The organism is Salinigranum sp., from assembly GCF_041641895.1.
Classification (GTDB): Archaea; Halobacteriota; Halobacteria; order Halobacteriales; family Haloferacaceae; genus Salinigranum.
Genome location: NZ_JBEPXO010000019.1, coordinates 1 through 45,013 on the forward strand (window position 1 = coordinate 1; position 45,013 = coordinate 45,013).

Sequence of the window (45,013 nt, forward strand, 5' to 3'; positions counted from 1 at the left end):
GCGAACGCGACGCCGACAGCGACCCCCTCGGGGAACGAGTGGACGGTGAGGATGCCGAGGATGAGCAGCAGTTTCTTGAAGTCCGCCTCCTCGTACCGCTTCGGCGACACCTCGTAGTCGTCGATGACGCGGTGGGCGACGACGACGAGGACGATACCCGTCGACAGGCCTACCGCGAGGAGGCCGACGAGACGAGGCGGAATCCGGCCGACCGAGAGGCCGTCGAGCGAGAGCGTCACGGCCGGCCCGAACGCCTCGAGGACGAGGCCGAACACCGACGCAGAGAGCATGATGCCCGAGGCGATGCCCCACAGCGCCACGTTCCAGCGGTCGCCGACGTCCTCGACGAAGAAGAACGGGAGTGCGCCGAGCCCCGTCGCGAGCGCCGTGACGAGGCCGGCGAGGAAGACGAACGTGAGGTTCGCGAGTTCGACCATCGGGCGGGGCTACCACCAGGAGGTCGATAAATATTGTCATTTTGCCGATAGGTTTTGGGCGGCCTAAACCGTGGCCGGTAGCCTCGGCGCACGAAACGGGTCGGGACAGCGTCAGAACAGCGCGTCGAGTTCCTCGTCGGTGTCGAGCAGGGAGGCGAGGTTGTCGGCGCTCCCCGCGTCGCGCTCCTGTCCCTCGCGCTGGGCTTCGATGGCGACGGCCTGCAGTTCCTTGATCCGCGGGACCGACGTCACGCCCGCGAGGAGGACGACGACGGCGACGAAGTCGGAGTCGACGGGCGCGTCGCCGCCGCGAATCTCCATCGTGCCGGTCTCTTCTTCGAGCCACTTCCGCCCGCGTTCGATGCCGCGGCGGGAGAGCGCCTCGGGCGGCCCGCTGACCACCACCAGCGCGCGTTCGGTCCCGGCCACCTCACAGGGGAGGGTGAGCCGGCCGAGCGTCGCCCGCTGGACGAGGCTCGACACCCGGTTCATCGCCTCGCCGTCGTCCGTCTCCGTCGGTGCGGACCGGAAGCGCGAGAGGAAGCCGCCGGACCTGCGGTCCACCGGTGCCGCCGCGTAGCCGACGGTGGAGACGCCGCCGCCGGCGAGCGTGTTGATGATTTCCGAGGAGTCGACGACGCTCTCGGCGACCTGTCCACCGGTCACCTCGCCGGCGGAGAAGAGGACCCCGAGTCGCCGAGCGAGTTCCTCGTTGAGGCTGGCGTACCCCTCCTTGACCGACTCGCCCGTGTGTCGCCAGGCGTCGTTGTCGAAGACGAGGAGGTTGTCCACTTCTCGGACGAAGGTCTGGAACGACCGCGCGGCGTTGAGCGTGTAGATGCCCCCCTCGTCGCGGCCGGGCAGGATACCGATACCGTAGACCGGTTCGGTGTAGAGCCGCTTCAGTTCGTGCGCGAGGACGGGCGCTCCGCCGGAACCGGTGCCACCGCCGAGGCCGGAGACGACCAGGAAGGCGTCGACTTCGGCCGAGGAGACGTCGTCGAGCGCGGCGAGCACCTCGCCGACGTCCTCGGCCATCACCTCGGCGCCGAGTTCGTTGTCGGCGCCGACGCCGTGGCCCTTCACGCGCGACTGGCCGACGAGGACGCGCTTCTCGGGGGGAACGAGTTCGAGTCCGGCGAGGTCGGCCCGTGCGGTGTTCACGGCGAGGGCGGCGCTGACAAAGCCCGCCCGCCCCGAGCGGTCGTATCGGAGGAGGGCATCGACCACCTTGCCACCGGCCTGGCCGATTCCGACGAGTGCGAGTTTCATGAAATATGTCGTACGTATTACGATTCGGACGGTAATGAACACAGCGGTGGGGGACCGGACCGCGACGGGGAACGGCGTCGTTTTGCCAGTCCCGACAGAACGGCAGGGTGTGACCGACCCGTTTCCACAGCCGCGACCCGGCCCCTCGCGCGACCGACTCGTCGTCCGCCTCGGCTGTTCGGCAGTCGCGGCGCTCGTCTCGGTCGTGGTCTTCCGCGACGTCGTGACCGAGGCGCTGCCGCTCCTGTGGCCGCCGACCACGCCGTTCTCGCGCTGGTTCGGCCTCGTCACCGTGCTGGCCGTCTCGTTCCTCGTCCTCCCCGGCGTCGTCGGGACGCTCGTCGGTGACCGGCTCTACGACTCGTTCGGCGACGACGGGGAGAAGTGAGAGAACGAGGGACGGGAGCGTTCGTCGGACTCGTCGGGGGCGGTCGGTGTTCCGGAGGCGTCGGGCAGGCCCCCCCGCTGACCGAGCGCCGCCCGCACGGCGCCGACTACCTCGCCTCCCCCGACGACAGTCGACCGACCCCGCAGACGTTCGTACGTCGACCGCCCCGCCTCCCCGGCGAAGTTGCGCGCCTCGAACGGTCGCTCTTCGACCAGGACGACCCGGTCGGCCGCGGCGGCGGCGTCGAGGTTCGGGAGGTTCCCCTCGCCGACTTCGACGTCGGTGACGACGACGACGTCCGCGGCTGCGACCCACTCCTCGACGGCGTCGCGTGCCGACTCGTCGACGCCCGCGTACGGGGGCACGGTGACGAGGTCGACACCGAGGTGGCGGGCCGTCTCGGCGTCGGTGTCGCCCTCATTGAGCGCGCCGGCGGTCACGGTGTAGCCGGCCGCCGAGAGCAGGTAGAGGACGCGTGCGGCGCTCCCACCGCCGCCGACGACGTGGACCTGGCCGGCCGCCTCGCCGCCGGGGCCGACGCCCACGTCGGGGAGCGCCGTCACGTAGACCGACCCGGTCACCGGATGTCTGGAGACGACGGCGTTCGTGTCGAACGCCTCACGGAGGCGCGGTTCGGTCAACACCGTCTCCGGTGGGCCGGCGGCGAGCACCCGGTGGTTCGAGAGCAACACCAGTCGGTCGCAGTAGTGGGCCGCGAGGTTGAGGTCGTGGATAGCCGCGAGCGCGGTCTTCCCCTCCTGAACGAGGTCACGGACGAGTTCGAGCGTCCGGACCTGGTGGTTGATGTCGAGGCTCGCCGTCGGTTCGTCGAGCAGCATCACGGGGGTGGTCTGTGCGAGCGCGCGCGCGATGAGCACCCGCTGTCGCTCGCCGCCAGAGATGTCCGTCACCGGCCGGTCTTCGAGGGACGCGACAGCCGTCCGGTTCAGCGCACGGTCGACCGCTTCCGTGTCGCGCTCGGTCCACGTGCCGAAGCGCGACCGGTGCGGCGTCCGCCCCATCTCGACGGCCGCGCGGACGGTGAAGTCGAACGAGAGCTGGGTCGTCTGCGGAACGGTCGAGACGAGTCGACTCGCCGCACGGGAGGAGAGGTCGTGGATGTCCTCGCCGGCGACTTCGACGACGCCGCGTCGCGGGGAGAGCGCCCCGTTGATGGTCCGCAGGAGTGTCGTCTTACCGGCACCGTTCGGCCCGACGAGGCCGACGAAGTCACCCTCTTCGACCGAGAGCGAGACGCCGTCGAGCACCCGTTCGTCTCCGAGGCGGACGACGACGTCGTCGACGGAAATCACAGCCGGCGCACCTCCCGCGAACGGAGCAGGTAGATGAAGAAGGGTGCGCCGACGGCCGCGGTGACGATTCCGACGGGGAGTTCCGCAGCGCCCGAGCGGGCGACGGTGTCGGTGAGGACGAGGAAGGCCGCGCCGCCGAACGCCGAGGCCGGGAGGAGGACGCGGTGGTCGGGCCCGACGACGAGCCGCATCATGTGTGGCACGACCAGTCCGACGAAGCCGATGACGCCGGAGACGGCGACGGCCGCGGCCGTGACGAGACTCGCGAGCGCCAGGAGGACGCGTTTCGTTCGCTCCACCTCGATACCGAGCGAGTGGGCGTCCTCCTCGCCCAGGAGGAGGACGTTGAGGTCCTGCGCGTACACGAGTAGAACGACGAACGTCGGCGGCAGGACGAGGAGCGTCGCTTGGACGTCACCCCACGACGCGTCGTGGAGGTGGCCCATGAGCCAGAACACCGCGCGGTTGAGGCCCTCGCCGGACTGGAGGAGGAGGTATGAGATGACGGCACCGAGGAACGTCTGGACGGCCACGCCCGCCAGCAGGAGGGTCGCGACGGGCGTCCGCCCGCCCTCCGTGGCGATGGCGTAGACGCCGAAGGCGGCGAGGACGGCCCCCACGAAGGCCGCAGCCTGCAGGCCGATGCCGAACGGGAGCGCCGGCAGCGCGATCGAGGCGACGGCGCCGACGGCCGCGCCCGAGGAGACGCCGACGATGGAGGGGTCGGCCATCGGGTTCCTGAAGAAGCCCTGCATGACGACGCCGGCAGTCGCGAGCGCGAACCCCACGACGGCGGCGAGTGCGATGCGCGGCATCCGGACCTGCTGGACGATGACCGCCGCCTGGCGGGGGACGTCGAACGCCAGGCCCGGGAGCGCGTCGAGGACCACCTGCGCGACGGTCGTCGCGGGGATGCGGACGGGTCCGATGCCGGCGCTGAGGACCATCACGACGGCGCAGACGACTGCGAGGCCGGCCGACCAGCCCACTGCTCGGACACGCACGTCTCGCGCCATGTTCGTGAACACAAGCGCATTTGCAGTACATAAATACGTGTTGCACTACGGCACTGACGCGGAGACGGCGCACCGAAGCGGGAGACGCCGGGTGGCCAGTCGGGACACGTGGACCACAACCGTATTACCGCGGCGTCTCCCTCCAACGGGTATGGTCGAGAACGTCATCTGGCCCGCGTACTTCGACGCCGACCGGACCCGGTCGGAGGGGCGACGGGTTCCGCTGGATCAGGCGGTCGAAGAGCCGACCGTCGACGAACTCGCAAAGGCCGTCCAGCAGGTCGGATACGACGCGGTCATCGAACGGGACAAGACCTACGCGCGGGAGTACGAACAGCGCGGACGAGTCCTGGTACAGGGGGCCGACGACGCCTCGAAGAACGACCTCGTTCAGGCCGTCGCCGCCTACGTCAACATCCTCCGCGACTGATGCCGGCGAGAGGAGCGAACCGATGAAGCGCGTCGGAACCGTCTCGCGAACGGCTCAGGGGGTCGCCATCGTCCGTCTCGACGACGACCCGCCGGACATCGGCACCGTCGTCGTCGACGACTCGCTCTCGAAGGTGGGTCGCGTCGTCGACGTCTTCGGCCCCGTCGACCGGCCGTACGTCGCCATCACGCCCACGAAGGGAACTTCGCCGGCGTCGCTCGTCGGTTCGAAGCTGTACGCGCGGTAGCGACGCCCCGGGCGCCCGGGAACGAAAAGGCCCAAGCCCTCCCCGTCGAAACGTCGGGGCATGAAGCCACGCGTCTACGGCGGTGTCGCCTTCGCCGCCCTCCTCTTTCTCCTCGTCCAGTTGGGAGCGCTGGCGCTCGTTCCCACCTTCTACGCGGAGGGGTACCAGCAGGTCGAAGACCCGACCGACCCGACGAACAGCCTCCTCTACATCGGTGCCATCCTCGTCGCCACGGCGCTGATGCTCGCCGCGTTCAAGTACGACTTCGACTGGGCCGTGCGGGGCGTGGTCGTTCTCACCTCAGGTCTCCTCGCGTGGTACGTCTTCGGCGCCGTCCTCTCGGGACTGCTCCCGGTCGTCCTCGCGGGCGCGGTGGCCGTCGCCCTCCTCGCGTACCCCGAGTGGTACGTCATCGACACCGCCGGCGTCCTGATGGGCGCGGGTGCGGCCGCGCTCTTCGGCATCAGTTTCGGCGTCCTCCCCGCGGTAGTACTCCTCGTCGTCCTCGCCGTCTACGACGCCATCTCCGTCTACGGCACGGAGCACATGCTCGACCTCGCCGAAGGCGTGATGGACCTCCGCATCCCCGTGGTGCTCGTGGTCCCGACCACGCTGTCGTACTCGCTCCTCGATACGGACTTCGCGGGGGCGAACGAGGTTCACGAGGGAGACGACCAGGGGCAGGCGACCGCCGACGGCGGCGACGCGGTAGCCGACACGGAGGCGGCGGTCGGCGGCGAAGACGACGAGGTCGCGAGCGGGCGTGGAACCGAAAGCGGAGCGGGGGACGAGACCGGAGCAGAGGAGTCGGTCCGGGACGCCTTCTTCATCGGGCTCGGCGACGCCGTCATGCCGACGGTGATGGTCGCCAGCGCGGCGTTCTTCTCACCGGCCACCTCGCTCGGCCTCGCCGCGCTCCCGTCGCTGAACGTCCCGGCGCTGGCGGCGATGGTCGGGACGTTCCTCGGCTTCTTCGTCCTCATGTGGGCAGTCACGAAGGGCCGCGCACACGCGGGACTTCCCCTCCTCAACGGCGGAGCCGTCGGTGGCTACCTGCTCGGCTCGCTCGTCGCGGGCGTCCCACTCGTCGAGGCGCTCGGACTGACTCCGTACCTGTAGCGCCGTCGGAGTGGGGTGGCGGACAGACGGCACGCACGGGAGACGGTCGACGGGACGACGTGCCGTACACCCGCGCAGGCCCCGACGCCGTAGTCACAGCATCACGGGCGGGTGGCCGCGTACTGGGGTAAGAAGTCTCGGACCGACGGGGTCGGGCGTGAGTCGGAGGCTCCGTTCGTCCCGGTCAGGCCGGGTCGGCGTGCCCCGACCGCACCTTCACTGCCATCCCCGTCTCGAAGTCCGCCATCGCGTCCGCGGAGAGTTCGGCCCGGCCGACCGCGAGCAGTGCGTCCGACTCGTCGACGACGGCCACCTCGTCGCCGGGTCTGATGCGTGGGTCGGCGTCGCGGACGAACTTCGCGAAGGCGTTCTTGCCGTCGCGGACGAACGGTTCGGACTCCTCGCCGACGACGACGCGGTACGCGGGCGGGTCGAGCGCGTCGAGCAGACGCCGGCCCCCCTCGACACCGAGCGTGAACCGCCCGTCGACGGCGTAGGTGACTACCCGCCCGGATGCCGCGTGGACCTGACTGGGCCGCCCACTCGACGTCCGGTCGATGCGGAGCGCGTCCATCCCCGGAAAAAAAGCGGCGCCCACACCGCGGCCGAACTGGTAGTCGGCGACGGTCCGCAGCTGTCCGAGGTCACGCTCGTCCGCGTCTGTCATGGCCGCTCCTCGCCGTGGCGGAGACAAAACCCTTCGGCTTCGCTGCTGCCCGTGTTGACACACCGGAGCGAGAGAGAAACCCATATATGCGTGACTTACCCCTGGTCGGACATGAACCTCAGACTCGCCCTCGCCGGTGTCTGCCTCCTGCTGGCGAGCAGCGGCCTCTTCGCCGCGAGCGGTGCACCCCAGGGTGTCCCCGTCCTCCTCGTCGTCGCCGCCGTCGCCGGTGCGGCCGCCGCCGTCGCGCGGTTCGGCGCGGGCCGCGACGCGACGCGGTAGTCAGTGCGTCCGGAGTCGGCCGTTCTCCGCCGTCACCGTCCGCGCTCGGAACCGAGTCGTCACGAGCGCCGGGAAGCCGTCACAGGAGGAAGGTGTCCTGTCGCTCCGAGAGGTCCAAGAACGCGTCCGTCGCCTCCACGAGTTCGTCCGCCGTGGACTCTTTGAACGCCATCACTTCGACGCGGACCCCCTCGTGGCGGAGGTGCGAACAGAGCCGCGAGAAGTCGCCGTCGCCGGTGCAGAGGACCACCGTGTCGACGTGCGAGGCGAGGGTGACGGCGTCGAGGCTCATCCCGACGTCCCAGTCGGCCTTCTTCGACCCGTCGCCGAACGTCTTGATGTCCTTGATTTTGGTCTCGAACCCGATGTCGACGAGGGCGTCGAAGAAGCGCTCCTCGTCGGGTGAGTCCGCGCGGATGACGTAGGCGATGGCACGGACCAGTTCCCGGCCCGAGACGGCCTTGTCGAGGAGGCCGGAGTAGTCGATGTTCCGCGAGTAGAGGCTGTGTGCGGAGTGGTAGAGGTTCTGTGCGTCGACCAGCACGGCGACCCGCTGGTGAGGGTGGATCTCGGTCATTGGACAACGACGCGAGGCCCACGGACTAACGGTTGTCGGTCCGCACACCGGTCAGGTCGCCTTGGTCGTCACGCGGAACCGCTCGGGCGGGTCGAGGAGTCCCCAGACCGTCCCGGCGGAGTGGACTACGGAGACGACCGGGAGGAGGGGCAGTGCCAGGAGGAGACCCAGCGCCCGCGACCCGTCCGACGAGCGGTACCAGAGCGCCCCGCGGACGTACCAGAACGCCGTCAGCGCGCCGAGCGCGACGGAGAGCGTCCGGTAGAGCGAGTCGTCGACGACGACGGCACCGGCGAGCGTCAGCGGGACGACAGCGGCCGTGAACAGGGGCGAGAGCGCCCACGCGTAGTTCCGAACCCGCGTCAGGAGGCGGTAGTGCAGAGGCAGTCGCGACGCCTCCGCGTGGTTTCCGGCGGCCCATCGGCGCCGCTGCTGGAGGACGTCCGTGAGCGAGGGCGGAGCCTGGTTCCGACAGACCACGTCGGCGAGTTCGAAGTCGAGGTCACGTCCCCGAGCGGCCGCCCAGACGAACGCGGTGTCCTCGACGAGCGAGGCACGGTCCCACGTCACCGCCTCCTCGACGTCCGTCCGGACGGCGATGCCGCCACCCCACGCGAACAGCGGGATGGAGAGGCGCGCGAACGCGCGCTGCTCGAACTGGACGCCCATCCGGTAGACGTCGGCCAGGTAGCTCAGGACCGACCCAGTCTGCTGGGGTCGCTCGCGGAGCTGGACGACGTCACCCTCGGGGAGGCCGTCGAACGACTCGAGGACGCTGTCCTCGTCGAGGTAGAGGACGAACTCGCGGTCACAGTCGAGGGTCCGGCGGGCCCACTCGACGGCGCGGCCCTTCCGGACGGCGTCACACTCGAAGTCGTCGGGGACGACGTGGACCGTCGCCCCGTCGACGTCCAGTGGTTCCTCGGCGACGACGTGGCGGTCGACGAGGGCGTCGGGGAGCGAATCGACCGTCCCCTGGACGACCGACTCGGCGTCGACCGTCAGGATACGGACCTGGACGTCGTCGGGGCCGTACGCGGGAGCGGGGGTCCGGTACCCCCCGCCGACCACGTACGTCGTGACCACCCACGTCAGGGCGACGCCGCCGAAGACGAGGAGACTCGCCCACAGGAGTGCGTGCGTCCCGACGTCGACGGTCCCCACGACGAGTGCCAACGCACCGCCGGACAGACTGCCGAGGAGGCCCTGGTCGTTCCCGCCACCCGTGTTCGGCCCGGCGTCGGGGGGTGCCTGTCCCGCCCCCGCTCCGACCCCGGGCGGTTGTCCAGTGCCGACGCCCGCGCCGAGGGCGACGCCGGCGAGCACGAACAGTACCACGGTGGTGCCGAACAGCGTTCGTCTCATCGTACCCGGGGCGTAGGAGCGAGCGTAGTTCAACGGGGGACTCGCTCACCGGAGATTCCGGCGAGTTGACGCCGAATTTACGCGGATTAACCGCGGATTTCACCGGCGAATCGCCGACGTGTGGGCGAACGGGTCGTCCGGAGACGTCGGCGGCGTGTTCCGTTCTCGCGCGACGAGTGCCCGGATGGAGCGCGTGGCGAGCGTCTCCCCGAACGCCGTGTGCTCTCCGTGTACGGTCGTGGGTCGTGTTGACGCACGTCGGCGCGGCCCGCAAGCTATAACAGGGGGAACGTGCGTGTATGCACACGTGAACCGACCCCCGTACGACGCGACTGGCCTGTCGGGAGTGCCGGGAGCACCGCGTGGGTCGACGTCGCCGAAACCGAAGAAACGCGTCTTCTAACGCTCGTGGCGGGAGTGGCGACCCCGTTTCGGGCGACCTCAGACGGTCGACAGTGACCGGTTCGAGAACGTCCACCACCACCGACACCACCACACATCCACAACCACATGACGATAGACGAATTCCGCGGCGTGTACCCGGCGATGTGCACGCCGTTCCACGAGGACGGCAGTATCGACTTCGAGACCCTCCGCGCGGACGCCCGACGACTCGTCGACGCCGGCGTCGACGGCCTCGTCCCCGTCGGCTCCACGGGCGAGTCGGCGACGCTCACCCACGACGAACACATCGAGGTCGTCGAGTGCGTCGTGGGCGAGGTCGGCGACGAGGTTCCCGTCGTCGCCGGCTCCGGGTCGAACAACACCCGCGAGGCACTCGACCTCTCGCGACGCTCTGCCGACGCGGGCGCGGACGGCCTGCTCCTCATCTCGCCGTACTACAACAAGCCCGAACCGGCCGGCTTCGTCGAGCACTACCGGACCATCGCGGACGCGGTCGACCTGCCACAGATCGTCTACAACGTCCCCTCGCGGACGGGGCGGAACATCCTCCCGGACACGGCCGTCGAACTCGCCTCTCACCCGAACATCCAGGGGTACAAGGCGGCGAGCGGCGACCTGAACCAGATATCGGAGGTCGTCGAGCGCACCCGCGACGAGGACTTCCAGGTCCTCTCCGGCGACGACGGCCTCACGCTCCCCACCATCTCGGTCGGCGGGACGGGCACCATCAGCGTCGTGGCGAACGTCGAACCCGAGCGGACGGTGGCGATGGTCCACGCCGCCCTCGACGGCGACTTCGAGCGGGCGCGTGAACTCCACCACCGTCTCTCGCCGCTGTTCCGACAGCTGTTTGTCGAGACCAACCCCATCCCGGTGAAGGAGGCGATGGGCATCCGCGGGTACAGCGCACCCCACCTTCGCCTGCCGCTGACGAGGCTCTCCGAGGAACACGTGGCGGACCTGGAGCGCATCCTCGACGACCTCGAGCAGGAGCGGGTCGCCGCGGAGGCCGACCAGTGAGCGAGGCCCCGCGAGTCGCGGTGACGGGAGCGACCGGCCGGATGGGTCGGGAACTACTCGCACTCGCGCGCGAGCGTGCCGACCTCGACCTCGTCCTCGCGGTGAGTAGCACGGCGGAGCACGAGGTCGACGGGGTACCCGTCGCCGACGCTGACGCCCTGCCGCGACTCCTCGTCGAGAGCGAGGTCGACGTCCTCGTCGACTTCACCGCACCCGCTGCCAGCGCCGAGTACGTCGCCGCCTGTGCGGACGCCGAGGTGGCGGCCGTCGTCGGGACGACGGGCTTCTCGGACGACGAGGCGACGACGCTCCGTCGGGCCAGCGAGTCCGTCCCCGTGCTGAAGGCGTCGAACTTCTCGCGCGGCATCGCCGCGCTGCGCCGGGCCGTCCGCGAGGCCGTCGCCGCGCTCCCGGACTTCGACGTCGAGGTCACCGAGACCCACCACAACGGCAAGCGGGACGCCCCCTCGGGGACGGCGAACACCATCCTCTCGGACATTGACGAAATCCGTTCGTCGGCCCGCCAGACGTCGTCTGGCGACGTCGACGAGGTCCGCGACGACCACCCGCGCGTCCACGGCCGCGAGGGCGACCAGCCCCGCGAGGCGGGTGAAATCGGCGTCCACGCCCGTCGCGCCGGTGGCATCCCCGGCGAGCACGACGTCCTCGTCGGGGGGGACCACGAGTACCTCGTGCTGTCCCACACGGCGCTCGACCGGGGTGTCTTCGCCGACGGGGCGCTCGACGCCGCGGTCTGGCTCTCGGGGAGAGAGGCGGGGTGGTACGACTTCGGTGCCGTAATCAACGATGGGGAGTGACAGAGAGGCATGACACTCCGGACCGACGTCGAAGCCCTGTGGAACCAGTACACCGCGGACGAAATCGACGCGGGGTCGGCCACCGCGACGGAGATGGAGACGCTCGACGCGTTCCTCGACGCGCTGGAGGCGGGCGAGGTCCGCGCGGCCGAGAAGACCGGCGAGACGGTCGAGACGTGGGAGGCCAACGAGTGGGTCAAGCAGGGCATCCTGCTGAACTTCGGCCTGCGCGAGACCTACCCCCGCGAGTACGGCGACGTCACCTACCACGACGTCCTGCCCCTCCGAGACACCGGTGACCTCGCCGGCAAGGGGACGCGCAACACGCCCGACGGGACCGTCGTCCGCCGGGGCGCGTATCTCGGCGAGGACTGCATCATGATGTCGCCGTCGTTCGTCAACGTCGGCGCGTACGTCGGCGACGGGACGCTGGTCGACTCCTGCGACACCGTCGGCTCCTGCGCACAGATCGGTGAGGGCGTCAAACTCGGCGCAAACACGCTTGTCGGCGGCGTCCTCGAACCTGTCGAGGACGCGCCGGTCGTCCTCGAGGACGGCGTCTCGCTTGGTGCGGGCTGTCGGGTCACGAGCGGCTTCCGCGTCGGCGAGAACACCGTCGTCGGCGAAAACACGCTGCTCACCCCGCGCATCCCCGTGTACGACCTCGTCGAGGAGGAAGTCGTCTACGGCCACCTCCCCGCGGAGCGCCGGGCGTTCACCCGGATGGTCGAGTCCTCGCTCGGCGACCACGACCTCTTCGCCGGGGGCGCGTACAAGCCCGCCGTCGTCGCCCTCGACATCGAGGACGACACCCGCGACGCCACGAGACGGGAGGAGGCACTGCGGGAATGAGGACGGGCGAGGGCGAAGGACGAGCGACGTCCGACGACGGCGAGAACCGCCCGGTCCGGCGGCTGTCGGCGTGGGACGACGACGAGTTAGCGGACCTCGCCGCCACCTACGAGACGCCGCTGTACGTGATGGACCTCGAACGGGTCCGCGAGAACTGCCGTCGCCTCCACGAGGCGTTCCCCGACGCGGACGTCCGCTACGCCGCGAAGGCTCACACCGGCCGGGTAGTGCTGGAGACGGTCAGAACGGAGGGGCTCGCCATCGAGTGTGCCTCCGCCGGCGAGGTCGAACGTGCGTTCGCCGCCGGTGCCGCCGGGGACGAGGTGCAGTACACCGCGGTCAACCCCCCGGACCGGGACCTCGACATCGTCGTCCGCCGGTGGGAGAACGACCCCGGCCTGACGATCACCGTCGGTGCGCGCGACACCGTCGAACGCCTCCGCGACCGGGGGTTCGACGGCCGACTCTGCGTCCGCGTCAACCCCGGCGTCGGCGCGGGCCACCACGAGAAAGTGACGACCGGCGGCCACGCGAAGTTCGGCGTGCCCTACTCGGAGGCCGCGTCGGTCGTCCGCGACGCCTGCGACGACTTCGAGGTGGTCGGCATCCACGCCCACGCGGGGTCGGGGATCTCGGGCGACGACCTCTCCGCCCACCGGGAGGTCGTCCGCCGGATGGGCGACCTGGCCCGGGACGTCTCCGCGTTCGTCGACCTGGAGTTCGTCGACGTCGGCGGGGGCTTCGGCGTCCCCTACCGGGAGGACGAACCACCGCTCGACCTCCCCAACGTCGCCGAGGCGACCAGGGAGGCCCTCGGCGACGTCGACGCCCAGCTCGCCGTCGAGCCGGGGCGGTACGTCGTCGCCGACGCGGGCGTGCTGCTGGCGACGGTGAACACGGTGAAGGAGTCGGCGGAGTACGAGACGCTCGTTGGTATCGACGCCGGGATGACGACGCTGCTCCGCCCGGCGATGTACGACGCGTACCACGCCGTCCAGAACCTGTCAGCCGAGGACGCGCGGGACGCAATACCAGTCACCGTCGCTGGACCTATATGCGAGACCAGCGACGTGCTGTGTGAGCACAGACCGCTCGCCGCTCCCGCGCGAGGTGACGTCCTCGCCGTCGGGAACGCGGGCGCGTACGGCTACGAGATGGCGTCGACGTACAACTCCCGCCCGCGGCCCGCGGAAGTCGTCCTCGACCCGGACCCCCGTCTCGCGCGCCGACGCGAACCCCTCGCGGCACTGACCGAGCTAGAACGATGACCCCCCAACGCACCATTCCGTTCGAGAAGTACCACGGCACCGGCAACGACTTCGTCGTCGTCGACGCCGACCACCCCGTACCGAACCGACCCGCCTTCGCCACCGCCTACTGCGACCGGACGACCGGCGTCTCCGGTTCCGATTCGGAGACCGTCGGCGCCGACGGCGTCCTCTTTCTCGCCCTGGAGTCGAGTTACGACCCGCCGCGGGTCGTCATGACGCTCGTCCAGCCGGACGGCTCCGTCGCCGCCATGTGCGGCAACGGCGCGCGCTGTGCGGCGGCGTGGGCGCGGAACCGCACCGACGCCGACGTCGTCATGATCGACACGCCCGCGGGGACCCGCCGCGCCGTCCTCGACGGCGACGAGGTGACGGTAGAGATGGGCGTCCCCTCGTTCGAACCACGGGACGTCCCGCTCGCCGACGAGGACCCGCTCGTCGAGGAGGCGGTCGAGGGCCTCACCGTCACGGCGGTGAACACGGGCGTCCCGCACGCCGTCGCGTTCGTCGACGACGTGGACGAGGTCGACCTCGAGACCGTCGCCCCACCGATCAGACACGCGGACCGCTTCCCGCGCGGGACCAACGTCACCGTCGCCTCCGAGGAGGGGGACGGGTTCCGCCAGCGGACGTTCGAGCGCGGCGTCGAGGGCGAGACGCGCTCGTGTGGCACGGGCGCCGTCGCCGTCGTCGCCGTCGCGAAGCGGCTGGGCCTCGTCGGGGACGAGGAGGTCCGGGTCTCGCCGCCGGGCGGCGACCTGACGATACGCGTCCCCGACCGTGACGAGGCGACGCTCCGGGGGCCCGTCGTACGGGCCTTCGAGGGCGAACTCGAGACGGTCCCGGCGCTCGAACCGTGAGCGGCGCGGCGTTCGACCCCGTCGACTTTCTCGCGGACGCGGTTCGAATCGACTCCACCGACGAGGACGTCGCGGAGATGCGCTCGTTCCTCGTGGAGACGCTCGACTCCCGGGGCGTCGACGTGACCGTGGACGACGCCGGCAACACCATCGCGTCGAGAGGGCCACCACCGGACGCGTGCACGCGACACGTCGTCCTCAACACGCACATCGACACCGTCCCCCCGCACGTCCCGTACGAGCGCGACGGCGACGTCGTCCGCGGGCGAGGGTCGTGTGACGCGAAGGGGCCGCTCGCCGCGCTCCTGTCGGCCTTCCTCGCCGTCGAACCGGGCGACGCTCGCGTCACCCTCGCGGTCACCCCCGACGAGGAGGTGCTCTCGACGGGCGCGGCCGCACTCGACCTCGACGGCGACCTGTACGTCGTGGGTGAACCGACCGGACTCGACGTCTGTACCGCAGCGAAGGGCCGGTTCCAGGGGACGCTCTCGCTGGCGGGCGTCGCGGCTCACGCGGCCGAACCCGACTCGGGCGTGAACGCCGTCGCCGCGCTGGAGGCGGTCCTCGGCGTCGTCCGCGCGTTCGACGCCGACCGGGAGGCCCATCCCGACCTGGGGACGGCGACGCTCACGCCGACAGTGGTCGAGGGCGGCGCGGCGACGAACCAGGTGCCGGCGGCGTGCTCGCTCGTCCTCGACCGCCGGAGCGTCCCGCCCGAGACGGCCGAGGGGTTCAGGAGCGCGTTCGAGGCGCGGGTCCGCGAGGCCGTCCCGGACGCGGTTGGGGTCGAGTTCGCACTCACGGACCGCCCCACGCCCTTTCTAGAGGCGTTCGCGACCGACCCGGACCACGAACTCGTCCGGACCCTGTCGGCGGCGTCGCGGGCCGCGGGCGGGTCGGGGGCGGTCCGGCCGTTCACCGCGGCGACGGAGGCGTCGTACTTCGCGCCCGCACCGACGGTCGTCTTCGGGCCCGGCGTACTGGCGGACGACGAGGGCGCGGTAGCACACGCCGAGCGGGAGTACGTCCGCGTTCGGGAGGTCGAGCGGGCGGCCGAGGCGCTCGCGCGGACGCTCGACGGGCTGGTCGCGTGAGCGCTTCTCCGCGGTTCCTGCCGCGCGACGGTCAGCCACCTGCACGGCCGGGAACTGGCTGCCGTGGACGTACCGGCGGTCGAACCCGTCCGGCCGGGGACGGCGCCGTGGTCCGCGATCCGTAGTGACGGCGCCGGCGTCGAGTTCCGCGCGAGGACGAGCAGATCGAAGTCCTCTCTGGAGTCGAGGACGTCCTGTCGGAGCGCCCAGCGGTACTTGTCACGCATGTCCGACAGCACCCGGTCGGCCCCGGTCGTGTAATCGCCGCCGTCGTCGCTGGCGAGGGCCTCGGAATCGAGCTGCTGGACCTCACAGAGCGCCTCCTCGGAGACGCGCAGGCCGCGGTTCACGGGGTCTTTCACCTCCTCGATGAAGTCGTAGACGATGGTGGCGGGGATGGTGACGCCGTCACGGTCGGGGCTCTTCCTGAGGACCCACGTGTCTAGCTGCGAGAACACCCCCTCGCTCACGTCGCAGTCGCGGAGCATCGCCGCGAGTTCGTCGTGGATGGATGGCGGCACGTAACACGAGATGTCGAGTTCGAGCCGCGCCTCGCGACCAGGTCGAGCAGGCGGATGACGGCCGGCTCCAGCGACTCGTTCTCGCGTCGAATCACCTCCGTGACGAACAGCGACGTGTCGAGGACGAACCGCTGGCGCGGCAGTTCACTGGGATATCTGCCGTCTCGCCGGTGAGGGATACAGTCGTCCGCCTCCGTCCGGGTCGACTCGGACGAGAGCGACGCCGACTCCACGGCCCCGCGGCAGCGTGCGACCTGGGGCCGCCGACCGCGACGGGTGACCGGAGGGAGTGAGTAAGTTCTTGTGTCGCTGTCCGGGCAGTCGACGCGTACCGGCCGACGTCTGCCCGAGGGGTACGCAGACGGAGGGGGGGTTCCGATCCCAGACCCCGACGAGAGGTCGCCACCGGCAGGGATCCGGGGGCTGCCGGTGAGACAGCGGTCCTCAGGACGTCACGGTCGGGCCCGGAAGAGAACCACCGCGCCCACGAGCGCGAGGAGTGCCAACAGCACCACGAGAATCGGCGCCCCGAACGGCGTCGCGGGTGCGGTCGGCGTGGCAGTCTCGACCGGCGTGGGCGTGGCTGTCGGAGTGGGGGTCGGCGTCGCCGTGGGTGTGGCGTCGCCACCCGAGCCGTCACCGGGGTCTGCCGGTTCCGTCACGTTGACTGTTCGGGTGGCCGTGTCGGTGTCGCCGAGGACGTCGACGACGGTCAACGAGACGTCGAACGTTCCCACACTCGCGTAGGTGTGGTTCGCCCGCGGTACCACGTGCGTCGCGTCGGTCCGGCCGTCGCCGTCGAAGTCCCACTCGTACCGGAAGACGATTCCGTCGGGGTCGTCCGAGGCCGAGGCGTCGAACCAGACAGCCGTGCCAGTCTCGGTGGTGTTCGTCGAGACGTCGAACGCCGCCACCGGTGGCTCGTTCGTCTCGCCGTCGTCTCCGCCGTCGTCACCGTCGTCGCCATCGCCGTCGTCACCGTCAGACGCCTCGATGCCGAGCGGGGCGAGCACGCTGAACTCGGTGACGTTCGCGGACACCTCGTCGGCGGCCGTGTCGACCGTCGACCCCGGGACCGCCGACCACGCCGAGTCCTCGAACCGCCACAGGCGGAGCGTCGACTCGTCGACGTCTACGGCGTCGGCGTCGTCGTCGTCGTACGCGACGGTGAGGTCGAGGTACCCGCTCGCAGCAGTGCTCGTCGCGTTGACGTGGACGCCCACGTTGGTGCGTTCGGGCGACGTGGGATCGGTCGGGGGCGAATCGATGCCCGCAATCGCGACGTCGCGACCCGCGAACGAGAGCGTCGCCGACTCGGTGGTGAGATCCGTGACCACCAGCTCGTCGGCGCTGTTCGTCAGGGAGAGGTCCCAGCCGTCGCTCCGCAGGACGGTCGTGTCCCGGACCGAGACGTCGGTACTCGTGTCGACCTCGATCCCGTTCCCGTCAGTGTCTGCGACCGAGAGGTCAGTCAGTATCGCGTCGACCGTATCCGAGAGGACGACCCCACCCTCGGTGCGTTCGACCTCGAGGTCTGTGACACGGAGACCGCTGGATTCGACGACGTGTAGTCCGAAAAACTCGCCGCCGAGGACGCGTGCGTCGGCGACCGTCGTGTTGTTGCTCGATGCGATCCGGATTGCCTCTTCCACGCTGGCGTTCTCGACGAAGAGGTCTTCGATCACGACGTCGTCGGACCCGCCGACGAACAGCCCGACGCCGCTGTCGACCACGGAGACGTCTTCGAGCGTGGTTCTTCCAGCGCGGGAGAGCACCAGGCCTCGCATCCGACTGTCGGTGATCTCGACGTCGACGAGCGTGTTGTTCGGGGAGCCGTCGACGGCGTGAATCCGGATGAACCCGATCCCGTTGCGGTCGGCTCCGGCCACCGAGACGTCCGTGAGCGTGTTCTCGCCGGAGTCGGCGAACAGGAGTCCCTCGAAGCCGGTTTCGACCGTGGAGAGATCAGTCAACGTGTTGCCGCCGGAGTCGTTGAAGAACACCACTCCGACCTCGTCCACGCGCTCGACGGACAGGTCCGTGATCGTGTTGTCGCCGGATCGCTCGAATGAGAGGCCCTCACCGCTGGTGTCGCTCACCGAGACGTCCAGCAGCGTGTTGCCACCGGAGTCTACGAACTCGAACCCTCGGCCGCCACTGTCGACCGCGGAGACGTCCTCGAGCGTGTTGTTGCCGGCGTCGTCGAAGCGGAACGCAACCTCACTGCTGTCGGTTGCGGAGACGTTCACGAGCGTGTGGCCGCCGGAACGGAGGAACCGGAACCCGAACCGGTTGTCGGTCGCGGAGACGTCCCTGAGCGTGACCGTCGACCCGAGAACGATGACGCCCGACCCGTCCGGTTCGTTCGGGTTCGCCACGTTCACCGCGCGCACCGTCGCGTTGGCGTTGCTGACGAAGAGTGGGCCGTCCCGGATCCGCACGTCACTGACGACGGTGTCGTCGGTGCTGAAGAAGGCGACGCCTGAACCCTTGAATTCGGTGACGGTGACGTCCTTGACGGTGACGTTCGAGCCGTCCCTGGCGACGATCCCAGAGGAGACGAAGTTGGACAGCTGAACGGCGTCGATGGTGTGTCCGTTCCCGTCGAAGATCACGTCGGACGACCGGATGTCGATGCAGTTGAGAGCGCGACCATCGACGATGTCCGCCTGGAGTTCGTACCGACCGGGACTGTCGATGACGCGACAGCCGGTGACGGGTTCGACGGCCGCGACCCGCTCACCCGGGACGAGCACACTCCGTTCGGTCCCTGTCGTGACGGCGCGCAACTCCTCCGTCGGGTCGCCTCCTCGGTCGTCGTCCGTGTCGCTCCCCGCGAGTGCGAGCGTCGCTCCGGGCACGACGCTTCCGAACACCATCGCGGCAACGAGCGTGGCGACCAGGACAGTTTTGTCCCCCCGTGTTATCATGGCTAGTCTGACACGTTGTGCCGGCAGTTATACTTTCGCGTGATTACCCGGGACGGTTCGTCCCGAATCGGTCACGAGAACCCTCTCTAGTGCCGATTCGACCGCCGGGCGCGTTCCGCACGCAGCCGTGAGCCGAGACGAGCGTCTTCGGGCACCAGCGGCTCGCCGCGGTCACGCACCCGTGCTGGTCCACAGACGACCGAGACGCGCTCCGCGGACGGCCGCACGTACAACGCGCTCACGGACGCACGGCACGGCGGCGAACAGGAGACCGTGGTCTTCGAGGGTGCCGACGCCGTCGTCCGGGGCTCCCCTGAGCGTCCCGCGAGTGCTCGTGCTCGAAACGGGCGTCCAGTCGGTGTTCGGCGACCGCGACGTGGTCGACGAGGGGAAGTTCGACGGGTTCGACGTCCGCATCGTCGACGTCGACGGGCCGCTGGCGTTCACCCGGAGCGGCTACGTCTGCCCGTACACCACGGTGCGGCCACGGGCGCTCCTCGACCACCTGCGCAGTCACTGACGGTCGACGTCGAACGCGACCGCCGGGTGGAGGGCGAGCGCGTCGTCGAGTTCGTCGAGATGGCCGAGTCGACGCACGACCGGACGGGGAACTACCTCGACAGCGGCACCCGTGACGAGTAACTCCATCGCGTCGGTCACTGCGTTCGTTCTCACGCTCGGCCAAACGCGCGAAGCGTAAGCCCGATACCGACCGGCGTCGTTCTCGGAAGCATGTACGAAGCCGTCTACGCCACGCCCGGCGGCGACACCACCGTCGCCCGGTACGCTCACACCGCCGGCCGCTACGGCTACGACGGCGTCGTCGTTCGCGACACCGGTGGCGAGGGTGTGGGTGAGGGTGACCTCGACCGGGTCCGCGAGCGGTTCGGGGCCGACGTCGTCGACGGCGTCGAAGTCGTCGCCGACACCCCGGAGTCGGCGGCGGGGGCCGTCGGCGCACACCGGGGGTCGCGGACCCTGCTCCTCGTCCGCGGCGGGACGGACGCGCTGAACCGGTTCGCCGTGGAACAGGAGCGGGTCGACGTGCTCACCCGCCCCTTCGACGGCGACGGGGACGTCAACCACGTCCTCGTGAAGGCCGCCCGTGACAACGGTGTCCGTCTCGAGTTCGACCTGGGACCGGTCCTCCGACTCGACGGCGGGCGGCGGGTCAAGGCGCTGCGCAAACTCCGGAAGCTTCGCGAACTCGTCGAGGCGTACGACGCGCCCTACGTCGTCAGCGCGACGCCGCGGTCGCACCTCCAGTTGCGGGCCCCACGCGAACTCGACGCGCTCGGCGAGGTGCTCGGGTTCGAGGCCGAGGGGGTGAGGGCGGGACTCCGCGAGTGGGGCCGCCTCGCCGAGCGGAACCGGCACCGGCTCTCCGACTCTTTCATTGCCCCGGGTGTCGAACGTGGCCGGTATGAAGAAGACGCTTGAGGAACACGCCGCGCGCTTCTCGGAGAGGGCGGCGGCGTACGACGACGACCCGTCCCCGGAGTACCTCGCCTGCTGTGACCTCGTCGTCGAGCACGCCGCGCCCACGCCCGAGGACGTGGTGCTCGACCTGGGGACCGGGACGGGGGCCATCGCACTCGCTCTCGCGCCCCGAGCGAAACGGGTCATCGGACGCGACATCAGCGAGGGGATGCTGGAGCGGGCGGCGGAGAAGGCACGCGAGCGGGGAATCGAGACCGTCGAGTTCGGCTACGGCGAGTTCCGCGACCCCCACGTCGACGGGGAGGTAGACGTCGTCACCTCGAACTTCGCGCTGCACCACCTCTCCGACGAGGAGAAGCGCGAGGCGGTGGAGGTCATCGCCGCGCTCGGTCCGCGTCGGCTGGTGCTGGGCGACGTGATGTTCTTCGGCGAGGCCGACTCCGACGAACCGTTCTACTCCCCGGAGGTGGACGACCCCGCGACGGTCGGGACGCTAGCCGACATCTTCACCGACTGTGGCTTCGCGCTGACGGCCGTCGAGCGCGTCCACGATCAGGTGGGCGTCCTCGTCGGGGAGCGCGCCGGTACTCGCGACGCCCCGCTGGAGGAGTGAGGAGCCGATGCGCCACCTCCCGAAGCACCTCAGGCCGCGGTGGCGTTATCTCGCCGTCGAACTGGAGGGGTGGACCGACACCTCGCTCTCCCGGGGCGCGTTCCAGCGCGAGGTGTGGTACGCGGCGCAGAACCTCGTCGGCGACGTCGCGAGCGCCGACGCGGACCTCACCGTCCTCGGCTTCGAGTTCGACCAGGGCCGTGGCGAGACACTGGTACGGGCACGGAGGGGGGAGGTGGGCGTCGCTCGCGCGGTGCTCTCGTGTGTCGACACCGTCGACGGGCGCCCGCTCGGCGTCCGCGTCCGGGGGGTGTCGGGGACGGTCCGTGCCGCTGAGGAAAGGTATTTAAATCGCGGACCCGGAAATCCCGAGGAGAGAACCGTCGTAGTCGATGGAGACGCCCGGTCGGCCGTCGCCCGTCCACCCGTCGTCGACGTGGCCGGCCCGGACGGCTCCACGGGTGCGACCGAACTCGATTTCGAGTGATACGGTACTAACACGCAACACGACATCATGCAGGGACAAGCCCAACAGCAGGCGTACGACCGCGGAATCACTATCTTCTCACCTGACGGCCGTCTGTATCAGGTCGAGTACGCCCGTGAGGCCGTCAAGCGGGGGACAGCGAGCGTCGGCATCCGGACACCGGAGGGGGTCGTCCTCGCCGCCGACAAGCGCTCGCGCTCGCCGCTGATGGAGCCGACGAGCGTCGAGAAGATTCACAAGGCCGACGACCACATCGGCATCGCGTCGGCCGGTCACGTCGCGGACGCGCGCCAACTCATCGACTTCGCGCGCCGTCAGGCACAGATCAACCAGCTCCGGTACGGGGAGCCCATCGGCATCGAGACGCTCACGAAGGAGATCACCGACCACATCCAGCAGTACACGCAGGTCGGGGGGGCCCGGCCGTTCGGCGTCGCGCTCCTCATCGCGGGCGTCGAGAGCGGAACGCCCCGCCTGTACGAGACGGACCCGTCGGGGACGCCCTACGAGTGGAAGGCCGTCTCCATCGGAGCGAACCGGGGTGACCTCCAGGAGTACCTCGAGGAGTCGTACACCGACGACCTCTCGCTCGACGAGGGCGTCGAACTCGCGCTGAAGGCCATCGCCTCGACGAACGAGGACGAACTCGCCCCCGAGGGCGTCGACGTCGCGAAAGTCCCCGTCGAAGAACCCGTCTTCGAGGAACTCTCGAACGACCACGTCGAGAGCCACCTCGCCGAACTCGACCTCCTGCCCAGCGAAGACGAGGGCGAGGACGGCGACGAAGACGCCTGACGCGGGCGGCGACCTTCGCGGTCACAGCAGAACGACAGAACGACAAAACGGGAGGGCCGAGTTCGTGCCGTCCCGTCGGGACCGGCAGTTCGGTCCGTCGGCGGGACGGGCGCTCAGGTCAGAGGTCGTACTCTTCGTACGCGAGGTTCATCAGCCACTGCGAGAAGGCGTCGCTGTTCGGGTTGACCTCCTCCTCGCCGATGAACGGGGAGAGGAGGTCACCCGCCATCAGCAGCGAGAAGTCGAGGTCGCGCGGAGCGGGTTCGAGGTAGTACGTGTTGTGGCCGTCGTAGACGGTACTGGAGCGCTGGATGAGTCCGAGCCCCTCGAGTTTCTCCGCGATGCGGCTCCCCTTGCGTGAGGAGATGTCCAGCGCCTTCCAGAAGTCACTCTGGTGGATTCCACCCTCCTCGCGGATGAGTTCGAGTGCCTGGCGCTCGTCGTCTGCGAGTTCCGCCTCGGCTTCGGCCGCGCTCATACAGCCAAGACGACCCGCGGACGGTTTAAACTTGACCTTCGCCGGTCTCAGCGGGGCCGTCCACCTGCGTGTCGACCGACTCGTAGGCAGTCTCGCACGGCGGCCCCGGCGCGAACTGGTAGTCGACGCGGCCGTCGTCGAACACCGTCACCAGCGACGACGACCGAGTGCCGAAGTTCCCCTCGGGGCCCTCTTCGTGGACGCAGACCCCGTAGTCGTGGTCGGCGAGGGCCTCCCTCGCACGGTCGAGCCACGCGTCGTGGCGTTCGCCGGGTTCCGGCCAGAGCGTCTCCTGGATGCGGGCGGCGTTGTCGCCCTGCTCGGGGCCCATCTCGGGGCGGCGTTCCGGCTCGAAGAACTCGCCGTCGGCACCGACGTTGACCACGACGTGGACCCCGGGAGAGAGGTTCCGAACGCGGAGTCGCCCGTCCCACTCGAGGAGGACGGCCGCCCCCGCGTCGGCGAGGACGAGGTTGAAGCCGTCGTACCGGTGCTCCCGGACCGCACGCTCGACGAGTCGAGCCGCCTCCTCGGCCGATGCCGCGCCCAGCGCATCGCGGACGAGCAACCCACGGGAACGCTCGCCGCCTCCCTCGACGGTTGTCCACCGGTTCGTGATGCCGACGAAGACGCCGGCGTCGTTCACGCCGACCCACGTCCCACCCGCCTCGCGGTCACGGGGGGCGACGAACCCTCGAGAGCCGTGCTGCCGTGTCGGTGGCTCCGACGGCCGGTCCAGCGCCTCGTCGCGGTTCGCCGCGACGACCACCGGCGCGTCGGCGAACGCCTGCCACGCGAGCGTAAGGGTACACACACGACCGCATAGGGGGCCGACACGCATAAGCCTCCGTTCCCGCGCCGGGTGGGTGGTGAGGGGAAGGGGGCGGGAGTTCAACTACGATGCCGCGGCCACCGAGGAGCGTGCGGTAACGACCGTGGGCGGGCGTTCCGCGAACCGGCGACACGCCGCCTGCCCGAGCGAAGGTGTCGCCTGTTCGCCCTCTCAGAACGACTCGTCCCTCCGCTCCCGCATCGCCTGGGCGACGCGGACGGCGGCGACGTTCTCGGGGACGTCGTGAACGCGGACGATGTCGGCACCGCGGTCCGCGGCGAGGGCCGTCGCCGCGACAGTCGCGGGGCCGCGCTCGTCGGCGTCACAGCCCACCAGCCCGAACATCGACTTGTGTGAGTGGCCGACGAGGACCGGACAGCCGAGCGCGTGGAACTCGTCGACGCGGTCGATGAGCGTGAAGTTCTCCCCGGGGCGCTTGCCGAAGCCGATGCCGGGGTCGACGATGACGTTCTCGCGGGGGATGCCGGCCGACTCCGCGCGGAGCACCGTCTCGGTGAGTTCGGCGACGACGTCGCCGACGACGTCGTCGTACTCGACGACGTTCTCGGGGTCGACGGGGGCGTCGATGGAGTGCATCACGACGACCGGAGCGTCGCGCTCGGCGACGAGGAAGCGCATCTCGGGGTCGTCCAGTCCGGTCACGTCGTTGATGATGTCGGCGCCGGCATCGAGCGCCGCCTCCGCCACGGCCGCCTTCCGGGTGTCGACGGAGACGAGCGTGTCGAGCGACGCGATGGCCTCGATGACGGGAACGATCCGGTCGATTTCCTCCGACGCGGGCACCGGTTCCGCTCCGGGGCGCGTCGACTCGCCGCCGACGTCGACGATGTCGACGCCGGCGTCGACCATCGCCTCGGCCTGGTCGACCGCGTCGTCGACGTCGTGGTACTCGCCGCCGTCGTGGAACGAGTCCGGCGTGACGTTGAGAACGCCCATGACCGCCGTCCGCTCCGACCAGGGGTAGTCGGCGGATCCGGCGGTGGGTTCGGTCGACGCCTCGCCGGTACCGAGGTCGAGTCGGCTACGGAGGCGCTCTCGGACGTCGCCGAGACCGTACGGTGCGTCCTCGAGCGCGTCGACGAGCACCGAGAACTCCGCGAGCGTCCCCATCACCACGAGCGAGACGAGTTCGCCGTCGGCCTCGTGGCCGGAGACGACACAGTCGCCGCCGACGCGGGTCATCTCGCGCTGGACGACCGCCGCCTGTCGACGCGCGACGCGCGTCTCGACCACCCGGTGGACCGCGTCGGTGCGTGCCTCTCGCGCCGCCGGGGCTGGGACGGACGCGTGCGCGAACACCGCGTCTGCCTCGTCGGGCGTCCGGACCCGTTTCTCGACGACTCGTCGCGTCCAGGTCGTCCGCGCCTCGCCGACACAGGTGAGCGACCCGGTGACGAGGACGCAGTCCTCCGGGTCCGCACGGTGCCGAGCGGTCTCGACCGCCGACGCGACCGTGTCGCCGGCGGTGACGTCGGCGGCACCGGCCGACTCGAAGACGCGAGCGAGTATCTCCGGCGTCTCCGCCCGGTCGACGTTCGGCCGACAGGTCACCACGCTGTCAGGCGTCGGGAGCGCCTCGACCATCCCCCGGTGGTCCTTGTCGTGCATCGCGCCGAACACCAGGTGGAGACGGTCGTAGTCGAACCCCCCGAGGACCGACGTCACCTGTTCGCACGCCCCGGGGTTGTGTGCGCCGTCGAGCACGACGAGCGGGTCGCGCGACAGCACCTCGAACCGACCCGGCCAGTGCGCGCCCCTGAGACCGCGGACGACCATCGGTTCGGTGAGGTCGACACCGAACCGGTCGGCCACCTGTCGGGCGAGGACGACGGCGACGCCCGCGTTCTGTGCCTGGTGCGCTCCGAGGAGCGCGAGCGGCGAGTCGACGCGCCAGCCGTCGCCCGCGACGGTCACGCGCGCTTCGAGCGTCGACCCCTGTCCGTGCCCGTGCCCGTGCCCGTGATACGTCGTCGTCACGTCGGGATCTCCGTCGGCGTCGTCCCCGTCGTGCGCACCTGCGTCCCCGACGTGGACGACCTCCGGAACCTGTTCGCGGATGGTCGTCAGCGCGGCCCCCGTCGCGGCAGTCACGAGCGGGCCGTCCGCGGGGGCGACAGCCGCCTTCGTGGTCGCAATCTCCTCGACGGTGTCGCCGAGGACCTGCGTGTGTTCCAGCGTCACGTTCGTGACCGCCGACGCGACCGGGTCGACGACGCTCGTCGCGTCGAGTTCACCGCCCATGCCCACCTCGAGGACGGCGACGTCGACGTCGGCGCGGTCGAACTGCCAGAGTGCGAGCGCGGTCAGAGTCTCGAAGAACGTGAGCGGCTCACCCGCGGCGGCACGGTCGACGAGATACGGCCTCGCCCGTTCGACGAACTCACAGACCGCCCGCTTCGGAATCCGGCGTCCGTCGACGGTGACACGCTCACGGAGGCTGTCGAGGTGCGGAGAGGTGTACAGGCCGACGGAGAGCTCCGACTCACGGAGCAGAGACGCGACCATCCGGGCAGTGCTCCCCTTCCCGTTCGACCCGGCGACCTGAACGAACGCGACGTCGTCGTGAGGGTCGTCCAGGTGTTCGAGGAGGCCCCGGACCGCCTCGATTCCGGGCTTCATCCGGAACCGGCGCAGGTCGAAGAGGAAGTTCGCCGCCTCGTGATACTCCATATCCGGGCCACGCGGCGACCCTTCGTTAATGCTTCCTCTTCGGTCGATGTCGTCACCGCCGAGAGCCGGTCGCCCGCCCCTCACGGCCGTCAGTCGTCGCCGATGTGGACGACGAGCACGGGCTGGGTCGCGTTCTCGACGACTCGCTCCGTGACGCTCCCCATGTTGACGAGTTTGTCCCGTCCCGTCCGCCCGTGCGTCCCGATGACGATGAGGTCGACATCCGCCTCGTCGGCGTACCGGAGAATCTCCGTGTGAGGGACCCCGTCTCGGACGGCCGTCGTCGTCTCGACGTCCGCTTCGGCGGCCCGCGTCTCGACGGCCGCGACGGCGTCTTCGGCGCTCTCGGTCAGGGTCTCGAGGATGTCCTCCTGCTGGTCGCGGTCCGCAGAGAGGTAGACGCGGCGGTCGATGACCGACAGCGCGTGCAGACGCGCACCCCGCTGTGCCGCGATGTCAAGCGCGTGGGTCAGCGTGTCGTCCGTGCCAGCACTCCCGTCGGTGGGAACGAGGATGTCGTCGTACATCTCGTCCGAGACTCTCGTCGGCGGCTGTTATAATGTGAGGTGTCGCCGCCAGTGGCCGGGACGTGGGTCACGTCCGTGGGGTCTCCAGCAGAAGACGCCGAAGCGACCGTCGGCCGTTACGTCCGCACGCTCACTCGGCCAGGAGCGGTCGGTTCTCCGTCTGGCCCTCCCGCGTCGACGGCGCGCTCGGGTCCGACGCCGTGCGGTCGGCGGCCGGTTCGGACGGGGCAGACTCCGACGACGGCTCTTCGCTGGACCGCTCGACGAGGACCGCACAGTCCGCCCGGTCGACGACGCGACTGGTCACCCGGCCCGCACAGACGGCGCCCTCGGTCGTCTCGCGGCCGCTCGGACCGAGGATGACGAGGTCGACACCGGCGCGACGCGCCTCGTCGACGATTTCGGCGTGCGGAACGCCGCGCCGGACGGCCCCGCAGGCGTCGACGTCGGCCCGCTCCGCGCGCTCTGCGGCACGCATCGCGGCGCGTCTGGCCCGTTCCCGCGCACCGCTCACCCGGTCGCTCCGGCCGGTCCCCTCGGCCGACAGCGCGGTCGGTCCGTCCACGATACCGAGCAACTGGAGGCTGGCGTCCCACGTGTCGGCGAGCGCGATTGCACGTTCTGTGAGTCGTGTCGTCTCCGCAGTCTCGTCGACGGGCACGAGGATGGAGTCGTACATACCTGCTCGTTACCGCCCTGGTACTTCAACCCCAAAACCGGATTCGACGGGAACGGGCCTTGATTCAGCCGCCAGTCCGGGTTAAACTCGATTCCGAAGCACCGTATATCTTAAAAATGCATGGGAGTACCACGCGTGGCATCGGGTCGCCGTGAGGGGGTGCCTGCGAGTCGGTGAGCGTCCGCCACTAGTCGTGGCGGAAACACCGCGTCGGCAGAGCCGCCGCGAGTGACAGGCACGCCGTCGCTAGCGCTCAGTCGTGTCTGAAACACCGCTTCCCGGTGAACACCATCGCCATCCCGTGGTCGTCGGCCGCGTCGACGACGTCCTCGTCGTTGACGCTCCCACCCGGTTGGACGACGGCCTCGATACCGGCTTCGGCGGCTTCCTCAACCCCGTCGGGGAACGGGAAGAACGCGTCGCTCGCCATCACCGCGCCCTCGGCGGACTTACCCTCGGCGTGCTCGTCTGCTTTCATCGCCGCGAGTCTGACCGCGTCGACGCGGGAGACCTGCCCCATCCCGACACCGACCGTCTCCGTCCCGGACACCAGGACGATTCCGTTGGACTTGACGTGCTTCAGGACGCGCCACGCGAACAGCATCGACTCGACCTCCTCGTCGGTGGGTTCGCACTCCGTGACGACCTCCAGGTCCTCGCGGTAGGGCGCCCAGGTGTCGCGCTCCTGGACGAGTCGGCCGCCGACGAGCCGTTTCTCCGTGAGGTGGTCCGTCACGTCGCCGAGCGGACCGACGTCGAGGACGCGGAGGTTCTGCTTCTCGGTGAAGACGTCCAGCGCCGCGTCGGTGTACGCCGGCGCGACGACGACTTCCTTGAACGACTCCGTGATGCCTTCGGCGGTGGCCGCGTCGCACTCGCGGTTCAGGGCGACGACACCTCCGAAGGCGCTCATCGGGTCCGTCGACAGCGCCCGGTCGTACGCCGCCGAGAGCGTGTCGGCGGTGGCACAGCCCGCGGGGTTGGTGTGCTTGATGACCGCCGCCGCGGGTTCGTCGAACTCCTTGACGAGCGAGAGCGCGGCGTCGGCGTCGTTGTAGTTGTTGTACGACAGCGCCTTCGCCCCCTCGTTCAGCTGGGTGGCGTGGACGACGTTCGCCTCCGAACAGGAGTCGTCGGCGTACACGGCGGCCGCCTGGTGAGGGTTCTCGCCGTATCTGAGCCCCGACACGCGGTCGTCGGAGACGAGACGGCGGTCGGGGAAGTCGCCGCCATCGTCGCCGTCGACGTGGACACCGTCGTCGGTCACCTCGACGCGCCCCTCGGCGAACCACCGCACCGCTCGCGGGTAGGCGGTGAACTCCGCCTCGCGGAGGACCCGCGACTGCAGGCTCGACGCGTCGTCGTCCTCGTAGACGGGCACCGCCTCCTGCGTGACGATGGGGCCGCCGTCGACGTCTTCGGTGACGGCGTGGACCGTACAGCCGGTCATCCTGACTCCCGCGTCGAGCACCTGCTCGTGGGCGTCCGTCCCGGGGAACGACGGCAGGAGCGAGGGGTGGACGTTCAGCGTCGTCGGCGCCTCGTCGAGAAACGCGCTCGTGAGGACGCGCATGTACCCGTCGAGACAGACGACGTCGAAGTCGTACCCCGACAGTCGCGAGAGGATCCGCGCTTCGTGTTCCTCCCGGGCGTCGTCGCCGCGCTCGACGACTTCCGTCGGGATCCCCCGCTCGGAGGCGCCCTCGAGGACCGGTGCTCCCTCGTGGTTCGTCAGCACGACCGAGAGTTCGGCGCCGCCGGGTGCCCGGTCCGCGATATGCAGGAGGTTCCGGCCACGGTTGCTTGCCAGCCCAGCGATTTTGAGCATACCTGTGTCGCCTCGTGGAGACGGAAAAACAGTTGCGGTCCCCCCGCGCGATGTGTGCACGGAACTGTGTATCAGACGCGGCAGTCACCCGACTGAACCCGGTGAGTATGCACGAAAGTGCTCCCCGCCATCGACACCCTTTTGCTGGCGCCCGGGGCAGTGTCCGGCATGACCGAGTCACCGGATCTCCCCCGGAGCGACCCGCTGGCGGCGGTGTCGCCGCTGGACGGCCGATACGCCTCGCGGACGGCGCCGCTCGTCCCCTACGCGAGCGAGTCCGCGCTCATGCGGGCACGCGTCGAAGTGGAAGTGGAGTACCTCCTCGCCCTCGCAGACCTCGACGCGACAGGCGTCACCGTCGACGACGCGACGCGCGAGACGCTCCGGTCGCTGTACGAGGCGTTCGACGCCGACGACGCCCGTCTCGTGAAACGAATCGAACGCGACGGCACCGCCGAGTACGCGGCGACCAACCACGACGTGAAGGCGGTCGAGTACTTCCTTCGCGTCCGCCTCTCCGAGCACCTCGCCGACGCCGAGCGGCTCTTCCCGTGGATACACTTCGGCCTCACGAGCGAGGACGTCAACAACCTCGCCCAGCGTCTACTGGTGAAGGGCGCGAGCGAGGAAGTGCTCCTCCCCGGACTCTCGGAGGTCCGAGACGCGCTCGTCGAGATGGCACACGAGTACCGCGATCTCCCGATGCTCGCCCGCACCCACGGCCAGCCGGCCACGCCGACGAGCTTCGGCAAGGAGATGGCCGTCTACGCCGCACGGCTCGGCCGCGCGATGGGTCGAATCCGACGAGCGACCGACGGCCTCGCCGGGAAACTCGCGGGTGCGTCCGGGACGTACGCGGCACACGTCGCCGCGTACCCCGACGTCGACTGGCGCGCCTTCTCGGCGTCGTTCGTCGCGGGACTCGGCTTCGACCACCAGCCCCTGTCGACGCAGGTCAACCCCTGTGACGACCTCGCGGAACTGTTCGACGCGGTTCGCGGGGCCAACAACGCCCTCCTCGACCTCGACCGTGACATGTGGCTGTACGTCTCCGACCGGTATCTCGGGCAGGAGACCGTCGAAGGGGAGACGGGGTCGTCGACCATGCCGCACAAGGTCAACCCCATCGACTTCGAGAACAGCGAGGGGAACCTCTCGAAGGCGAACGCCGACCTCACCTTCCTCGCGGACTACGTCACCACCTCGCGACTCCAGCGGGACCTCTCGGATTCGACCGTGAAGCGGAACGTCGGCGCGGCGTTCGCCCACAGCCTCATCGGGTACGGGAAGACCGGAGCGGGCCTCTCGAAGGTCGTCCCGAACGAGCAGGTGATGCGCGAGGAACTGGAGTCGACGCCGGAGATCCTGGGAGAGGCGGTCCAGACGATCCTCAGGCGCGAGGGTGACACCGACGCGTACGAACGAGTGAAGGAACTCACCCGCGGCCAGCGAGTGACGCTCGCGGACCTCCACGACCTGTTCGCCGACCTCGACGTCTCCGAGGACGTCCGCGAGGAACTCACGGCGCTCACGCCGAGTGGCTACGTCGGCGTGGCCGCGGCGCTGGCCGAGGACGTGGAGTAACGGTTCTGCGAACGTCGACGACGCTGTCGTCGGTGCTGGCCGACACCGGCCGGTCCGGGAGACGCTGGTGAGGTCGACAGGAGTCGAGTCAGTGCGTCCGAGTGACCCGTCCGGACGGGACGGTCACCCGAGACAGCACGAAACGGTGAGCGCCGACTGGCATGGCTGGACTGGTTGGGCTGGAATCCACTGGTGTTGCGCGTCTGGGCTGGACGACGCGGCCGGCCACTCACCTACACATAGTGTTTACTCGATATAGAATAAATGTTTTGGTGCTCCGGGTCGAACGGCGGGGTATGAAAGCCATTGCAGTCCGACGGGAGACGACAGAACCCGTCGTCATCGAGAAACCACGGCCGGAACCCGGAGCGGGTGAGGCCCTCGTTCGAACCCTCCGCGTGGGCGTGGACGGGACGGACCACGAGGTCATCTCGGGCGGCCACGGCGGGTTCCCCGAGGGGGAGGACCACCTCGTCCTCGGACACGAGGCCGTCGGCGTCGTCGAGGACCCGAACGGCACCGGGTTCGAGGAGGGCGACGTGGTCGTGCCCACCGTTCGCCGCCCGCCGAACGGGACCAACGAGTACTTCCAGCGGGGCGAAGCCGACATGGCACCCGACGGCGAGTACCACGAGCGCGGTATCGTCGGCGCGCACGGCTACATGGCCGAGTACTTCACCTCGCCAGCGGAACACCTCGTCCCCATCCCCGAGCACCAGGCGCCGCTCGGCTTCCTCATCGAACCCATCTCCATCACCGAGAAGGCGCTGGAACTGGCGTACGCCTCCCGCTCGTCGTTCGAGTGGACGCCCGAGTCGGCACTCGTCCTCGGGAACGGGTCGCTGGGACTGCTCACGCTGGGGATGCTCGACCAGGTCTACGACCGGGTCTACTGTCTCGGCCGCCGCGACCGGCCGGACCCGACCATCGACATCATGGACGAACTGGGAGCCACCTACGTCGACTCCCGGCAGACGCCGGTCGACGAGGTGGGCGAGGCGTTCGAGCCGATGGACTTCGTCTTCGAGGCGACGGGCTACGCGCCCCACGCGGTCCAGTCGGTTCACGCGCTCGCACCGAACGGCGTCGTCGCGCTCCTGGGCGTCCCCGGCCCACAGGAGCACGAGTTCGACGTCGGCGCGATGCACGGCGAACTCGTCTTACACAACAAGGCGATGGTGGGCAGCGTCAACTCCAACGCGCGACACTTCGAGGCCGCGACGGACAGTCTCGACGCGCTGCCGGAGTGGCTCCTCGACGACCTCGTCACGGGAATCTACGGCGTCGAGGACTTCCGGAAAGCGTTCGTGGACGACAACACCGTTATAAAAACGGCCGTCGAATTCAGCGCGTATGAAGAACGTTAACGACCTCATCGAGAGCGCCGAGGAGTTGGCGAAGCGCGGCCTCTCGAAGGGCGAAATCGCCGACGAACTCAACGTCTCCCGGGAGACGGCGTCGTGGCTCGTCGAGAAGAGCGGGGCGAAGAGCGACACGAGTTCGGCGTCGGAACCCCGTGACAGCAGTGGGCCGCACGACATCCACGTCGACTGGAGCGCGTTCGGCCGCGACAGCGCCCGACTCACCTACGCGGGCCAGGCGATGGCGGACCTGCTCTCGAAGGAGGGCGAAGAGGTCGACCTGACCATCGGCATCGAGAAGGCCGGCGTCCCCCTCGCGACGGTCGTCTCGCGCGAGCTCGACACCGACCTCGGTTCGTACGCCCCCGCGAAACACCAGTGGGAGGAGGGTGACATCGACGAACTCGGCGGGTCGTTCTCGCGCAACTTCGCCACCATCCGGGGTCGTGACTGCTACGTCGTCGACGACACCATCACCTCCGGGACGACGATGCGAGAGACCATCGACGCCATCCGCGAGGAGGGTGGCAACCCGGTGGGCTGTGTCGTCCTCGTGGACAAGCAGGGCGTCGACCAGATCGCCGACGTCCCCGTCTACGCGCTCATCAACGTCGTCCGCGTCGGCGAAGACGGCTGAGACGGCCCCCGGGACGGACGTGGACGCCGCCGAAGTCGAGGTACCACGCCGACTCGACGGACCGGTCGCAACGTCTATCAACGCGGCTCGCTTTACCGTTCAGTATGACGTTCAATCCCGAGTCTGACCTCTCCGCGGAGGAGGTCCAGACGCGCGTCGACGAGGCCATCGAGAACAACGACGTCGTCGTGTTCATGAAGGGGAACCGGCTCATGCCGCAGTGTGGCTACTCGAAGCGCGCGGTCGAACTCGTCGGGAAGTACGTCGACGAGTTCGAGACGGTCGACGTACTCCCGGCGCTGCCGGAGTTCCGCGCAGCGCTCGAGTCGCACTCGGGATGGGAGACCACCCCACAGACGTACGTCGACGGCGAGTTCGTCGGTGGGTCGGACATCCTCGCCGAACTCGACGAGCGCGGCGAACTCGAGGCGACGCTCACCTCCTGAGGGGATCGGCCCGGGTGTGACCCGGCTGGCGACGTCTCCCGTCGTCGGCCGTCGGCACCCGCGGTTGACACCCACACGCAAAGGACAGTCCATATAAACCCACGCACCTTAGAAGAACACGAGTACGACTGCAGTGCGCCTCGGCCGCTGTCACCCCCCCTCACCGTCAAACAATGTCAGGCCGCGTATTCCGACTTCACTCGACACTGGAACTGCCGCTCGAAACAGTCACTGACTACTTCGAGAACGACCCGGAACTCCCCCCCGAAATCGAGGACATCGACATCACCCGACGGAACAACACGCTCATCATCAAGGCCGTCGCCAAAGACGAGTCGCTCAGCAAGTACACCCCGACCGCACAGTTGAAGGCGAGCGTCACCGAGAACCGCGTCTACGAGGAGGAACCGCCGCGCGCCGGCGCGCCCCGCTGGGGCGAAGAGGAGGAGGAGATTCCTTCGGAACTCGTCGAGTTCGCCTGTTTCAAGGGCGACCGCGAGACCGTCCTCCAGAACACGGCCCTGCAGTATCCCATGTTCCTCGTCCTGCGTGACCTCGCTCGCCTCGCCGAGAAGGGTACGCTCACGGCCGTCACCGAGGAGGACGGCGACCTGCACGCCACCCGCATCGTCGAGGGCGAAGAGCGCGCCGCCTCCGTCGAAGTGGTCGAGAACCCCCAGCAGAACAACGGTGGCGGCAACACCGTGAACTGGCGCGACAACAAGTTCATCAGCTAAGCCCCGACGACAGGTTCCGACGGGACGCGGTGACCACCCCCGAGGCGACTACACCAGCGAATCGTCGCTGAGACGGGTTTTTCCGCCAGATACGTAACCGACGATGTCCATAGCGGCGGACGCGATACCCTCCAGACGCCGACTCCTCCAGACTTGCACGGCCGGCCTCGTCGCGGCTGCGGGCTGTGTGAGTGTCGGTGAACCACAACCCGACGGCGACCCGACCTCGACCACCGGCGACTCGGTCCCAGTCACCAGCGACCCGGCCCCAGCCACCAGCGACCCGCCGCCGGCCGACGGCGAACTGAACGACACCGAAGACCCGCCCGAGCGAGTCGGCACCGAACGCATCCAGTGGGAGACCGACGCCGCGTACACCGCTGACAACCAGCCGACGTTAGCTGACGGACGGGTGGTCGCAGAGACCACCAGAGGTGTCTCCGCCCTGTCACCGACCGGCGGCGACGTCCAGTGGTCGACGGAGACCGACTGGCCGCTACAGGCACCGCCGCGCCTCGTTAGCCGGACGCTCGTCACTGTCACCGGCAGGTACGGCGAGCGTTACACAGTCCGCGGACTCGACCCCGCAACGGGCGAACGTCGCTGGACGTTCGAACCGGGGGGCCACCGACTCCAGGTACTCGCAAGCGAGGCGGACACTCTCTTCGTCGTGACCGCACCCGTGGCCGATTCAGGCGCCTCCGAGGCCGCTACCGAGACTCTCTACGCACTCGCGTCGGCCGACGGCAGCATCCGATGGGAGGCCGACGTTCCGGGCGGACAGGACGCGCACGTCGCCGACGGGACGGTGTATGTTGCCGGTACCGAGCGTGTGGTGGCCGTCGAGACGGGCGGGTCCCGCGTGTGGGCACGGGACGTCGATACCTACCAGTCGGGAACACTGGTGCGGGCGGGCGACACGCTAGCGTTCGTGGCGGAACCGGAGCCGCGACGGCCGCGAGTCCACGGTATCGACGTGTCGACGGGCGAGGAACGGTGGGCGTTCGCCGACGACTGGCGCGCGTTCACGACCCGGGCGCACGACGGTCGGCTGTTCGTTGGCGGAGAGCGACTCGCTCGCCTCGACCCGTCGACTGGCGCACTGACGTGGACCGTCGACAGCCCAGTCGCCCGACTGCTCCCCGGCTACGACGACGACCGGTGGGTCGACAGCTGGCGGACCGCGCTGGCGGACGCACCGCTCGTCGACGGGACGTTGTGCGTGGGGGCCCCGATGCGGCCGCCGTCGCAGTCGACGACGGGACCGTCGCGTGGCGACACGACTCGACACTGGCGCTCCTCTCACCGGTCGCGGCGGTCGGTGATAGCCTGCTGCTGCACGGGTCGAGGGACTCGGACGACCGGGTCGACATCTCGTCTGTCTCGACACGGCCACCGGCGAGGAACGGTGGACGTTCACCGGACGGTTCCGACTGACAGAACCGGTCGCCGACGCGGAGCGTGCGTATCTCGCGGAGTCGAGAAGCGGACTGCTCGCGCTCAAGGTCTGACGACCGCTGCTCGACGTCTTCAGTCGTGTTACCGAGACACACGACAGCGCGCAGTCACAAAGCCTTTGAAGCTCGTAATTACATCTCATTATACGATGTCCGCGTTCCCCGACTACCTCGACGTCGACTACAGCGACGGCGAAGGTGAGTCTCCGCAGGACTACCCGAGCATCGAGCACAAGATCGAGAAGGCCATCGAGGTCACCAGAGAGGGACTCGAGCAGTACGAGAACCCCGTCGTGATGTGGACCGGTGGCAAGGACTCGACGCTGACGCTGTACTTCGTCAAGGAAGTCGCCGAACGGCACGACCTCGAGGTCCCCCCCGTCGTCTTCATCGACCACTACCAGCACTTCGACGAACTCATCGAGTTCACCAAGCACTGGGCCGACGAGTGGGACCTCGACGTCATCTGGGCGCGCAACACCGACGTCGGCGACTACGTCGACGAGCACGGTCTCACGCCCGGCGACGACATCCCGGTCGAAGACCTGTCGGAGCACAACCAGCACCACATCCGCAACCTGCTGGAGTACGAGGAGGACACGTTCCCGTTCCTGCTCGACACCTACGTCGGCAACCACCTGCTGAAGACGGTGGCGCTGAACGACGCCCTCGAGGAGTACGACGTCGACGGCGTCATCTCGGGCGTGCGGTGGGACGAACAGGAGGCTCGCGCCGACGAGACGTTCTTCTCGCCCCGGCACGACCCCGACATCTACCCGCCCCACGACCGCATCCAACCCATCCTCCAGTTCGCCGAACCCGACGTCTGGGACGCGTTCTGGAACTTCGTCGTCCCCGAGACGGTGGAGGGCTACCCCGCCGGCCACGTCCCGCAGAACGACGAGGACCTGCCCGAGGGACTCGAGATGGCCGACATCCCCGTCTCGCCGAAGTACTTCGCCGGCTTCCGCTCGCTCGGCAGCGAGGTGTCGACGGACAAGTCCGCCGAGGAGCCCGCGTGGCTACAGGACATGGAGAACACGACCGAACGCGCCGGCCGCGCCCAGGACAAGGAGGACCTCATGGAGCGCCTCCGCGACCTGGGTTACATGTGACGACGGGTCACACGTAGACGCGCGACTGCGTCACCGGGACACCCGACCGACGCGTCCTTCTCGCGACTCCTCAGACACCCGTCGGGTCCAGAGCGGTACGGGTCGCCTACCGGTCGATAGCGCTCGAACCGGTCCGGCCGTAGGCCGCACCTACCGCCCACCGACGCGCGATAGTCCAGCCATAGCTATCCCCTCCGGGTACCTCCCAGTGCTGATGACCTCCCTGGACCACGTCGCCGTGGACTACGTGCTCGGTGCCGGCCAGACGGCCGACGACTACCCGACCCTCGCAGAGAAACTCGAACGCGCCGCCGACGTCACCCGGACGGCGCTCGAACAGTACGAGACGCCGGCGGTTATGTGGACCGGCGGCAAGGACTCGACGCTCGTCCTCTACGTCGTCCGCGAGGTGGCCGCCGACCTCGGCGTGCCGGTGCCGCCGGTCGTGTACATCGAACACTTCGAGGGGCTCGACGACGTCCGGACCTTCGTCGACCACTGGGTCGACGAGTGGGACCTCGACCTCGTGGTCGCGCGCAACGAGGACTTCTTCGACCACGGGTTGGCGTTCGGTGACGAGATTCGAGTAGAGGAACTGAACGAACAGAACCGCCGCGAACTCGACCGCATCGAGTTCGAGGGCGACACGATGGTCGTCGACCCCGACAGCTTCGAGGGGAACCACCTCCTGAAGACCATCGCGCTCAACAACGCCATCGTCGAGTACGGCTTCGACGGCGTCTTCTCGGGCGTGCGGTGGGACGAACAGGCCTCCCGCGCCGACGAGACGTTCTTCTCGCCGCGGCACGACGCCGAAAAGTACCCGCCGCACGACCGCGTCAACCCCATCCTCCAGTTCACGGAGGCGGACCTCTGGGAGGCGTTCTGGCACTTCGTCGTCCCCGACTCCGTCGAGGGCTACCCCGCCGGCCACGTCCCCCAGTCACGCGCCGACCTCCCCGAGGGCGTCGGCGTCGAGGACATCCCGGTCCCCGAGAAGTACTTCGAGGGGTTCCGGTCGCTCGGGACCGAGACCGGCTCGGAGAAGTCCGACGACCGTCCCGCCTGGGTCCAGGACCTCGAGAACACCACCGAGCGTGCCGGCCGCGCACAGGACAAGGAGAACCTCATGGAGCGCCTCCGCGACTTGGGCTACATGTAGCGCCGCTCGACGGTCCACCGGCGTTCCCCTGTTCCGTCTCCCGCCCCCGTCCTCGGCGTCGCCCGCGGTGTCGAACCCCGTGGTACCGACCGACACGGTTTAGTGCGCCGATGTTTTAGGGAAGCCTAAAGATGTCTCGCCTCACCAGCCTCCTCTCGGCGCTCAAGGCCCGGGCCGTTCCCCGCCGCTGTCGCGCGAACGCGTGGGCGTCCGTGTACGCCGGACTGCACGCGGTCGAACCGCGGGCCGACGGCGGCGAGGAGGAGCGGACCGACGAGTAGAACCCGAACCGACGAGCGTTTACCCCTCTCGCGCCAACCACGCTCGATGACGGACGACTGGGTCAGTCTCTTCTCCGGCGGCAAGGACTCCTCGTGGGCGCTGTACCGGGCGCTCGAGGAGGGGTTGAACGTCACGCGCCTCCTGACCGTCCACCCGGGCGAGGACTCGGAGTCGTACATGTACCACGTGCCCGAGACTCGACTGGCGAGTCTCGCCGCTGAGAGCATCGGCATCGACCTGGTAGAGGTCGACCCCGGCGACCTGGCGGCGACAACGGCGACGGACTCGGCGACGCAGGGCGACCGGGAGGTCGAACCGCTCGAGGCGGCCCTCCGCGGCCTCCAGGACGAACTCGACCTCGCCGGCGTCACCGCCGGCGCCATCGAGAGCGAGTTCCAGACCTCGCGCATCCGGTCGATGTGTGAGCGACTCGGTGTCGACCTGTTCGCGCCGCTCTGGCAGCGCGACCCCGACGAACTGGCGGCGGAGATGCTCGACGCGGGCTTCGAAATCACCATCGTACAGGTCGCCGCACACGGCCTCGACGAGTCGTGGCTGGGCCGCACACTCGACGCGGACGCGCTCGACGAACTCCGCGCCCTCGACGACGAGTACGGCGTGCACATCCTGGGCGAGGGCGGCGAGTTCGAGACGCTCGTCACCGACGGCCCACACATGTCCCGGCCGCTCGAACTGGAGTACGAGACGGTGTGGGACGGGACGCGCGGGCGGATTCGCGTGACCGACGCGCGGCTGGGGTGACGGGCGAGCGGGTCACGCTGCGGGCGGTCCTCTCCGCCGGGTCGGACCGGAGCGGGTGAGGCGAGTGACTGGACCCGCCGAGACGGCGCGGTGGTGCGACGGCCGCGGTACCGTCCGCGGCCGACACGCGAGGGACGAGACCACGCGTGAGCGGACGGTAGTCGAGCCGGCTGAGCAGGCCGTGGCCGCACTCCCCCGGCGACTGCACCTGCTTCCCGCCGGACGCGACCGTGACTGAGCAGCGGCGACACACCCCCGCCTGCGACGGGAGCGACACCCCGGGAGACGAACTCCTCGGGTCAGTGCAGGCTCACTCGTCCGCGCGCTGGTCGTCGAGCCACGACTGGTACTCGTCCTGCGGCATCACCACGACGGTGCCGTGCATCCGCGTGTGGCCGACGCCGCAGAGTTCCGCACAGTACAGCCTGTACTCGCCGGTCTGCGTGGCACGCGTCCGCGCCTCGGTCGTCTGACCGGGGAAGATGTCCTGTTTCAACCCGAGTTCGGGGACGTAGAAGGAGTGGATGACGTCCCGCGTCCGGAGCGAGAAGACGACGTCGCGGTCGGCCGGGAGCACCAACTGCTTCTGCGAGGTGACGTTCTCCCCCTGGTAGCGGAACTCCCAGCCCCACTGGTACGCGACGACTTCGACCTCGACCGGGTCGTCCGCACCGACGTCGGCAGTCGACTGGCCGGCCGCGGCGGCCGGCGAGATGTAGGGGTTCGCGAGCACGAAGAACGCGGAGATGCCCACGAACACCAGGATGACGCCGGTGGCGGCGGTCCAGGTGATCTCGAGCGCGGAGTCCTTCGTCGTCGGCTTCGGGTCGTCGTTGTTCCGGAAGCGGTAGAGCGCGTAGACCAGCGTCACCTCGACGAACAGGACGAGCGGGAGCGCGACGTAGAGCAGTTGCTCGTTGAGGTCGTCGATGGCGTTCCGGTTGACCGACTGCGCGGCGGCCGGATGGGCGACTGCCCCGACGAGGAGGGCGACGCCGAGCGCGACGACGACGAACTGTGCGACCCGCGTGACGCGAACGCGACCCATTGACGTCCGCTTCGGCCCGGCCTGTGTTATAGGTTGGCGTGAGAACATCCGGGACGACGTGAACGTCTCCACACGGTGACCCCGGCGCCGACGCATGGTTTTATCAACTTTCGATTGTCACGTCGTGTCAATGCAGGTAGACTGCCCGACGTCAATCAGCCCTCCGACTCCCGTGAAAGCATGAATCGGGCCGTCGTCGAAGTAGCGGCGCTCTCCGTGCTCTTCTGCGGCGTGCTCCTCGTCTGGTGGCGGACGCGCGGCCGCGGCCTCGTGAGCGACGGGGGGACCGTCCAGCGCGACGCCGTCGTCACGGAGATCGGTCGCCTCCGGGACGAGGCGGTCCGGTGGCTCACCACGACGGACCACAAGGACATCGGACTGCTGTACATCGTGTTCGGCACCGTCGCGGGACTGTGGGGCGGGGTCGACGCCATGATGATGCGGACGGAGCTTCTGACGCCCGCGGCGGACATCTGGACGCCGGAGACGTACAACGCGCTCTTCACGACGCACGGGCTGACGATGCTCATCTTCTTCGTCGCGCCCGTCTTCTTCGGCATCGGAAACTACTTCCTTCCCCTGCTGCTCGGCGCCGACGACATGGCCTTCCCGCGGGTCAACGCCATCGGCTTCTGGCTCCTCCCGCCGGCGTTGCTGCTCGCCCGCGCGGGCCTGTTCATCCAGGTCGGTGGGCAGGTACTGAGCACGTTCGTCCAGGCCGACGCCATCCGCTTTCTCCTCACCGTCCGGGAGGTGGGCGTCGGGTGGACGCTGTACGCCCCCCTCTCGATTCAGTCTCCGAACCCCCAGCTCGACCTGTTGCTCCTGGGGCTCCACCTGAGCGGTATCGCCACCACCGTCGGCGCCATCAACTTCATCGCGACCGTCTTCTACGAGCGAGGCGAGGGCGTCACCTGGGCCGAACTCGACATCTTCTCGTGGAACATGCTCGTGACGAGCGGCATCGCCCTGTTCGCGTTCCCGCTGCTCGGGAGCGCCATCATCATGCTGCTGCTCGACCGGAACTTCGGGACGACGTTCTTCACCGCCGACGGCGGCGGTGCCATCCTCTGGCAACACCTCTTCTGGTTCTGGGGGCACCCCGAGGTGTACATCCTCTTCCTGCCGGCGACGGGGCTGATGAGTCTCATCCTCCCCAAGTTCGTCGGGCGGAAGCTGTTCGGCTTCCGCGCCGTCGTCTACTCGACGCTCGGGCTGAGCGTCCTCTCGTTCGGCGTCTGGGCGCACCACATGTTCACCACCGGCGTCGACCCGCGAATCAAGGCGTCGTTCATGGCCGTCTCCATCGCCATCGCCGTTCCCAGTGCCATCAAGGTGTTCAACTGGCTCACGACGATGTGGGACGGCGACATCCGGATGACCGCGCCGCTCATCCTCTGTGCCGGCGGCATCGGGACCTTCATCATCGGTGGCGTCACCGGCGTCTTCCTCGCCGTCATTCCCATCGACATCCTCTACCACGGCACCTACTACGTCGTCGGTCACTTCCACCTCATCGTCGTCGGCATCATCCCGTTCATGATGATCGCCGCGAGCTACTACTGGTACCCACTCATCACCGGGCGGTGGTACGACCGTCGACTGGCGCGGTTCCAGGCAGTCCTCATCGTCTTCGGCGGCACGGTCACGTTCATGACGCTCCTCGTCATCGGCGGCCTCGGGCTCCCCCGCCGCCAGGCCATCTACCCGGCGGAGTACCAGCTCGCCCAGCAGATTGCCACCGTCGGCTCGTACGTCGTCGGCATCAGCGCCCTGCTGTGGCTCTACAACATGCTCGCGTCGTACTGGACCGGCGACCGGGTAGCGACGACGGACCCCTGGAACCTCAAGCGGACGAAGCAGTTCACCAACGAGTGGCAGTGGTTCGAGCGGCGGATGGTCGAGAAGTACGACATGACGCCGCACGAGCCCGAGACGACCCGGGACTCGTACGCCCCCGAAGCGGAGGCAGCCAGTTCGGTGACCGGCGGCGCCGTGGGGACGACGTGGCGAGTGGTCGCGTCGAACGCCTCGTTCGCGGCCATCGGCGGGTTCGTCGGCACCGTGCTGATGGCCGGGGGGCTCGGCACCGCGGCGCTCGTCGGCGTCTTCGACCTCGTCTCGCTCACGGAACTCGCGGAACTGGTCGGGCTACCCCCGTCGCCTGCGGTCGGTGCCGTGCTCTTCCTCGCCGGCGGGACGGTCACGTGGCCGCTTCTGTTCCTCGCGTTCTCCGACTACCTGCCCGGGCGGCTGCTGTTCGAGACCGGGCTGGTATTCGCGACCATCATCTCCTCGGGCTTCCTCGTTGCCTTCTACTCGGGGCAGACGGGGCTTGCGCTCGTCGGCTACGTCGCGTTCGTCCTCGTCGCCCACTGGGCGTACGGCATCGGGTTGGCCGTGACGTTCCGCTTCCTCCAGGCGAAGCGCACGGAGCGTTTCTGGGGGGGTGAGTGACGGTGGCGGACGCCGACGAGGAGACGTCGCTCCTGTTCACGTACGTCGTGCCGTTCGTCGGAGTCATCCTCATCTCTATCGGCATCGGCGGGGCTGTCCCGGGGGGGTACGCGCTCATCCAGGACGAACTCCGCGACTGCGACTCGCCGACCATCGCAGTCGAGAGGCCCGAGCGCACGGCCGAACTCGTCGGAGCGGACGGTCCGAGCCTGCCGCGGCTCACGTTCGAGGAACTGACCGACGCCGAACAGGAGGCGTTCGTCGAAGCGCTGGACGCCCCGCGGCGCGAGGCACACGTCTACGGCTCGTTCGCCAACCGACAGGCGTTCGAGTCCGGTGCCGTCGTCACCTACCAGGGCGAGCGGTACTACTCGACCATCGTCGCCGAGAACACCTGTTTCCGCGCACCTCCGCTCGGCTTCCCGCTCGGGGTGTTCGCCATCGGCCTCGGGGCCGTGACCCTGCTCATCCCGCCGGCGTACCGCAGACTCGTCACACTCGAGCGGCAGGCGGACCGCAGGAGGTGACGGCCCGGGTTCGCGAGTCACGAGTCACTGAGGCCCCGGAGCGACGGGGAGGCGGTGGCGGGCGAACGACAGACACGACGACACGGGAGAGTGAACCGACGGGCACACGGCGGCCGGGGAACAGTCGTCAGCCGTCAGCCGTCGCCGTCACCCGACGACCGCACCGACGTAGAGCACGACGACGAGGAAGAGCCAGACGACGTCGACGAAGTGCCAGTAGAGGGCGACGGTTCGGACCCCGGCGTCCCTCCCTTCGGTGTACTGTCCGCGGAGTGCGCGCACCAGGATGGACGCGAGCAGGACGACCCCGAGTGTGACGTGGAGGCCGTGCAACCCCGTGAGTCCGTAGAAGGCCGACGCGAAGACGCCGCCCGAGAGCGTGAACGACTCGTGGGTGACGAACTCGTAGTACTCTAACGCCTGCCCGCCGACGAACACCACGCCGAGCGCGACAGTCACGGCGAGCCACCGGATGAACCGCTTGCGGTTCCCCTCCTCGAGCGCACCGTGGCTGCGGTGGATGGTTCCGCTGCTCACCACGAGGATGAGGGTGTTCACGAGGACGAGCGACCCGAGGAGCGGCGGGAGTTCGCTCGGCGGCCACGGCCCCACGCGGATGAACGCGTAGTAGACGAAGCCCGCCGCGAACGTCGCCACGTCGGAGACGAGAAAGAGGACCATCCCGCCGACGTAGAGCCGCGATCTGTCGGTCTGTTCGGTCCAGTAGTCCGCCACGAACGCCTCGTACGTCCAGCCGACCAGGCCGACGACGAGGAGGAGGCCGCCGACGGCGGCGACTGCACCCAGCGGGAGTCGGGGGAGGAGCGACTCGCCGGCGAGTAGCAGGCCGACCCCGGCGTACAGCGCGGCGGCCCCGACAGCGGCGACGATGGGCCAGCGACTACGATGCTCGTGGTGCCCGTCGCTCGAACCGTGGTCGCCCGTGGTGGCGACGTCGGTACCGTCCATACCCGTTCGTCTGTCCGGTGTGACAAATAGCCATCGCGCCGTCGGCGGGTCGACGGCGGCGGGCGGCGGGGTCGGTCGTCAGTCGCTCGTCGGGACGACCCGCCACGTCGTGGCGTTCGCGTACCCCCACTCCTCGAGTTCGAACGCCGTCGCCGACCCGCGGAGGTCGGGGAGGAGCGCGCCGATTTCCTTCGTCGAGAGGCCGACCTCGTCGGTGATGTACTTGCTCTTGAAGTAGAACTCCCCGTCGGTGGCGCGCTGGCGGAGGTAGCGTTCGAGTCGGTCGCGCTTCCGCGCCGTCGTCGACTCCGCGCTCACCGGTGGTCACCTCCACTGTCGGTGGTCCGCGGCGAGTGCTGCCGTCCGAGGACGAGGGCAGCGAGGTTCGCAGCCCACAGCGCGAGGAGGACCGGCGTCGTCGACGGGGAGAGGCCCGAGACCAGCAGGAGTGGGACGTGGAGCAGGGGGAGGCAGATGGCGCTCCAGAACCCACCCCACCGCAGGAGGGCGATGCCGCGACCCAGTGAGTGTGACACCACCGGGGATGCGAGACTGTCGTGCTCGTACATGCGTACCTCACCGTTCGGGGAGCGCCCATCAAAACCTGTTCAAGACTCAACACGCTCTTTGTGTGAACCAGTATCACACCGGGCAGGACGGACGGCCGGGCGGCCGGAGGACGAGGACGGCGACGGGGAACGGCGGGAGCGCGTCCGCCGTTCGGAGCCGTTACTCGGGCTTCAGCTTCGAGTACGCGCCGACGAGCGACTCGGTCAGGTCGAGGTGTTCGACCCGCGCCTCCTCGTCGACGATGCTGTCCGAGAGGTCGGCGTCGACGATGGTCGCGTTGGGGAACACGACGCTCCGGTCCACCGTCGAGTTCTCGATGTGGGCACCGGCCATCACGTGGACGTTCTCGCCGAGTTCGGAGTTCTCGACGACGGCCTCGTCGTTGACGTAGTTGCCGCCCTCGAGGTAGCCCTCGACGGCGTCGAGGTACGACGCGGCCGTCCCGATGTCGTACCAAGCGGTGTCGAACGTGAAGGCGTACACGTCCTCGCGCTCCTGGAGCCACTGGACGAACCAGCCGGGTTCGTCGGGGTTGTTGTCGTTCGAGAGGTACTCGTCGAACAGCGGGAGCGTCTCCTGGGGGTAGACGTAACACGCGATGGAGACGAGCGTGCTCGCGGGGTCCTCGGGCTTCTCCTGGAAGTTCAC

At 69.1% G+C, this 45,013-nt stretch carries 47 protein-coding genes and 2 pseudogenes; 28 read left to right on the top strand and 21 right to left on the bottom strand.

What is annotated here, in order from left to right:
* A partial coding sequence (locus tag ACESK5_RS05865) for a ZIP family metal transporter (RefSeq protein WP_372910617.1) occupies positions 1 to 437 on the bottom strand: 437 nt, incomplete at its 3' end.
* 111 nt (positions 438 to 548) lie between these two features.
* On the bottom strand, positions 549 to 1,709 hold the full coding sequence (locus ACESK5_RS05870) for a tubulin/FtsZ family protein (protein ID WP_372910618.1): 1,161 nt from the start codon (positions 1,707 to 1,709) through the stop codon (positions 549 to 551).
* A 109-nt stretch (positions 1,710 to 1,818) separates the two neighbouring features.
* Between ACESK5_RS05870 and ACESK5_RS05875 the strand changes: the two genes are divergently transcribed.
* On the top strand, positions 1,819 to 2,097 hold the full coding sequence (locus ACESK5_RS05875) for a hypothetical protein (protein WP_372910619.1): 279 nt from the start codon (positions 1,819 to 1,821) through the stop codon (positions 2,095 to 2,097).
* On the opposite strand, the gene ACESK5_RS05880 is transcribed toward ACESK5_RS05875, so the two are convergent.
* On the bottom strand, positions 2,064 to 3,410 hold the full coding sequence (locus ACESK5_RS05880; protein WP_372910620.1) for an ATP-binding cassette domain-containing protein: 1,347 nt from the start codon (positions 3,408 to 3,410) through the stop codon (positions 2,064 to 2,066). The two genes, ACESK5_RS05875 and ACESK5_RS05880, sit on opposite strands and share 34 nt — an antisense overlap.
* Positions 3,407 to 4,426 (bottom strand): vitamin B12 ABC transporter permease BtuC, encoded by a 1,020-nt coding sequence (btuC, locus tag ACESK5_RS05885; RefSeq protein ID WP_372910621.1) that lies wholly within the window; start codon positions 4,424 to 4,426, stop codon positions 3,407 to 3,409. Before btuC ends, ACESK5_RS05880 begins: the two co-directional genes overlap by 4 nt.
* Before the next feature lie 151 nt (positions 4,427 to 4,577).
* On the opposite strand from btuC, the gene srp19 reads away from it, so the two are divergent.
* The 3 genes from srp19 to ACESK5_RS05900 are packed head-to-tail and all read left to right on the top strand — an operon-like array spanning position 4,578 to position 6,222.
* Complete coding sequence (gene srp19, locus ACESK5_RS05890) at positions 4,578 to 4,856, top strand: signal recognition particle subunit SRP19 (RefSeq protein ID WP_372910622.1); 279 nt, start codon at positions 4,578 to 4,580, stop codon at positions 4,854 to 4,856.
* Between the two features lie 22 nt (positions 4,857 to 4,878).
* Complete coding sequence (locus tag ACESK5_RS05895) at positions 4,879 to 5,103, top strand: H/ACA ribonucleoprotein complex subunit GAR1 (protein WP_372910623.1); 225 nt, start codon at positions 4,879 to 4,881, stop codon at positions 5,101 to 5,103.
* Positions 5,104 to 5,163: 60 nt separating this feature from the next.
* The gene (locus ACESK5_RS05900) at positions 5,164 to 6,222 is read left to right on the top strand and encodes a presenilin family intramembrane aspartyl protease PSH (protein WP_372910624.1); all 1,059 of its coding nucleotides are present in this window, start codon (positions 5,164 to 5,166) and stop codon (positions 6,220 to 6,222) included.
* Positions 6,223 to 6,406: 184 nt separating this feature from the next.
* Here the strand turns inward: ACESK5_RS05900 and ACESK5_RS05905 are convergent, their stop codons facing one another.
* On the bottom strand, positions 6,407 to 6,889 hold the full coding sequence (locus tag ACESK5_RS05905) for a PUA domain-containing protein (RefSeq protein WP_372910625.1): 483 nt from the start codon (positions 6,887 to 6,889) through the stop codon (positions 6,407 to 6,409).
* 111 nt (positions 6,890 to 7,000) lie between these two features.
* Here ACESK5_RS05905 and ACESK5_RS05910 point away from each other — a divergent pair, with 111 nt between their 5' ends.
* The gene (locus ACESK5_RS05910; RefSeq protein ID WP_372910626.1) at positions 7,001 to 7,171 is read left to right on the top strand and encodes a hypothetical protein; all 171 of its coding nucleotides are present in this window, start codon (positions 7,001 to 7,003) and stop codon (positions 7,169 to 7,171) included.
* A gap of 79 nt (positions 7,172 to 7,250) precedes the next feature.
* On the opposite strand, the gene ACESK5_RS05915 is transcribed toward ACESK5_RS05910, so the two are convergent.
* Both ACESK5_RS05915 and ACESK5_RS05920 read right to left on the bottom strand, forming a co-directional pair.
* On the bottom strand, positions 7,251 to 7,748 hold the full coding sequence (locus ACESK5_RS05915; RefSeq protein WP_372910627.1) for an NYN domain-containing protein: 498 nt from the start codon (positions 7,746 to 7,748) through the stop codon (positions 7,251 to 7,253).
* A gap of 51 nt (positions 7,749 to 7,799) precedes the next feature.
* A complete protein-coding gene (locus ACESK5_RS05920; protein ID WP_372910628.1) occupies positions 7,800 to 9,113 on the bottom strand; it encodes a glycosyltransferase family 2 protein in 1,314 nt (437 codons plus the stop codon).
* A gap of 510 nt (positions 9,114 to 9,623) precedes the next feature.
* Between ACESK5_RS05920 and dapA the strand changes: the two genes are divergently transcribed.
* From dapA to ACESK5_RS05950, 6 genes are read left to right on the top strand one after another with little or no spacing between them, the layout of a single operon-like run.
* Positions 9,624 to 10,538 carry a 4-hydroxy-tetrahydrodipicolinate synthase gene (gene dapA / locus ACESK5_RS05925; protein WP_372910629.1) on the top strand — a complete coding sequence of 305 codons (915 nt, stop codon included), beginning with the start codon at positions 9,624 to 9,626 and terminating at the stop codon, positions 10,536 to 10,538.
* Positions 10,535 to 11,356: a 4-hydroxy-tetrahydrodipicolinate reductase gene (gene dapB / locus ACESK5_RS05930; protein ID WP_372910630.1), complete on the top strand. Its 822-nt coding sequence runs from the start codon at positions 10,535 to 10,537 to the stop codon at positions 11,354 to 11,356. The genes dapA and dapB overlap by 4 nt, the downstream gene beginning before the upstream one ends.
* 9 nt (positions 11,357 to 11,365) lie before the next feature.
* On the top strand, positions 11,366 to 12,208 hold the full coding sequence (locus ACESK5_RS05935; protein WP_372910631.1) for a 2,3,4,5-tetrahydropyridine-2,6-dicarboxylate N-succinyltransferase: 843 nt from the start codon (positions 11,366 to 11,368) through the stop codon (positions 12,206 to 12,208).
* The gene (gene lysA / locus ACESK5_RS05940) at positions 12,205 to 13,476 is read left to right on the top strand and encodes a diaminopimelate decarboxylase (protein ID WP_372910632.1); all 1,272 of its coding nucleotides are present in this window, start codon (positions 12,205 to 12,207) and stop codon (positions 13,474 to 13,476) included. The genes ACESK5_RS05935 and lysA overlap by 4 nt, the downstream gene beginning before the upstream one ends.
* Entirely contained in the window at positions 13,473 to 14,336 is an 864-nt protein-coding gene (gene dapF, locus ACESK5_RS05945) for a diaminopimelate epimerase (protein WP_372910633.1), read from the top strand. Before lysA ends, dapF begins: the two co-directional genes overlap by 4 nt.
* Complete coding sequence (locus ACESK5_RS05950; protein WP_372910634.1) at positions 14,333 to 15,430, top strand: M20 family metallopeptidase; 1,098 nt, start codon at positions 14,333 to 14,335, stop codon at positions 15,428 to 15,430. The genes dapF and ACESK5_RS05950 overlap by 4 nt, the downstream gene beginning before the upstream one ends.
* Before the next feature lie 3 nt (positions 15,431 to 15,433).
* Here the strand turns inward: ACESK5_RS05950 and ACESK5_RS05955 are convergent.
* A pseudogene (locus ACESK5_RS05955) lies at positions 15,434 to 16,130 on the bottom strand (RNA ligase partner protein); the annotation flags it as partial.
* Positions 16,131 to 16,403: 273 nt separating this feature from the next.
* A complete protein-coding gene (locus ACESK5_RS05960; RefSeq protein WP_372910635.1) occupies positions 16,404 to 18,881 on the bottom strand; it encodes a right-handed parallel beta-helix repeat-containing protein in 2,478 nt (825 codons plus the stop codon).
* Between the two features lie 328 nt (positions 18,882 to 19,209).
* Here ACESK5_RS05960 and ACESK5_RS05965 point away from each other — a divergent pair, with 328 nt between their 5' ends.
* On the top strand, positions 19,210 to 19,401 hold the full coding sequence (locus ACESK5_RS05965) for a hypothetical protein (protein WP_372910636.1): 192 nt from the start codon (positions 19,210 to 19,212) through the stop codon (positions 19,399 to 19,401).
* Here ACESK5_RS05965 and ACESK5_RS05970 read toward each other — a convergent pair.
* Positions 19,395 to 19,529 (bottom strand): hypothetical protein, encoded by a 135-nt coding sequence (locus ACESK5_RS05970; RefSeq protein WP_372910637.1) that lies wholly within the window; start codon positions 19,527 to 19,529, stop codon positions 19,395 to 19,397. The two genes, ACESK5_RS05965 and ACESK5_RS05970, sit on opposite strands and share 7 nt — an antisense overlap.
* Positions 19,530 to 19,613: 84 nt before the next feature.
* On the opposite strand from ACESK5_RS05970, the gene ACESK5_RS05975 reads away from it, so the two are divergent.
* The 4 genes from ACESK5_RS05975 to psmA are packed head-to-tail and all read left to right on the top strand — an operon-like array spanning position 19,614 to position 22,216.
* Positions 19,614 to 20,321 (top strand): RNase P subunit p30 family protein, encoded by a 708-nt coding sequence (locus ACESK5_RS05975; RefSeq protein WP_372910638.1) that lies wholly within the window; start codon positions 19,614 to 19,616, stop codon positions 20,319 to 20,321.
* Positions 20,305 to 20,934 carry a class I SAM-dependent methyltransferase gene (locus tag ACESK5_RS05980; protein WP_372910639.1) on the top strand — a complete coding sequence of 210 codons (630 nt, stop codon included), beginning with the start codon at positions 20,305 to 20,307 and terminating at the stop codon, positions 20,932 to 20,934. Before ACESK5_RS05975 ends, ACESK5_RS05980 begins: the two co-directional genes overlap by 17 nt.
* Before the next feature lie 7 nt (positions 20,935 to 20,941).
* The gene (locus ACESK5_RS05985; protein WP_372910640.1) at positions 20,942 to 21,421 is read left to right on the top strand and encodes an Rpp14/Pop5 family protein; all 480 of its coding nucleotides are present in this window, start codon (positions 20,942 to 20,944) and stop codon (positions 21,419 to 21,421) included.
* Positions 21,422 to 21,448: 27 nt separating this feature from the next.
* Positions 21,449 to 22,216, top strand: a complete 768-nt coding sequence (psmA, locus tag ACESK5_RS05990) for an archaeal proteasome endopeptidase complex subunit alpha (protein WP_372910641.1) — start codon at positions 21,449 to 21,451, stop codon at positions 22,214 to 22,216.
* A 118-nt stretch (positions 22,217 to 22,334) separates the two neighbouring features.
* Here the strand turns inward: psmA and ACESK5_RS05995 are convergent, their stop codons facing one another.
* From ACESK5_RS05995 to purH, 6 genes are all read right to left on the bottom strand, one after another.
* The gene (locus ACESK5_RS05995) at positions 22,335 to 22,694 is read right to left on the bottom strand and encodes a helix-turn-helix transcriptional regulator (protein ID WP_372910642.1); all 360 of its coding nucleotides are present in this window, start codon (positions 22,692 to 22,694) and stop codon (positions 22,335 to 22,337) included.
* Positions 22,695 to 22,719: 25 nt separating this feature from the next.
* Positions 22,720 to 23,508, bottom strand: a complete 789-nt coding sequence (locus ACESK5_RS06000) for an NRDE family protein (RefSeq protein ID WP_372910643.1) — start codon at positions 23,506 to 23,508, stop codon at positions 22,720 to 22,722.
* Positions 23,509 to 23,697: 189 nt separating this feature from the next.
* On the bottom strand, positions 23,698 to 26,217 hold the full coding sequence (gene folP, locus ACESK5_RS06005; protein WP_372910644.1) for a dihydropteroate synthase: 2,520 nt from the start codon (positions 26,215 to 26,217) through the stop codon (positions 23,698 to 23,700).
* Between the two features lie 89 nt (positions 26,218 to 26,306).
* Positions 26,307 to 26,744, bottom strand: coding sequence for a universal stress protein (locus ACESK5_RS06010; RefSeq protein WP_372910645.1), 438 nt, complete (start codon positions 26,742 to 26,744; stop codon positions 26,307 to 26,309).
* 130 nt (positions 26,745 to 26,874) lie between these two features.
* Positions 26,875 to 27,423, bottom strand: coding sequence for a universal stress protein (locus ACESK5_RS06015; RefSeq protein ID WP_372910646.1), 549 nt, complete (start codon positions 27,421 to 27,423; stop codon positions 26,875 to 26,877).
* A 253-nt stretch (positions 27,424 to 27,676) separates the two neighbouring features.
* Positions 27,677 to 29,251 carry a bifunctional phosphoribosylaminoimidazolecarboxamide formyltransferase/IMP cyclohydrolase gene (purH, locus tag ACESK5_RS06020; protein ID WP_372910647.1) on the bottom strand — a complete coding sequence of 525 codons (1,575 nt, stop codon included), beginning with the start codon at positions 29,249 to 29,251 and terminating at the stop codon, positions 27,677 to 27,679.
* Between the two features lie 168 nt (positions 29,252 to 29,419).
* On the opposite strand from purH, the gene purB reads away from it, so the two are divergent.
* From purB to ACESK5_RS06070, 10 genes and pseudogenes are all read left to right on the top strand, one after another.
* Positions 29,420 to 30,835, top strand: coding sequence for an adenylosuccinate lyase (gene purB, locus ACESK5_RS06025; protein WP_372910648.1), 1,416 nt, complete (start codon positions 29,420 to 29,422; stop codon positions 30,833 to 30,835).
* 296 nt (positions 30,836 to 31,131) lie between these two features.
* Entirely contained in the window at positions 31,132 to 32,202 is a 1,071-nt protein-coding gene (locus ACESK5_RS06030; RefSeq protein ID WP_372910649.1) for a glucose 1-dehydrogenase, read from the top strand.
* A complete protein-coding gene (gene gfcR / locus ACESK5_RS06035) occupies positions 32,189 to 32,833 on the top strand; it encodes a transcriptional regulator GfcR (protein WP_372910650.1) in 645 nt (214 codons plus the stop codon). Before ACESK5_RS06030 ends, gfcR begins: the two co-directional genes overlap by 14 nt.
* 104 nt (positions 32,834 to 32,937) lie before the next feature.
* A complete protein-coding gene (locus ACESK5_RS06040) occupies positions 32,938 to 33,279 on the top strand; it encodes a glutaredoxin family protein (protein ID WP_372910651.1) in 342 nt (113 codons plus the stop codon).
* Positions 33,280 to 33,452: 173 nt separating this feature from the next.
* Complete coding sequence (locus ACESK5_RS06045) at positions 33,453 to 34,016, top strand: hypothetical protein (protein WP_103425119.1); 564 nt, start codon at positions 33,453 to 33,455, stop codon at positions 34,014 to 34,016.
* A 103-nt stretch (positions 34,017 to 34,119) separates the two neighbouring features.
* Positions 34,120 to 35,130, top strand: a pseudogene (locus ACESK5_RS06050) (PQQ-binding-like beta-propeller repeat protein); the annotation flags it as partial.
* A 492-nt stretch (positions 35,131 to 35,622) separates the two neighbouring features.
* A complete protein-coding gene (locus tag ACESK5_RS06055) occupies positions 35,623 to 36,588 on the top strand; it encodes a phosphoadenosine phosphosulfate reductase family protein (RefSeq protein WP_372910662.1) in 966 nt (321 codons plus the stop codon).
* A 214-nt stretch (positions 36,589 to 36,802) separates the two neighbouring features.
* Complete coding sequence (locus ACESK5_RS06060; protein WP_372910652.1) at positions 36,803 to 37,750, top strand: phosphoadenosine phosphosulfate reductase family protein; 948 nt, start codon at positions 36,803 to 36,805, stop codon at positions 37,748 to 37,750.
* A 131-nt stretch (positions 37,751 to 37,881) separates the two neighbouring features.
* Positions 37,882 to 38,031, top strand: coding sequence for a hypothetical protein (locus tag ACESK5_RS06065; RefSeq protein WP_372910653.1), 150 nt, complete (start codon positions 37,882 to 37,884; stop codon positions 38,029 to 38,031).
* Between the two features lie 46 nt (positions 38,032 to 38,077).
* A complete protein-coding gene (locus ACESK5_RS06070) occupies positions 38,078 to 38,794 on the top strand; it encodes a diphthine--ammonia ligase (RefSeq protein ID WP_372910654.1) in 717 nt (238 codons plus the stop codon).
* Positions 38,795 to 39,104: 310 nt separating this feature from the next.
* Here ACESK5_RS06070 and coxB read toward each other — a convergent pair whose 3' ends face one another.
* A complete protein-coding gene (gene coxB, locus ACESK5_RS06075; RefSeq protein ID WP_372910655.1) occupies positions 39,105 to 39,842 on the bottom strand; it encodes a cytochrome c oxidase subunit II in 738 nt (245 codons plus the stop codon).
* A gap of 180 nt (positions 39,843 to 40,022) precedes the next feature.
* Between coxB and ACESK5_RS06080 the strand changes: the two genes are divergently transcribed.
* Together ACESK5_RS06080 and ACESK5_RS06085 are read left to right on the top strand one after the other, a co-directional pair.
* Entirely contained in the window at positions 40,023 to 42,299 is a 2,277-nt protein-coding gene (locus ACESK5_RS06080; protein ID WP_372910656.1) for a DUF6789 family protein, read from the top strand.
* A gap of 2 nt (positions 42,300 to 42,301) precedes the next feature.
* Positions 42,302 to 42,826, top strand: coding sequence for a hypothetical protein (locus tag ACESK5_RS06085; RefSeq protein ID WP_372910657.1), 525 nt, complete (start codon positions 42,302 to 42,304; stop codon positions 42,824 to 42,826).
* 147 nt (positions 42,827 to 42,973) lie between these two features.
* Here the strand turns inward: ACESK5_RS06085 and ACESK5_RS06090 are convergent, their stop codons facing one another.
* The 4 genes from ACESK5_RS06090 to ACESK5_RS06105 all read right to left on the bottom strand — a co-directional run.
* Positions 42,974 to 43,795 carry a heme-copper oxidase subunit III gene (locus ACESK5_RS06090; protein ID WP_372910658.1) on the bottom strand — a complete coding sequence of 274 codons (822 nt, stop codon included), beginning with the start codon at positions 43,793 to 43,795 and terminating at the stop codon, positions 42,974 to 42,976.
* 78 nt (positions 43,796 to 43,873) lie between these two features.
* Complete coding sequence (locus ACESK5_RS06095) at positions 43,874 to 44,113, bottom strand: hypothetical protein (protein ID WP_372910659.1); 240 nt, start codon at positions 44,111 to 44,113, stop codon at positions 43,874 to 43,876.
* Entirely contained in the window at positions 44,110 to 44,364 is a 255-nt protein-coding gene (locus ACESK5_RS06100) for a hypothetical protein (RefSeq protein WP_372910660.1), read from the bottom strand. Before ACESK5_RS06100 ends, ACESK5_RS06095 begins: the two co-directional genes overlap by 4 nt.
* Positions 44,365 to 44,524: 160 nt before the next feature.
* The coding region (locus ACESK5_RS06105) for a sugar phosphate nucleotidyltransferase (RefSeq protein WP_372910661.1) at positions 44,525 to 45,013 on the bottom strand (489 nt) is incomplete at its 5' end.

Coding starts and splice junctions, on each gene's coding strand:
- ACESK5_RS05870 (WP_372910618.1), bottom strand. CDS start 1,709: ATGAAACTCGCACTCGTCGGAATCGGCCAGGCCGGTGGCAAGGTGGTC.
- btuC (WP_372910621.1), bottom strand. CDS start 4,426: ATGGCGCGAGACGTGCGTGTCCGAGCAGTGGGCTGGTCGGCCGGCCTC.
- srp19 (WP_372910622.1), top strand. CDS start 4,578: ATGGTCGAGAACGTCATCTGGCCCGCGTACTTCGACGCCGACCGGACC.
- ACESK5_RS05895 (WP_372910623.1), top strand. CDS start 4,879: ATGAAGCGCGTCGGAACCGTCTCGCGAACGGCTCAGGGGGTCGCCATC.
- ACESK5_RS05900 (WP_372910624.1), top strand. CDS start 5,164: ATGAAGCCACGCGTCTACGGCGGTGTCGCCTTCGCCGCCCTCCTCTTT.
- ACESK5_RS05905 (WP_372910625.1), bottom strand. CDS start 6,889: ATGACAGACGCGGACGAGCGTGACCTCGGACAGCTGCGGACCGTCGCC.
- ACESK5_RS05910 (WP_372910626.1), top strand. CDS start 7,001: ATGAACCTCAGACTCGCCCTCGCCGGTGTCTGCCTCCTGCTGGCGAGC.
- ACESK5_RS05915 (WP_372910627.1), bottom strand. CDS start 7,748: ATGACCGAGATCCACCCTCACCAGCGGGTCGCCGTGCTGGTCGACGCA.
- ACESK5_RS05920 (WP_372910628.1), bottom strand. CDS start 9,113: ATGAGACGAACGCTGTTCGGCACCACCGTGGTACTGTTCGTGCTCGCC.
- dapA (WP_372910629.1), top strand. CDS start 9,624: ATGACGATAGACGAATTCCGCGGCGTGTACCCGGCGATGTGCACGCCG.
- ACESK5_RS05935 (WP_372910631.1), top strand. CDS start 11,366: ATGACACTCCGGACCGACGTCGAAGCCCTGTGGAACCAGTACACCGCG.
- lysA (WP_372910632.1), top strand. CDS start 12,205: ATGAGGACGGGCGAGGGCGAAGGACGAGCGACGTCCGACGACGGCGAG.
- dapF (WP_372910633.1), top strand. CDS start 13,473: ATGACCCCCCAACGCACCATTCCGTTCGAGAAGTACCACGGCACCGGC.
- ACESK5_RS05960 (WP_372910635.1), bottom strand. CDS start 18,881: ATGATAACACGGGGGGACAAAACTGTCCTGGTCGCCACGCTCGTTGCC.
- ACESK5_RS05970 (WP_372910637.1), bottom strand. CDS start 19,529: ATGGAGTTACTCGTCACGGGTGCCGCTGTCGAGGTAGTTCCCCGTCCG.
- ACESK5_RS05975 (WP_372910638.1), top strand. CDS start 19,614: ATGTACGAAGCCGTCTACGCCACGCCCGGCGGCGACACCACCGTCGCC.
- ACESK5_RS05980 (WP_372910639.1), top strand. CDS start 20,305: ATGAAGAAGACGCTTGAGGAACACGCCGCGCGCTTCTCGGAGAGGGCG.
- ACESK5_RS05985 (WP_372910640.1), top strand. CDS start 20,942: ATGCGCCACCTCCCGAAGCACCTCAGGCCGCGGTGGCGTTATCTCGCC.
- psmA (WP_372910641.1), top strand. CDS start 21,449: ATGCAGGGACAAGCCCAACAGCAGGCGTACGACCGCGGAATCACTATC.
- ACESK5_RS05995 (WP_372910642.1), bottom strand. CDS start 22,694: ATGAGCGCGGCCGAAGCCGAGGCGGAACTCGCAGACGACGAGCGCCAG.
- folP (WP_372910644.1), bottom strand. CDS start 26,217: ATGGAGTATCACGAGGCGGCGAACTTCCTCTTCGACCTGCGCCGGTTC.
- ACESK5_RS06010 (WP_372910645.1), bottom strand. CDS start 26,744: ATGTACGACGACATCCTCGTTCCCACCGACGGGAGTGCTGGCACGGAC.
- ACESK5_RS06015 (WP_372910646.1), bottom strand. CDS start 27,423: ATGTACGACTCCATCCTCGTGCCCGTCGACGAGACTGCGGAGACGACA.
- purH (WP_372910647.1), bottom strand. CDS start 29,251: ATGCTCAAAATCGCTGGGCTGGCAAGCAACCGTGGCCGGAACCTCCTG.
- purB (WP_372910648.1), top strand. CDS start 29,420: ATGACCGAGTCACCGGATCTCCCCCGGAGCGACCCGCTGGCGGCGGTG.
- ACESK5_RS06030 (WP_372910649.1), top strand. CDS start 31,132: ATGAAAGCCATTGCAGTCCGACGGGAGACGACAGAACCCGTCGTCATC.
- gfcR (WP_372910650.1), top strand. CDS start 32,189: ATGAAGAACGTTAACGACCTCATCGAGAGCGCCGAGGAGTTGGCGAAG.
- ACESK5_RS06040 (WP_372910651.1), top strand. CDS start 32,938: ATGACGTTCAATCCCGAGTCTGACCTCTCCGCGGAGGAGGTCCAGACG.
- ACESK5_RS06045 (WP_103425119.1), top strand. CDS start 33,453: ATGTCAGGCCGCGTATTCCGACTTCACTCGACACTGGAACTGCCGCTC.
- ACESK5_RS06055 (WP_372910662.1), top strand. CDS start 35,623: ATGTCCGCGTTCCCCGACTACCTCGACGTCGACTACAGCGACGGCGAA.
- ACESK5_RS06060 (WP_372910652.1), top strand. CDS start 36,803: ATGACCTCCCTGGACCACGTCGCCGTGGACTACGTGCTCGGTGCCGGC.
- ACESK5_RS06065 (WP_372910653.1), top strand. CDS start 37,882: ATGTCTCGCCTCACCAGCCTCCTCTCGGCGCTCAAGGCCCGGGCCGTT.
- ACESK5_RS06070 (WP_372910654.1), top strand. CDS start 38,078: ATGACGGACGACTGGGTCAGTCTCTTCTCCGGCGGCAAGGACTCCTCG.
- coxB (WP_372910655.1), bottom strand. CDS start 39,842: ATGGGTCGCGTTCGCGTCACGCGGGTCGCACAGTTCGTCGTCGTCGCG.
- ACESK5_RS06080 (WP_372910656.1), top strand. CDS start 40,023: ATGAATCGGGCCGTCGTCGAAGTAGCGGCGCTCTCCGTGCTCTTCTGC.
- ACESK5_RS06090 (WP_372910658.1), bottom strand. CDS start 43,795: ATGGACGGTACCGACGTCGCCACCACGGGCGACCACGGTTCGAGCGAC.
- ACESK5_RS06100 (WP_372910660.1), bottom strand. CDS start 44,364: ATGTACGAGCACGACAGTCTCGCATCCCCGGTGGTGTCACACTCACTG.